Origin of the sequence: Cohnella cellulosilytica (genome assembly GCF_042431195.1) — a bacterium.
Lineage (GTDB): Bacteria > Bacillota > Bacilli > Paenibacillales > Paenibacillaceae > Cohnella > Cohnella cellulosilytica.
In genome coordinates this window covers 1-56053 of record NZ_JBHMDN010000028.1, presented here as the reverse complement: position 1 = coordinate 56053, position 56053 = coordinate 1, and the positions used below count along the sequence as shown (strand labels likewise).

Here is a 56053-nt window from a genome sequence, read left to right as displayed (position 1 = left end):
GCACAGCCGCAACTGGCGAGCCGGCTCCATGCTCGCCCAGGGGCTGCCGCTGGACGAGGTGCTGACGCGGATGGGAATGGTCGTCGAGGGAGTCAGAACGACGAAATCGGCTTACGTCCTCGCCCGCCGTCACGGCGTCGAGATGCCGATTACCGATCAGCTCTACGCCGTACTGTTCGAGGAACGCCCGCCGGGGCAAGCGGTGGAGGCGCTGATGGGCCGGGTCAAGACGCACGAGATCGAAGAGGTCGCCGGGGAAGCCCGCAGAGGCCGGACGCCGGGCTGACTCCGCCGCGAAACAAAATCGCCCACACCATCCTGTTTCTCTCCTCATAGGATGCAATGCAAACACCCGGAGGAGGGGAAGCATGGACAAATTTCCGAAGGATCTGCTGGGCGCAGTCAATAAAAAAACGGGCAAAAACATTTCCGAGAAATCGATCAAAAAGATCGCCAGCGGAGTAACGTCAGGCACGATGCAGAGCGACGCCCAACTCAGGCAGCTGATCAAACAGGTGTCCTCCATGGCGAACGTTCCGGTATCGGAAGATACGATCAAGGAAATTATCGGCGCCGTGAAAAAAAGCGGAATGAATCTGAACAGCCTGGAGTCGCTCGTCAAAATGATGATCAAGAAGTAGGCGGCCCGCGTGTCGCCGCATGGCGAATGCCGGCGGCGCGCGGGTTTTCTTGATGACGGGACGCCGAAGACGCGGCTTTCTGCGTCTTGCCGGCGTTTTTTTTGTCAGGACTCGTGTCGAATGGTATAATAGTAAGCATTTGAGCAGGTTGGATGAGAGAGGGAGACGAATGGTGCTGGCAATGCTTCAGACGTATGCGGCGGCCAAGCTGGACCCGATGGGCAAAATGTGGATGTCCTTCGTCGGGATCGGGCTGATGGTCATCGCGGCTCTTATAATTACATACGCGCGCAGCAAAACGAAAGGCTGGGTACGCCTCGTCTTGACGCTCGTTGCCGTCGTGGTGCTGATCTACGGCATGATCTGCGGTCTTATTTCTATCGTATAGCTCGAATGGGGGGGGGCGGCTGACATCATTACTTTAACGGGACGAACCCTCACGAAATCCGTCGACGTGCAAATCGGCAAAAGCCTGCTTCGGCATGCGCAAGAGGCGGAAGTAGACTGGCAGTTCAACTGCTCCCGGGGGACCTGCGCCAGGTGCCGCTGCATCGTGCAGGAGGGGGCCGACTTGCTCTCGGAGTCGAGCGACGCGGAATGGGACCGGCTCGGTCCGGATGAGCTCGATGCCGGCTATCGGCTGGGCTGCCAGGCGCTTGTCGAACGGGACGGCGTAATTAAGGCTGTCAACAAGACGTATTTTTAAGACTAGAATGGAAGTGGCCGAAATGGGGAGCGAGGTTCCGGCAGAGGCTCTGGCAGAGCTTGCGGCCCTGCTGGGGAGCGAAGAGGTCGTCTACGTGATCGGGGGCAGCACCGGGCTGGCGCTGCGCGGGGCGGAGCTGGGCAGGCCGCCCCGGGATCTCGACGTCTATGTGGACGAAGAGGATGTCGGAGACGTTCACCGGCTGCTGCGCCCGTACGCGCTGGACGTTCCGGAGAGCAGCGTTACGGAGAGATACCGCTCCACGCTGTCCCATTACCGGATAGCGGGAGCGATGGTCGAGTTGGTCGGCGGTTTCCGGGTGTCGGCGCGCGAGTCGGTGTATAAGACGGAAGTAAGAGAGGTCCTTCATCCCGGATGCGACTTGATTGGGCTGGAGGGAACCGGGCTGCCGGTCGTTCCTCTCGGGCACGAGCTGATCTTTAACCTGCTGCGGGAGCGGCTGGACCGCGCGGAGATCGCCGGCAAGCTGATCGCCGCTTCGCCGGAGAAGCACGTGCCGAAGCTGCGGCTGCTGCTGGATCGCAACCGGCTGGCTCCGGAGATCGGCGAATGGGCGCTGCGGCTCGCGGAAGCCGCAGCCCCGGGGACGCGGGAGGAACGATCTTGACTCGGCGGCTGGAGGTGCGATTCGAGCCGGACGGCCGCAGCGCGTCCGTTCGGCCCGGCTCGACGCTGCTGGAGGCTTCGCGCCGGGCCGGCGTCTCGATACGCACCCGCTGCGGAGGCGTCGCGGGCTGCTTGATGTGCAAGGTGAACGTGCCGGATGAGCAGGCGGCGTTCCTGAGCCCGCCGACGCAGGCCGAAATCCGGAAGCTGGGCTCGCTGCTGTCCCAGGGCGTACGGCTGAGCTGCCAGGCGCGCGCGCAGGGCGACGTCGTCGTCGCCGTGCCCGAGGATCCGCTTAAGGCGGCGATTCGCAAGAAGCTGGCGGAGCAGCAGGAGGACGATTGGTGGAGTTAGCGGAAATGCAGGGGGATAGAGAAATGAAGATTCGTAATCGGCATACGGTCGGATTGACGCTTGCGGCGCTGCTGCTTGCGCTCCTGACGGGCTGTCTGTACCCGGAGGACCAGACGCCGCGCAACGATGCGACGGCCAGGGAAGCGGTCCTGACGGTGCAGGACGCCGTCGATCGTTATCGGGAGCAGACCGGCGTGCTTCCGATCGAGAACGCGGACGAGACGGTTCCGCTCTATGAGAAATACAAAATCGATCTCGGCAAGCTTAAGAGAATGGGCTATATCGGCCATATTCCTTCCGCGGCTTTCGAGAACGGCGGCAAGTATCAGTTTCTGATCGTCGACGAGGAGACGAAACCTCTCGTCAGACTGCTCGATGTGGCCGTCTTCCAGGCGGTGGACGGCGTGCAGAAGAAGATGGACCAGTATCGTTCGTCCCGGGGCAACCGGCTCGCGGCCGGCGACGAAATGTATCCGGGTTTTCGCGCGGTCGACTTCGGCAAGCTGGGCATGCGCGATCCGGAAATCCGCAGCATGTTCTCGAATCAGACGCTGAACTGGCTGGTGGACGAGCAAGGAGCGGTCTATGCGGACTACGGGATCGATATTGCGACGGCCATCGCGAAAACGGAAGCCGAGCCGGGAGCGGACGAGGATCTTCGGCGGGTGCTGATCGATGCTTCCTATTTCGTGCCGGTGCGCTCTCCGGAGTATCGCCGGGTCGGCGGAGAGCCGCAAGCGGTCGCGCCGCAAGATTAGTTTTATTTCATAAAAGACAAAGAGAGATGACATACGTGTCTCTCTTTTTTCATATGCTCATGGGGGAAACAAACGAAAGAGCGGCGGGCGCGGCTTGCTTGCCGGCAAACATTTTGTGCGGGCGGCGTCATATTCGTGGCAATCGCACATACAATGTTACCAGTCCAAGTTCGTGTACGAGTTCCGCCCTGACGGCGGGTCACGAAAGTTTCGCGATTACGATGGGAGGGAATCTCAGTGGAAAAAGTGGACATTTTCAAGGATATCGCCGAACGCACCGGCGGCGATATCTACCTCGGGGTCGTGGGTGCCGTCCGCACGGGCAAATCGACCTTTATCAAACGGTTTATGGAAACCGTTGTTCTACCTAATATCGCCTTGGAGGCGGATCGGGTCAGAGCGATCGACGAGCTGCCGCAGAGCGCGGCGGGGCGCACGATCATGACGACCGAGCCGAAGTTCGTGCCGAATAACGCGGTGCAGCTTAGAGTGGCCGAGGGGCTGGAAGTGAACGTCAGGCTGGTCGATTGCGTCGGTTACACGGTCGACGGAGCGAAAGGCTTCGAAGACGAAGGCGGGCCGCGCATGATTACGACTCCGTGGTTCGAGGATCCGATTCCGTTCCAGGAAGCGGCCGAGATCGGCACCCGCAAGGTGATCCAGGAGCACTCGACGCTGGGCGTCGTCGTGACGACGGACGGCACGATCGCGGAAATTCCGCGCAGCGCTTACGTGGACGCGGAGGAACGCGTCGTGAGCGAGCTGAAGGAGGTCGGCAAGCCTTTCGTATTGATCGTCAACTCCGCGCGGCCGAGGAGCGAGGAAGCGCAGGCGCTTCGCGGCGAGCTGGCCGATAAATACGATATTCCGGTCATGGCGGTCAGCGCCGCCACAATGGGCGAAGAGGACGTCATGGGAGTGCTTCGCGAGGTGCTGTACGAATTCCCGGTACATGAAGTCAACGTGAATCTGCCAAGCTGGGTGATGGTGCTCAATGAAGGTCATTGGCTGCGCAGCGCGTACGAAAACTCCGTGCGCGAGACGGTCAAGGACATTCGCCGTTTGCGGGACGTGGAGCGCGTCGTCTCCCAGTTCATGGAGTACGACTTCGTCGCCCGGGCCGGCCTCAGCGGCATGAATATGGGCCAAGGCGTCGCCGAGATCGACCTGTACGCTCCAGACGAGCTGTACGACAGAATTCTGATGGAAGTCGTCGGCACGGAAATCCGCGGCAAGGATCATCTGCTGCAGCTGATGCAGGAGTTCTCCCACGCGAAGCGGGAATACGACCGGTTTTCGGAGGCGCTCGAGATGGTCAAGACGACCGGCTACGGCATCGCGGCTCCCTCCCTCGCGGAGATGGCGCTCGACGAGCCGGAGCTCATCCGCCAAGGCTCGCGCTTCGGCGTCCGGCTGAAAGCGACCGCTCCTTCGATTCACATGATCCGCGTCGACGTCGAATCCGAATTCGCGCCGATTATCGGCACGGAGAAGCAGAGCGAGGAGCTTGTGCGCTACCTGATGCAGGACTTCGAGAACGATCCGATCAAAATCTGGGAGTCCGACATTTTCGGCCGCTCGCTGCATTCCATCGTCCGCGAAGGCATCCAGGGCAAGATCGCGATGATGCCCGACAACGCCCGCTACAAGCTGCAAGAAACGCTTGGCCGCATCATCAACGAAGGCTCGGGCGGTCTGATCGCCATCATCCTATAAACGGTGCAAGCGAAGAAACGGGGCTGCCTCCCAAGGGCAGCTTCTTTTTTATTGTGCTCCCAATAATAAAACCGATTGACATACTGGGATTAACCGTTTATAGTAATTCTATCATTCATAGAGAGACATAAAATGGGAGGCACAAGAGAGATGAAACTAGGGAAATTCAAACCGGGCTGGATCGCGCTTGCACTGACGATCGTATTGGTGCTCGCCGCCTGCGGCCAAAAAGAAGAAAGCAACGCGGGGAGCTCCTCGCCGGCATCGCAATCTCCATCAGAGACCGCTCCCGAATCGGCCTCGGCCGAGCCGTCGCCGAGCGCAGACATCGAAGCGCTCAAGGGCAAGAGAATCGCACTCGTCATGCGCTTCAACACCGGCACGTTCTCCGCTCAGTACGTGGACGGAGTCAAGAAGCAGGCGGCGAAATATGGCGGCGAAGTAACCGTTCTGGCTTCCGAGAACGATCTTGCGAAGATGGCGGCGAACCTCGACTCCGCCGTTAATCAGAAGTTCGACGGCATCCTGGTCGACCATGGCGACGTCGGGGCTCTGACGAACGGGCTGAACAAGGCGAAGGAAGCCGGCATTCCGATCGTGGCGTTCGACTCGGGTCTGAACGATTTCGAAGGCATTACGAATCTGGCGCAGAACGACCAACTGTTGGCCGAGTACACGCTGGAGAAGCTGGCCGAAGAGGCCGGCGGCAAAGGCAATATCGTTAAAGTATGGGTAGCCGGCTTCCCTCCGATGGAAAGCCGTCAAATCGCCTATAAAGCCTTTACGGAGAAATATACGGACATTAAAGAAATCGCCGCTTTCGGCGACGCCACCAATCCGCAGCTCGACACCCAGAACAGAATGGAAGCCGTGCTGAAGCAGTATCCGAACAAGGGTGACATCACCGCGGTATGGGCGGCCTGGGACGAATTCGCCAAAGGCGCTTCCAACGCGATCAAGCAGGCCGGACGCGACGAGATCAAAGTGTACGGCATCGATCTGAGCGATGAGGATTTGAAGATGATTCAAGATCCGGCAAGCCCATGGGTGGCTTCCGCGGCGGTCGACCCGACTTCCATCGGAACGGTGCAGGTCCGGTATCTGTACCAGAAGTTCCACGGCGACGAGACCGACGCCGTCGTTCAGCTGGAGCCGGTATTCGTGCACCGCGATTCGCTTCCCGCGGATAAAGTCATCGCGACCGACGAGCTCTCCCAGTACGTCGACGGCTGGGGAAGCAGCGACCTTGGCAATACGGACTACTTGACGGCGCTGGAGCAATCGACGGGCGCGCAGTAATTCAGGCAGACGAAGGCTACGCAAGGCACGGCGCGGGTTCCTCTCCGCGCCGTTTCCTGCTGTTCATGCGACATTCACATCTCTTCGGGGAAAGGGGCAGGGTTCCAATGACGGCGCTCGACCAAGCTTCCGTGCTGCATATGAGAAACATTTCCAAGTCGTTCGCTGGCATTCGGGCGTTGAACAACGTGGATTTCAACGTTCGCGGCGGAGAAATTCACGCTTTGCTGGGCGCCAACGGCGCGGGAAAAAGCACTTTGATGAAAATATTGTCGGGAGCCTACGAATCCGACGAGGGCGCGATCGAGGTCGCAGGAAACGTTTGCGTCTTCCGGAGTCCGGCCGATTCGAAGAGGGCCGGCATCCACTGCGTATATCAAGAGGTGGACACTTCTCTGGTGGGCCATCTCAGCGTGGCGGAGAACATCTTCCTCGATCGCTTGGCCGCATCGGGCCAAAAGCTCTGGCTGCGCTGGGGCGAAATTTACGAGGAAGCGGGAAGGCTGCTTAAGCGGATCGGGCTGACGCTGTCCCCGCGGACGCTCGTTCGCGATTTGACATTGTCGGAGAAGCAGTTGGTGCTGATCGCGAGGCTGTACGCGGAGAAAGCCAAATTCGTCATTCTGGACGAGCCGACCGCTCCGCTCAGTCTCGAAGAAGCGGACAAGCTGTTCGGGATTATGGAAGAGCTTAAAGCCGCGGGCATCGGCGTCATTTTTATCTCGCACAGATTGCCGGAGGTGTTCCGGATTTGCGATCGGATTACCGTCATGAGAGACGGCGAGCGCGTGCTGACCGAGAACAAGACGGATATCGACGTCTCCGGCGTCGTCAGAGCGATGCTGGGCAGAAGCTTCGAGGAGGAATATCCGAAGCTGGAGACGACGCGCGGAGAGCCCGTGCTGGAGGTGCGGGGCCTCGAATCGGGGCGCCGGGTGCGCGGAGTCGATCTGGACGTTCGGCGCGGCGAGATCGTGGCCGTAGTCGGGCTCGTCGGCGCTGGGAAGACCGAGCTGTCCCGCGTGCTGTTCGGCGCCGACCAAGCGGATAAAGGGACGGTCTCCGTAGCCGGCAAGCCGGCCGATCTGAGCTCCCCCGCCGGAGCGGTAAAGTCCGGAATCGCGCTCGTACCCGAGGAGAGGCGCAAGGAGGGCATTCTTGTCCGGGAGTCCGTCCTGCACAACTTGAGCGCGCCTTTGCTCAAGACGGTCAGCAGATTTGGCTTTTTATCCGGAAAGGGCGAGCGCGGCTACGCCGACAAGCAGATCACCGATCTGGGCATCAAGACGCCGGCGGTTACGCAGATTACGGCATACTTGAGCGGCGGCAATCAACAGAAGGTCGCGATCGGCAAATGGATCGGCACCGAGGCCGACGTCTACCTGTTCGACGAACCGACCAAGGGCGTGGACGTGGGAGCCAAAAGCGACATCTTCCGGATCATCGGCAGGCTTGCGCAGGAGGGCAAAGGAATTTTGTATTTGACGTGCGAATTTGCCGAAGCGCTTGGCCTGGCGGACCGGATACTCGTCATGTGCGACGGGGCGATCGTAAAATCATTCAACCGCGGCGAGGCAACGCAAGAAGAGCTCTTGTATTATGCGAGTGCGGGACGGGAGGAATTCGCGTGAAAAATCGTCTGCTGCCGTTTACGTTCAAATACGGCGCGCTTATTTTTATTGGACTGGTCATTCTCTTCTTCTCGTTAACGAACGAGTATTTTTTCACGTACAACAACATCACCGACATTTTGCGCTCGATCTCGATCGTGACGTTCGTCGCCATCGGCGTGACGATCTCCCTCGCCGTGGACGGCTTCGATCTGTCCGTGGGCGCTACCGTATCGTTATCGACCGTAGTGACGGCCACGATGATGGTCTGGTACGAGATGCCGCTGGTCGTCGTGCTTGTCGTTCCGCTCGTCGTGGGCGCGCTGGTCGGCCTGCTGAACGCTTTGCTTATCGTGAAAATCCGCATCCCGGATTTGCTCGCGACGCTGGCGGTCATGTATATCGTCAACGGCATCCATAAGACGTATACGAAAGGCTATTCGATCTACGGCAACATGCCGATGCCGGACGGCTCGACCGCGCCCGGCGTCATGGACAAGTCGTTCCTCTGGATCGGTCAGGGCAAGCTGCTCGGCGTTCCGTTTCCGGTCATTCTGATGCTGCTCGCCGTCGTCGGCGCCCACGTTTTTTTCAAGTACACGCGCTGGGGCCGCCAGATGATCATCACCGGAGGCAACGAGGAAGCGGCTCGTCTGTCCGGCTTGAAGGTCAAACGCATTAGAACCTTCGCCTACGTCGCTTCCGGCGTCTTCGCGGCGATTGGGGGCATCCTGTTCGCTTCGCGGATCGGATCGGGACAGATCGATGCCGGCGCCCCGATGCTGATGGAGTCGGTGGCTGCCGTCTTCGTAGGTTATTCGGTGTTCGCGGCGGGCCGCCCGAACGTCGTCGGAACGTTCTTCGGCGCGGTGCTGATGGGCGTTCTCGTCAACGGCTTGACGATGATGAACGTGCAGTATTACACGAACGATATGATCAAGGGAGCGGTGCTCGTTCTGGCCCTTGCCGTCACTTTCATCCACCTGAATCGCCGTAAAACGGGCTGACAAACGGCCGAAATACGCGTCGCGCTTGAAACTTCGCGATTGCGGAGTGTATAATTTCTGATGAAACGGATAAAAAGATAACATGCCACGTATATTTTGGGGAGGTGAATGCTATGAATAAAACCGAATTGATTGCCAAGGTGGCCGAGTTGGCCGATCTGTCCAAGAAAGACGCGACGCAAGCGGTAGACGCCGTATTCGACGTCATTTCCGAGGCGCTGCAAAGCGGAGACAAGGTTCAACTCGTCGGATTTGGCAACTTCGAAGTTCGCGAACGTTCCGCCCGCAAGGGCCGTAACCCGCAAACCGGAGTCGAAATCGAAATTCCGGCCGGGAAGATCCCCGCATTCAAGCCGGGCAAAGCCCTTAAAGAAGGAATCAAGTAGGAGCTTCTCTACTCACCGACCTTTCAATAAGGCATTTTGCGGTCATAAGCACGCACAGACTATCTCTTGCCGCGTTTTCCTTCGGGAAGCGGCGGGAGATAGTCTTCGTTTTCGCTCGTCCAAGACTATTGCGCGTACGGAAGATCGTATGCTATAATCTCATTTGTGTCGCCTTGCCGGAATTCCAGCGGCGCGACGCGGTTACAAGGACGGGACGTGGCGCAGCCTGGTAGCGCGCACCCTTGGGGTGGGTGAGGTCGAGAGTTCGAATCTCTCCGTTCCGACCAGGTTTTCTGCTAGTCGGTTACATCTTGTCGTAGAGACGATTCTTCATCCCTGTCGGAAGGAGTTGTCTTTTTTTATTAGGACGCTCATGCTGCAAGCGAATGAAGGAGGCGAATCCGTGAACGAAGAGGCTATAGAAATCTTGAAAGCCCTGAAGACCGGTCAAGAGCTGCTGATCGCTAAAATCGACGGAATCGATGTAAGGCTTGCCAAGCTGGTTGATCTTCTGTCTGTCCGAACAACCCGGCTTCAAGCCAAACTGTAATTCCAAGCAGGTAATCGTACATAAGGACGGGACGTGGCGCAGCCTGGTAGCGCGCACCCTTGGGGTGGGTGAGGTCGAGAGTTCGAATCTCTCCGTTCCGACCATTGGCGATCCGTGAGAACAACGAGCTGCATGCTAAAAGATAATAAGAGCTATGATGGCAAGAGCGGCGACGAGCCGCTCTTTTTTGATGCGCAATTGATTTGGCGATTGCCAACATTTAGGGGGTATGGTACATTTCTTGGGGGTCATTCGTGCGATTTCAGTTGAGGTCGAGGACTCGAAATTTCTTGGTTCCGAATGTAACCGGGATTAGCGGATCGGGCTGCATATGCGGTGTGTAAGAACCGCGACAGGTGAATTATCGACTAGAAATATTACAATATATTTCAAGTTGGCATCAACGAAAAAACTCATTTATGCATTTGAAAATGGCAAGTTCATTAACTATGAATGAATCATTTGGACGGGACGCGGCGCAGCCTGGGCAGCGAAATTTCAGGTCAGCCAGAGATTTCTGGTTGGCCTGTTTGATTGAATTGAGACGAGAATCATTATCAATTATAATAAGCCTAATCGTTGCGCCGCAGCGACACGTTTTTGGAAGTTGAGGTGAACCGGATGAACTGGGACGATCATATCGAATTGTGGCATCGGGCCAACGTCAGGATATTGGATATTCGGCGCAAGACGATGAGATTCGGAGAAACGCTGCGAGCCTACCGTTTGCCTGCAAGCGGGTTTCTGTATACGACGCGGGGCGGCGCCAGGATAGGGCTGGACGGAACGGAATACCTGACCGAGCGGTTTCACATACTGCACGGCGGCAAGGGAATGTGTCTGGACATAGAGCCGCTGGGGGAGCTGCTGGAATACGATTTGATTCTGTACAAGGCGACGCTTCCTGATCCGCATCGCCGGGAAATCCAGTCGCTGCTGGAACGCGAAAATCCTTTTTCCATACAGTACGGCTTTGTTCCGGGGCATCCGCTTGTCCTGTACGATCGGGTCAAACAAATGGAGCTTTATTGGCGGCAGTCCGCCGCGCTGGAGAAGCTTCAGGCGAGAGGAATCTTGTATCAGTTCATATATGAACTGCTCCGACAACTGCAAGCGCAAAATATTTCGGCGGTAAAGCCGGACATCGTAAGCCAGGTGCGGCGTTATATCGACGAGCGATACACCGACCCGCTTACGCTTGATGATTTGGCCCAACTGTTTAATTACAGCGCGAGAAATTTGTCCCGACTGTTCAAGCAACGGACAGGGTACAGTCTGATCGATTATACGATCCGATTGAGGATGGACCAGGCTCAGGCCATGCTCGTCGGCACCGAGGCGGCGATCCAGGAAATCGCCGAACAGGTCGGTTACAAGGACCGCATGTATTTTAACCGCATTTTCAAGAAGCATGTCGGGATTTCTCCGGGGCGGTACAGAGAGAGCGGACAGAGCCGGACGGATCGTCCAATTCCATTGTCCCGATCGTCCATTGTTCCCGCCGCGGCTCTCCGTTACACTCGTACTGATAATCATTATCAATACAAGCGTAGCAGAGAAGGGGAATTATCTATGTATCGCAGTGCTAAACCATCTTTGGCGGCAGTTATGCTGCTATGCGTTGCCCTGTTGCTTGGCGCGTGCCAGACGGCATCGACAAACGGAGGTTCGCAAACGCCGGCGAATTCGATTTCCGGACCGACGGCAGCCGAGAACGGCAGTGCCCAGACGCAGAACGGCAGCGTAGTAAACGGAACTGAGACTGTAACCTACGCCGCGGTGAACGGAGAGGTGCAAATTCCGAAAAACCCGCAGCGCATCGTGGCGGTGGCGGGCGCTTACGTCGGCCATTTGCTGGCGCTTGGCATTCAGCCCGTGGGCGCCGGAGGAGAAGCGTTCGACAACAACTATATCAACGGACAGCTGGGTGAGGTTGAAAACATCGGAGAGGACGCTTCGCTGGAGAAAATTTTGGAGCTGGAGCCGGACCTGATCATCGTATGGAACGAACCGGAATATATTGCGAATTTGTCGAAAATTGCCCCGACTGTCGCGATCGATTACGGAACGCCAGTGCGGGAACAGATGCGCGAGTTCGGGAAAATGACGGGCAGGGAGGCGCAGGCGGAGGCCTGGATCGCTGCATGGGACCGGAAGATCGACGAATATAAGCCGGAAATTACCGCTGCGTTGGCCGATAAAACCGTATCCGTTTTTGACGCATCCAGCGCGAAAGAGGTTTATGCTTACGGCAATTTGGGGCGGGCGGGAGATATTCTGTACAGGGAGTTTCAATTGAAGGCGCCGCCGATCATTCAGAAGGAGGCCATAGACAGCGGTCAAGGCTGGGCCCGCCTGTCCTTGGAGATGCTGCCCGAATATGCGGGGGATTACATCTTTATCAGCGGATGGACGGGAAATGCCGATCCGGAAGCCGTCTTTGAGGGACCGATCTGGGACAATCTTCCCGCCGTTAAAAACAACCGCGTGTTTAGAAACGACGGAAGAGGATTTGTGTACAGCGATCCTCTATCTTTGGAGGCTCAACTGGAGTTTGTTGTCGATAGTTTGCTGCCTTGACGGCGCAGCGGCTGCCTTCGCCCGGCTTCTTCGGGCGGAAGGCAGTTTTTGTTTGACATTGCTCCGCCTTTTCCTTCATGATGATAACGATAAGGAGGCTGCGAATAGATGGATACGGAACAGGAATACATTGTGATTAAAGCCAAGGACAGCGGAGTGCAGGTCATCGGATTGACGAGAGGACAGGACACGAAGTTTCATCATACGGAAAAGCTCGACAAAGGCGAGGTGCTGATCGTTCAATTCACCGATCATACGTCCGCGATGAAAATCAGAGGCAAAGCGGTCATTCTGACGAAGCACGGAACCGTGGAGACGGACGTCTGAATAAAGGGGGGCGGGGCGGAGGCATAGCCTGCCCTTTTTATATGTACAATGGGTAGGGAGGAACTTGCTTTCCGAACGCCGACGAAAAGGGGAAATCTCCATGCCCATCCGCCGCTATGCTTCCTTGGCCGCCCTCGGTTTGGCGGCATTCGCGGTCGTTCTGCTGCTCGGTCGGCTGCCTTCCGCCGAACGCCAGCTGAACGACCGCCTGTCGATCGTATCCGTCTTCGAGCCCGAATCGGCCGGCTGGCTGACGGACGACCGGCTCGTGGACGCGATGGCGGCGATTCCGCTTGCCAACCGGCCGCTTAAGGTGGTCTGGAATCACGGCATCCTGGCGGTCGATCTTCGCAACGACAAGCCTGACGTCCTGCAGCGCGACCTCGCTCTGCTGATCGGCTATGCTTATGCGGACGTCCGCAACGTCAAGCAGGTGCTGATCCGGGTATTCGAAACGCGGGGAGAGCGGAAGACGCTGCTGCTCGCCGCGGAAACCCGAAAGACCGATTGGACGGACGACAACCTGGAGAAACTGAGTCTCTGGACGGAGGACTTGGCGACCGCGCCGCCCGAACGATGGCCGAACGTACGTTGGACGATTACGTCCGAAGGCCGGCGGCGGCTCGAAAATTTTGCAAATTCATGAACAAAGTCCTTGGCTTATGCGAGCTCGTCGAGGATATGTTATAATAGTTGGGATAAACGTCGTTAACGGCGGCCTGGCAGCTAGTTCGGAGGCGGAAGCGATGAGCAGAACACGAATTGACCAATTGGCGAGCAAGTATATGAACCATGATATGATCACCCTGCATACGGAATTGCCCGAGTTTCCGAAGGGCCGGATTTCGTTGTTATACACCTTGTTGAGCCATCAACCGCTGACGGCTTCGCACAAGGATTTGCTGTCGGTCGTCACGACCCTCGTACAGATGGGTCTGGATACCCACGACATGGTCGAGAACGCGTCGGGCGCGGCGGAGGTGGGGACGCAAGGCATGCGCACCCAGCAGCTTCGCGTGCTGGCCGGCGACTACTTCAGCAGCCGTTTCTATCACCTGCTGTCCCAAGCCGGGCAGATCGAGACGATTCGCCGCCTGAGCGAAGCGGTCTGCGACATCAACCGGCTGAAGATGAGCTTCTACAGCAAGCTCAACCAAATGAAACTGAACGCGGAAGAGTACCTTCATATCGGCGCCGAGCTGAGATCCGGGCTGTTCCTGTCGTTCACGAGCATCATGAACGGACTGCATGCCAAGCTGTGGCCGGACATCGTGAACCGCTTCAGCCGCTGCGAGCTGCTGCTGCAGGAGATCGGCAGAGTCGAGCGCACGTCGTCGCTGGCGGACAGCTGGGGCGTATGGCATATTTTGCAGGAAGGCTCCGAGGAGGATCGCCGGCTCCTTGCCGACGGCAAGGAGGATACGGGTCTGCTCAAGTCGCTGCTGCTCAAGTACGAGGTCGTCGACAAGCTGGGCGCGCTGCTCAGACAATCGACCTCCCAACTGCAGACGCTGATCCAAAGGCTCCAGTCGGACAAGCTGATGAAGGAGCTGCAGCCGCTGCTCGAGCCTTTCCTGAACGCGACGGGGCAGCAGCGGGCAACCGCATTGAAGGAGCTGGGATAGACAGAATGATGGACGCGAAATCGAAAGAGCGGCACGTGCACGAAGTATTCGAACGCATCGCGCCTAAATACGACTTGATGAACGATATCATCAGCTTCAGAAGGCACAAAGCCTGGCGCCGGTTTACGATGCGCAAGATGGACATCCAACCGGGCCAGTCGTCGCTGGATCTGTGCTGCGGCACGTGCGACTGGACGATCGCGCTGGCCAAGGCGAGCGCGGGCGGCCCGACGGTAGGCCTGGATTTCAGCCGCAACATGCTCGATATCGGGCAGACGAAGGTGGACAAGTCGGGCTACGGGCAGCAGATCACGCTGGTCCAGGGGAACGCGATGCAGCTGCCCTTCGAGGACAACACGTTCGACTTCGTGACAATCGGCTTCGGCCTGCGCAATGTGCCGGACATCGTCAAGACGCTGAAAGAAATGAAGCGGGTCGTCAAGCCCGGCGGCAAAATCGTATGCCTGGAAATGTCCAAGCCGACCTGGCAGCCCTTCAAGAGCATTTATTATTTTTATTTCGAGAAAGTGATGCCTTTATTCGGAAAGTGGTTCGTCAAAAGCTACGAGCAATACCGGTGGCTGCCGGAATCGCTCGCGACTTTTCCCGATCTTCAGGCTCTCGCCGAGCTGTTCCGAGAAGTCGGCATGCGCAACGTGAAGGCCTATCCGTTCTTCGGAGGCGTGGCCGCGCTGCATATGGGAACGAAAGGGAATGAAATCGTATGATGGCCAAGGTGCGCATTTTTCTGGAAATGATTAAATTCGAGCATACGCTGTTCGCGCTTCCGTTTGCGTATGTCGGCGCCATTCTCGGCGCGGTGACGGTCGAGAAGCGGCTGCCGGAATGGAGCGAGTGCGGCTGGATTCTGCTGGCGATGGTCGGCGCGAGAACGGCGGCGATGGGGCTGAACCGGCTGATCGACAAGGCGATCGACGCCCGCAATCCGAGAACGGCCAATCGCGCGATGCCTGCCGGATTATTGAAATCGACCGAGGTTATCGTTTATATCGTTATTTCGTTTGTTTTGCTGTTTTGGGCGGCGGCCAAGCTGAACCCGCTCGCGGTTAAGCTGCTGCCTATCGCTGTGTTCATGACCGTTATTTATTCGTATACGAAGCGTTTTACGTGGGCCTGCCACATCGTGCTCGGGCTGACGCTCGGTTTGGCTCCGCTCGGAGGATGGGTCGGGGTAACCGGCGGCGTCACCTGGGAAGCGATCATCCTGTACGTGACCGTTGCGCTGTGGAGCGCCGGCTTCGATATTATCTACGCCTGCCAAGACGTGGAATTCGACCGCAAGGAAGGCTTGCATTCGATTCCCGCCCGGTTCGGAATCGCCGGCGCCCTCTGGATCGCCCGCGCGTTCCATGTGCTGACGGCCGTCGGGTTCGCGCTGATTCTGGCGCTGACCGATCTGAGCTGGTGGTACTTCGCGGGAATGATCGTCTCGGCTGCGCTGCTGCTGTACGAGCACCGGCTCGTCAAGCCTAACGATCTGAGCAAGCTGAATGCGGCGTTCTTCACAATGAACGGCATTTTGAGCGCGGTTATTTTCGTCTTTACGTTTATCGATCTGGTGGTGATTCGATCGTGGTAAGCCATCCTGACCAATCCGCGAAGCGCTGGGTTGTCGGCATTACCGGGGCCAGCGGGGCCATATATGGAGTGACTTTGTGCCGGCAATTGTTAAATGCCGGTTTTCATGTGCATCTGGTCGTATCCGATGCCGGGTGGCGCGTGATGAAGGAAGAATTGGGTTGGAACGTTACGAATCGGTTAGAATGTATAAATACGGCGTTCGATTCCGCCCAGGCGGAAGGGCGCATGACGTACCATCCGCTGAACGATATCGGCGCGAGCATCGCCAGCGGCTCGTTCCGCTGCGAAGGGATGGCGATCGTGCCGTGCTCGATGGGTTCGCTGTCGGCGATTGCCAGCGGCGCCTCTACCAATTTGCTTACCCGCGCCGCGGACGTGATGCTGAAGGAGGGCCGCCCTCTGCTGCTCGTACCCCGGGAGACGCCGCTGAGCGCTATCCATCTGGAGAACATGCTCAAGCTGTCCCGTCTCGGCGTGCGGATCATTCCGGCCATGCCGGCCTTCTATAACGGACCGCAGACGCTGGACGACGTCGTTCGCTTTATCGTCGGCAAAACGATGGACAGCATGGGCGTCGAACACAATTTATTTCGAAGATGGGGATCGCCCGATGAATAATGCGAATACGCGGCCGATTCGGCTCGGCCGCATCTCTTATACGAACGCGTGGCCGGTGTTTCATCATTTCGATCCCGCGCGGCTGCCGTTCCCGACGGAAGTCCATTCGGATATGCCCTCGACGCTTAATCGCAAGCTGAGAACGGGGGACATCGATTTGGCGGCGATCTCGTCCTATGCGTACGGGATATCCTCCGACTCCTATTATCTGCTGCCCAACTTGTCGGTCAGTTCGTTCGGCAGGGTGCAATCGATCCTGCTGTTCCTGAAGTCGCCGCTGGAGAAGGTGCTGCACGGCACAATCGCGCTCACGACGACTTCCGCCACTTCGGTTAATTTGCTGAAGATCATCATGGAGAAGTTTTACGGCGGCAAGCCTGTCTACGAGGATGCGGAGCCGTCGCTGGAACAGATGCTGGAAAACGCGGATGCCGCACTGCTGATCGGGGATCACGCGATCCGCGCGTCCTGGACGAACCACGGGTACCGGGTGCTCGACTTGGGAGAAGTGTGGAACATCTGGACCGGGCAATGGATGACGTACGCGCTCTGGGCGGTGCGCAAGGAGACGGCGCTCCGCTATCCCGAGGCGATCCGCGAAATCTACGAAGGCCTGACGGCCAGCAAGAGCTTGTCGCAGGAGAACATCGGGCCGGTCGCGGACAAAGCGCTTGCCCAGATCGGCGGCACGGCCGACTACTGGAACGGATATTTCGGCAGCCTGCGCCACGATTTCGGCGCGGAACAGAAAGCCGGGCTCAAGCTTTATTTTCAATACGCGAAAGAACTGGGGCTCATGGACGGCGAGCCCGACATGGCGGAATTGCCGCTGCCCTACCTTCTAGATAACCTATCCAACCGCAGGTGAACTTATGAAATTGATGCAGCTCTACGCTTCGTTAAAATCCGAATTGCAGGCGATTGAAGATCAGATGGCGCTCACCGTCACCTCCGATCTGCCGCTCCTGAGCGAAACGTCGCTCCACCTGCTGAAGGCCGGCGGAAAGCGGATCAGACCGGTGCTTGTGCTGCTGGCGGGCAAGTTCGGCGACTATTCGCTGGAGACGCTCAAGAAGGTCGCGGTGCCGCTCGAATTGATCCATATGGCGACGCTGGTGCACGACGACGTGATCGACGACGCCGATACCCGCCGCGGACAATTGACGGTGAAGTCGAAATGGGACAACCGGATCGCCATGTTCACGGGGGATTATATTTACGCCAAGGCGCTGACGGTCGTGACCGATCTGGAGCAGCCGCGCATTCACCAGATTTTGTCCGGGACCATCGTTCAGGTGTGCATCGGCGAGATGGAGCAGATCCGCGATTTCTTTAACGTCGACCAGAGCGTGCGCAATTACTTGCGAAGGATTCGGCGGAAAACGGCGCTGCTCATCGCCATCAGCTGTCAATTGGGCGCGGTGGCGACGGGAGCCCCGGCCGCAATCAGCAGCGCGCTGTACCGGTTCGGCTACAATCTGGGCATGAACTTTCAGATTATGGACGACCTGCTCGACCTGTGCGGCACCGAGAAGGCGATCGGCAAGCCTCCGGGAAGCGATCTGAGGCAGGGCAACATTACGCTTCCGGTGCTGTACGCGTTGCAGGAGGACGCGCTGCGCGGCCGTCTGCTCGCGGAGATCGAAGCGATCAAGGCCGGCGACGGGCGCTCGGATTCGTCCGCGGCGGTGAAGCTGGTGCGTTCGAGCCGAGGCATCCGCGAAGCGGAGCGGATGGCGGACCGTTATATCGCCAAAGCGCTGCGCGCGCTGGATACGCTGCCGGACATCCCGGCGAAGCGGAATTTGGCCGATATCGCGCGATTTGTGGCGAAACGAAGCTACTAGGCTGTGATCGGCGGCATTTTTTGTGGTAAAATAGACAATACACAAGCAGGATGAACTTGGAAGGGGGAGAAGCATGGAAAGAACCTACTTGATGGTAAAGCCGGACGGCGTGCAGCGCGGTCTGATCGGCGAGATCGTCGCGCGTTTCGAGCGCAAGGGCCTTAAGCTGATCGGCGCCAAACTGATGCAGGTGTCCCTGGAACGGGCCGAACGGCATTACGCGGAGCATAAAGGCAAAGATTTCTATGAGAATCTGCTCCGGTTTATTACGTCGGGACCGGTATTCGCGATGGTGTGGGAGGGCGATCAGGCGGTGGCGCATTGCCGGGCGCTGATCGGCAAGACCAACTCGCTGGAAGCCGCGCCGGGAACGATACGCAGCGACTTCGCCGTACATACGAATTTCAATTTGATTCATGGCGCGGACTCCCTGGACAATGCGGAGCGGGAGATCGCCATTTTCTTCTCGGAAGACGAACTGGTGTCCTACGACAGAGCGATACAGGCGTGGATATAAGGGAGAGAGCAGAACGTCATGGGAGACATTCGTTCCGTTCCGGACGCGAACACGGACTTTACCGGGGATGAGGATTTTTCGCGGTTCGTCGCGAATATCAAGAAACTAACCTCCATCGATCTGTCCCAGTACAAGGAAAGTCAGATGCGTCGCCGGCTGACGACGCTGCGGATGAAGCACGGGTTCCGGTCGTTCGACGAATATTTCGCGGCCTTGACCGCGGAGGCGAGACTGCGCAACGAATTTCTCGATCGAATGACGATCAACGTCTCCGAATTTTGGCGCAATCCGAATCGCTGGCAGGTGCTGATGGAGAAGTTTCTGCCGCAGATGATGGAGCGCTCGGCGCGGCTGAGCCTCTGGAGCGCAGCTTGCTCTACAGGGGAAGAGCCGTATACGCTGGCGATGATCATGGATTCGCTCGGGGCGCTCGACAGAACGACGGTGCTGGCCACCGACATCGACGACGGCGTGCTTGCCAAAGCCCGGGAGGGCATCTATCTGGAGCGTTCGCTGCGGGACGTGCCGGCCGAGTTCAAGACGAAGTATTTCGCTCCGGAGGACGGGGCGTTTCGCATCGACGGCCGGTTGAAGAAGGCGATCAAGCTGCAGAAGCAGAATTTGCTGCTCGACGCGTTCGGCGGGCCGTTCGATATGATCGTATGCCGCAACGTGATGATCTACTTCACGGAAGACGCCAAGCATATTTTGTACGGCAAATTCGCGCGGGCGCTGAAGCCCGGAGGCCTGCTGTTCGTCGGCAGCACCGAGCAGATTTTCTCTCCGGGACAGTATGGACTGGAGACGGCGGATACATTTTTCTACAGACGCGTGAATTGAGGTATGTTAACTAGGCTCCCAACCGATAATAAGGCTAATCAAGGCCATGCGGAGGGTGTCTATGGACAAACGCAAAGTGATCGCGGCTTACCGGCGAGGATTGATATCCGTTCAAGAATGCGCGCAAATATTGGGCCTGGATAACGTTGAGCTTCTCGGGCATATGAGGGGACCGGAACCGACGCTATCGAAAGCCGGGAAGAAGTAGTCCGTCCGAATCGCGACGGGCTCTTTTCTTGTCAAACGCTTTAACGCTGTACTATAATGAGGAAAGATAGGCACGGGTTTGCGTGGATAAAGGGAGGAACCGGAGTTGAGTTTACGTTATTTGACCGCGGGAGAGACGCATGGCCCGCAGCTTACCGCTATTATCGAAGGATTGCCGAGCAATCTGGAATTGGATTTCGAAGCGTTGAACTTTCAATTGCAGCGCCGTCAGAAGGGGCACGGCCGCGGCCGCCGCATGCAGATCGAGACCGATACGGCGCAGATCGTAGGCGGCGTGCGCCACGGACGCACGACCGGCGCCCCCGTGGCGGTCATCGTGGAGAATAAAGACTGGAAGCACTGGACCTCGGTCATGAACGTCGAGCCGGTCGAAGGCGGAGACGAGACGAAGCGCCGCGTCTTCCGTCCTCGTCCGGGACATGCGGACTTGAACGGCGGCTTGAAGTACAATTTGCGCGACCTGCGCAACGTGCTGGAGCGCTCCAGCGCCCGCGAGACGGCGGCCCGCGTCGCGGTCGGCGCGATCGCGCGCCAACTGCTCGGCCGGTTCGGCGTTAAGGTAGCCGGACATGTCGTCTCGATCGGAGGGATCGAAGCGGCCGCGCCGAATTTGCCGATCGACGAGCTGATCGCGGTGACGGAGGAGTCGCCCGTTCGGGTCGCGGACAAAGAGGCCGAGCAGAAGATGACCGAGCTGATCGACCAGATGAAGAAGGACGGTGACACGATCGGCGGCGTCGTCGAATGCATCGTCAGCGGCCTTCCGGTCGGGCTGGGCAGCCATGTGCAATGGGATCGCAAGCTGGACGGCCGCATCGCGCAAGCCGTCGTCTCGATCAACGCCTTCAAGGGCGTCGAGGTCGGCATCGGGTTCGAGGCGGCTCGCATTCCGGGCTCGCAGGTGCACGACGAAATTTTGTATTCCGAAGAGAAGGGCTTCTACAGGGGCTCCAATCGCGCGGGCGGGTTTGAAGGCGGAATGACGACCGGCGAACCGATCGTCGTGCGCGGCGTTATGAAGCCGATTCCGACGCTGTACAAGCCGCTGGCCAGTGTGGATATCGATACGAAGGAAGCGTTCACCGCGCAAGTCGAACGCTCCGACGCCTGCGCTGTTCCCGCGGCGAGCGTCGTGATGGAGCATGTCGTCGCCTGGGAGGTCGCGAAGGCGTTCCTCGAGAAGTTCGGCGGCGATTCCGTCGAAGAAATCCAGGCGAATCTCGACAACTACTTGAAACAGGTAGAGGCTTACTAATGGCGGGCGAGACGAGAGAGCTGACCGTAGAGCTCGGGGAGCGCTCCTATCCGATCTATATCGGCACGGGACTGATCGCGGAGCTGGGACGGAAGTTCGTCGAGCGCGGATTTCCCGTCAAATCGCCGATTCTGCTGATTACGGACAGCGCGGTCGAAGGGCTGTACGCGTCCGCGGTCGAAGAGAGCCTTCGGTCGAGCGGTTATACCGTCGAGCGGGCCGTCGTGCCGTCCGGAGAGTCGTCCAAGTCGCTGGAGATGCTGGATCTTCTCGTCGAGCGGGCGCTGAAGGCGGGGCTGGACCGCAAGTCGACCGTTATCGCGCTGGGCGGAGGCGTCGTGGGCGACTTGGCGGGCTTCGTCGCGGCTTCTTACATGCGCGGCGTGAAGTTCGTGCAAATTCCGACGACGATCCTGGCGCACGACAGCAGCGTCGGCGGCAAGGTGGCCGTTAACCATCGGCTGGCGAAGAACATTATCGGCGCGTTCCATCAGCCGGAATTCGTGCTGTACGATCTCGACACGCTGGCGAGCTTGCCGATTCGGGAAGTGCGCGCCGGCTTGTCCGAGGTGATCAAGCACGGGCTGATCTGGAACGCGGAATTCGTGACGTGGTGCGACGACAACGCGGAACGGCTGCTGGCGCTTGAGCCGGACGCGCTCGGCTATGCCCTGTACGAAGGCTGCCAGGTGAAAGCGATCGTCGTCTCGCGCGACGAACGGGAGAACGACTTGCGGGCCATCCTGAACCTTGGGCATACGATCGGGCATGCCCTGGAGGCGGTCGCCGGCTACGGCGAGCTGCTGCACGGCGAGGCGATCGCGATCGGCATGGTCGGCTCGGCCAGACTGGCCCGCCGCTTCGGCTATTCCGCGGACATCGAGGAGACGACCGAGCGGCTGTTCCGCAAGGTGGGGCTGCCGGTCCGCATTCCGGACAGCTGTTCGACCGAGGCGATTCTGAGCGCGATGCTGCACGACAAGAAATTTTCCGAAGGCGATATGGTCTTCGTCGTGCCAACGGCGATCGGAAGCGTGGAAATCCGACGCGACGTTCCTTCCGCATGGGTGACGGACATTGTGAACGGACTAAGAGAGGGGAAATAATCAATCATGAGCGTTAGGGGAATCCGCGGGGCCATTACGGTCGAACAGAACGAGGAGCTTCCGATTCTGGAAGCGACCATCGAGCTTCTTAACGGGATCGTCGAAGTCAACCAACTCGATCCGGAGAATATTGCCAGCGTGTTCGTTACGGTCACGCAGGACCTGGACGCCACGTTCCCTGCCAGAGCGATCCGCCAGATGGCCGGATGGGAGCTTGTGCCGCTCATGTGCTCGATCGAGGTGCCGGTCAAGGGCAGCCTGGAGAAATGTATCCGCTTAATGGTGCTCGTGAACACGGACGTCGCGCAGAAGGACATCCGCCACGTCTACCTGAACCGGGCTCAAGCTCTTCGTCCGGACTTGGCGGCGAAGTAATCGTATGAACGTATAGAAAATCCTCCTCGACCTGTTAAAGGCGCGGGGAGGATTTTTTTGCGTTATTCGGGATTACGAAGCCGCGTGAATCTGAAACTGTACGTCGAATTTGATCATGCCCGGCTCTTCCAGGCTCAAACGAATCGTTCCTTTATATTTATGAACGAGTTGTTTCACGATCGGGAGCCCCAGCCCGGAATGCTTGTCTTTCGTGGAATAGCCCGTTTTGAAAATATCGGCCGAGTTTTCGCCGCTTAGCTTCCCGGTATTGGACACGACGATGTGAAGACGGTTATTCTGAACGCCGATGCGCAGAAGCACATGTCTACTGTCGTTCGGAGAGTCGGCAACGGCATCGAACGCATTGTCGAGCAAATTCCCGATCAACCGAACGATGTCCAAAGAACGGACGCCTGACGGCAGACGGGAGAGGTTTTCGCAATGGTAGGTGAATTGAATATGGCTTTGTTGGGCCAGCATCGTTTTGGAATGGATCAACGCCGATACGGTTGGATGACCGATCAGCAGAAGGTCGTTCGTGATCGTTACATCGTCAACCAGCTCTTGGGTGTAGTTGCGGAGCTCGTCGTATTGTCCCAGAACAACCAGCGCATGAACGGTATTCAAATGCTTCAGCAGATCGTGGCGCTCGCCCTTGATCGAGGTCATCAACTGATTGATTTCGTCCAAATGCTTGATTTGCAGCTGGCTCAGTTTCCGATCCCGCGACTTCATGACAAGGTGAATCAGAATAATGACGGCGGCAATCGATAGAATCGTAACCAGGCTGTTCGTGAAATGCAGAAGCGAATATTCGGCGGGCGCTTCCAATACACGGGCGGATAAATACAAGTAGATGTTGTTCAATAAGACAAGAACGATTACTACCGCAAGAGTGGACAGAATAAACGATTTTTTCATCGTAATCCTCCCGAGATCGCGTTTGGCGCTTAGCGATTATTGAGCCGATTAAACTGTTCGATAAATTCCTTCTCCTGATAGCGGCCTAGCGGAGCGGTCCTCGTCGTTCCTTTGAAATAAATGGTGAATCTGCGCTGGCTATTGTCGTGAAGCAGAACTTCTTTCGTAACGCCGCTGACATGACGGATGTTGACGAGAAATCCACGAATGGATTCGTAGATCAGTTCCGTCGTCTGGTTTTTGATCTGGTGAATCGTCGAATTGCTCGATAACACCTCTCCGTTCGTCAAATAGATGTTTATGTTTTTCTTGTTGTTTTCTTTCTCCACCATGAGGATCGATTCTTCGGTGATGGGATAAATCTTTCTGGAGGTCTGCACTTGGATGAGGCGAGTGGATGCCGATTCGGAACGATTTTGTTGGAGCTGCCGCCCGTTGATTTCCAATATTTTGTCCACGGCCAGCTGCCAACGCTCCCGCTGCAATGGCTTTACGACATAAAAAGCATTGATTTCATTGACGGCAGTCATAATGTTCATAGGATCGGTGGATCCGGTAACGAAAATAATATAGGGCTCATAGTCCAGCTGTGTCCTGATTTGCTTGGCCACCTCGATCCCGGTTAGATCTTCAAGCTCAATATCGAGCGTGATCAAGTTAGGCCTATGCTCCTGAATAAGCGCGAGCACCTCCGTGCCCATTCCGGTTTCCGCGACGACCTCGATTCCGCTTTCCTCGCAATAAGCTTTCAATAATTGCCGCACATAGACGATATCTTCGGCTAATACCGCACGCAACATGGGTCTCACATTTCTATTCCTTTCGCAGAACTGTATTCCAATATATACATATCATAGCAAATGTCATTCCCGTTTTCACCACGAAATGCATAAATATTACAGGATTCGACCCTAAAATTAACCTAAAGAGGCATTTCATGCCGATTTATTGGCATTTCGCGTCATCCCTATTTAGACCTACATTCCGTTTCCATATAATAGTCGGTGAATAGGTATATGGAAATAGATTTCAAGACCGAAACGAGCGGGGGCTAAATGACTAAGACGGCAACTTCCATTTTGTTGTTGATCGCGCTGCTGCTGGGTGCCTATTGGTGGTCCCAACAACACAAGCCGGCGATCGATCCGGCGCTGCTCAGCGTCGTTCGCAATTACGCGCTGGGGGCGGACGGGATCATTGAAGATCCGACAGGCGCGCTGGGAATCGAGAGCAAGGAAGACGTTTATTTTACAAGGAACAAAAAAGAACTGTCCATCCACTACGGCAAACAGAAATTTATCATCGATATCGACGGTTACGGCGATGAAGTCTCCGAGTATTTACGGAAACTGGGAATATCCATCTATTCCGACAAGCAGGGGAGCCTCGTCGTCATGTTCAAGGGAGAAGCGGTGACGGAATATGAATAATCGCGCCGGGATATGGGGCGGATTGCTGATGCTGATCTTTCTTCCGGCTTGCGCCCAAGCCGATTTGAAGACTGGAAGGGCCGTACCGCCGACTTCGGCACATGCTTTTCCCGAAGTCGGCGGAGCGGACGTTATCGTTATCCGAGAAGCGATGGCAGGGGATAAGCATTTCCGCAAGATCGCTCAAGGTGGCATCGTATATGTGGAAGATATGAACGAAAACAAGCAAACCTTCCTTTATCCGAAGACTGGCAAAGAGAAGCCTGCGTTCGAGTCAAGGGCGCCCGCGGCGGCTGCGGGATTCGTTCGGCTCGACGACAGCGGGCTGGTCGATCCGCTCAGCTTGAGCATAGGCATTCAAGCGTCCATTCCGTATACGTACGATGCCGTGCCGGATCAGACGTTCGTGTATTTGGAAACGTTGAAAGGGGATGGCTGGGAAGTTGCGGCATTCTACAGCGATGCCGGGTTTCTGGATTATTACTTGCGGAAGAACGAAGCTCTGGCGCGAATGATCGTGCTGGATCGCAGCTTCAAGGTGCTATATCCGATAAGAGGGGGATTTCCGGAGCCCCTGACGTTCGTAAGCGATGGATGACGACTTGGAGGTAGCCTGAATGAACATGGAATGGAACTGGAAATCGATTCTTATCGTCTCGTTGGCCGCGGTGGTGTTTTTGGGAACGAATATCGGACAATATTATGCCATCTGGCAGCCGAAGCAGGAAAAGATGAAGACGGCATACGAAGGACAAATCGACGATCTGCAAGCCAAGCTGGACGCCATCGGGCCAATGGTGCCGATCTGGACGGTCGCGGAAGACGCTCCGGATTTGTACCCCGGCAAAGTTGTGGAACACAGCGACCTGGCCTATCAGGAAATTCCGGAATCTCTGTTGAATAGGAGCTTTATTCTCGAGCCGGATACGATTGTCGGAAAATATTACAAGATCGCCTTGCACGGCGGAACGCCGTTGAGTATGGATCTTGTTATGAACGAGCCGCTGGAAGATACGATAAGGGAGTTCGATGTCGTGGCCAGCATGTTGCCGATCGGACTGAAGGTTGGGGACTACGTGGACTACCGAATCGTCTATCCGCTGGGCGAAGATTTTATCGTGCTGACGCATAAGAGAATCGAAGCGATTAACGACAAGACGATCAAGTTCAAGCTCAACGAAACGGAGATTCATTATTATCAAGCGGCTTTGATCGATTACCTTCTGAATAAGGACAAGGGCTCGATTCTGTATATGGCCAAATACGTGGAGCCGGGATTGCAGAAGCCCGCGACCGAGTACTATGCCATTCCGGCGAATATCGAGGCGGTTATGCTTGCCGATCCGAACATCCTTGAGAAAATCGACGGGGACATGAACGCGACGATGAGAAAGTTGATCGAAGCCGGCATCGGCAACGTATCGGACGAAGACGGCAATAAAATCGCGTCCGGTCGCAGCGAGATCGCGGGTAAGATCGACAGCGGGGACAAAGAGGCCAAAGATCAGGAGAAGGCCCGCCTGGAGGATCAGCAGAAGCAGCAGGAACAAGGGCAAACGCAGCAGCCGTATGTCCCTCCCGAAGACACTTCTTCGAATTTTGAAAGGGGGGTCGTGGAGTAATGCAAATCGGCGTGTACGGCTATACCGACAAGCGTCCCGTCATTTACGCTCTATTGAAACTGTTGCAGGCGACCGGGGATGTGGCATTGTTCACCAATAACAGGCATTACAAGCGATTGCTGCAGCCTGGGGAATCGCAGGGCCATTTCGCCAACATCATGATCGCCGTATCGGACGCCTCTCCCGACGAAATATACGAAGAAATCGGCTATACGGCGAACGATTTCGAACACGTGGTCTTTGATATTCAAGATACGATACCGGACGATTTATCTCTTGTCCTGCACGTGAAGAGTTATGCGCCCAACGAAGACGAGCAGTCTTTTCTGGAATTGCTCGGTTCCTGTCACACGATTAAGTTGACCTACGACGGCAAGCGGGAAAAGGAGGCCATCAACGTAGCGCCTCTTACGACCCTGTGGAAAAGCGTGGAACGAATCGAGACCTATCGATTGCTTCTGGCTTCGCCTTCCAAGGAATTGAACCAAGGCTTGGCTGCCTTGATGGCAGCTCATCTGAATATGAGCGTCAAGAATACGCGTCTGCTGCTGACCCGGAGGTGGGGGAAATGAAGATCGCGGTGATTTCTCCCGATCGCAAGCAAGGGGGGACAACGGTCAGCGTTCTGCTGGCGGTGGCGCTGGCCCAGACGCAGAATATCTCGACTTGTCTGACGTATACGGGCAACAACAATACATCGCTGGCCGGTTTTCTGGGCCTAAAGCCGGCGGAAGACAAAACCCGCAATCTGACCCAGGTCATTAAGCTACTGGAAGCAAACGCGATATCGGGGGAAGAGATCCGGGATTATTGCATTAAAATTCCGGACGTTCCGAACTTGCAGCTGATGGATACCGCTTCGGAGACGATCTCGGATGCCGACAACAGCAAGCTGCTGAAATTCGTGATCGGCAATATGAATCACGACATGGTCGTAACGGACGTCGCTACGGAAATCTACGACGATATCTCGCGGGCGGTCATCGACAATTCGGATTTGGTCGTGATGGTGCTGACCCAATCGAAGGAAATCGCGGAGAAGCTGAAATATTGGGAAGCGGCCGGAGTGATGGATTACCTGAACCGGAAAGGGCTTGTCTTTATCGTTAATCAGTACGACCCCTACGTCGAAGCGTTCCGCGATACGACGAAGAGGATGGGGCTGAGGCATAGACGGTGCGCCAAAATCAGCTATAACGCCTTTGTAAAGCGGACCGGCAATATGGGGAAATTGCAAACGATTCTTCCTTATGTATTGGGCAAAGATCCTCGCGTCATCGAACTGAACAACGATTTGAAGGAAAGCTTGCTTGTCGTTCTGGCGAATCTGGGCCGAAGGACGATCTGGCCGCAGCGCTGAATTGGGGACCGCATAGGGGAAGCGCCGGATGGGAGGGATACGAAAGTGAAGTTGAATACGCTGCTTATGGTGCTTACGATTCTCGGCATTCTGCTCCTGCTCGCGATTCTTTATTGGAGGGCCAAACGGGAGAAACCGGATATTGAGCAGTCGGACAAGCTGACAATGGAACGATTGCTGGAGATCGTCAAATACAGCTTGGCCGATCTGATCAAGGATGAGAATCTGGCGGGACTCGCGGATGAGGAATTCGAAGCGATGTACAAGCGCAAGGCACGCATCCAGGAAGCCATGCAGAACTGCGTATACGGCATCGATTCCGCGAAGCTGATCGTTCAGGACCTGATTCGCAGCGTTATCGCTGATGTGCTCAAGACGGAGGAAGATTTGGCGGAGGTGTTCGATTTCGATAGCAGTTACCTGGAGCCCCGGGTGAAGTTCGAGATTTTGATGTACTTCTACAAGAAGGAATTCGGCAAGGATGCTTTGGCCGAAATGGTCAACGAATACCGCTTGGCCAGAGAACGTTACGAGATCGAGGACAAGAGCCAGCCGTCCTATCTGGTTTCCGAAGAAGATATCGACGCCATCTACGCGGAGAAAAAATATGAGCTCACGTATCCTGTCAAACTCGATTTGCTTTCGGTGCTGATCTATCAAAAGTATAAAGGCTTCGGCGTTATCGATACGCTGCGGGAAATGAATATCAATGGTTTCAACTGCGGTACTTCGGGCTCCATTCTCAGCGCGCTGCTGAATAAGGACAAGAAGGTAGCGAAAGCGCCGGCTTCCGTCTGGCTCTACTATAACGGGAAATACATCCACTTGCGATTCCTGTCGTTCCATACGGAAGAGGAGCTGCGCCGCGTCGTCCAGCTATTGTGCCGTTACAATAATCCGGGACCGTTAACGGAGAAAAGGGGATACCTGGTCAATACGATGTACGATAAATCCCGGGTGCTCGCCCTCCGTCCGCCCGCGGCCGAGTATTGGGCCGTATTCGTCCGCAAGTTTACGCTCAGCGATTCCTCGCTGCCGGCGCTGATCGACAAGCCTTACGTCAATAAAGCGTTTCTGGCCATTAATCTGGTCGCTTACTTGATGATGGGACAAGTCACATGTGGTTTTACGGGAAGGCAAGGCGCGGGCAAGACGGTCATGATGACGGCGGCGGTTCGTTACATCGATCCGAGATATACAGTCCGGGTGCTGGAGATGGCTCCGGAGATGTACTTGCGGGAGCTGTACCCGGAAAGAAACATTTTGTCCGTGCAGGAAACCGAGTTCGTCTCGGCTTCGGAACTGCAGGATGCGCTCAAGAAATCGGATGCCGCCGTATCGATCGTCGGGGAAGTGGCGACGGACGCGATCGCCGCGCGAATGATCCAGATGGGGCAAGTCGCTTCGATCTTTACGATCTTCTCCCATCACGCGAATCTGGCCGAGCAGTTGGTCTATGCGATCCGGAACTCGCTCGTCAACGCGGGAGGTTTCACCGGCAATATGATCACGGCAGAGCAGCAGGTTATCGATGTCATTCGGGTAGATATCCATCTGAACTACACGACGGACGGACGCCGCTATATTGAGCGAATTTCCGAGATCGTCAAATTGGATGTCAGCGTACCTTATCCCGAATACGATTCGAATAATCCGGTTCATTCGATGAACCGCATTACGAAGGAATATTATACCCGGCAGACCGATCGCAAATCGTTCGAGACGAGGGATATTCTGAAGTACAACTTGGAAACCGACACTTACGAGACGTACGACTGGTTTACGACAGAACTGACCCAGAAAATGCTGGATGTCATGCCGCAGGACAAAATCCATGAGTTCAAGTCGTTTATTCTCGATAACTGGAGGCTCTGATGATCTTCCTCCTGATCGCAATTTTGTTAACGGCGGTACTGGGCATCACGCTGGTGATTTTGTCGGACCGGAAGAAGGCGCGGGCCAGGCAGGCGGGAACCGTGCGCAAGAAGCAGCGGCTCGTTTCCCTGTCCACCTATTACCGGCTGAACAGATGGCTGGACGAATGGTTTCTGACGCGGGGCGGCTATCGCAAAGTAAAGATCAGAATCGCGGAGCTCTCTATCTACACGACGCAGGAAATTCAAATCCACTCGGTGCGGGTATACGCGATTTCTGCTTTTTCTTCGATCACGCTTATCGCGGCCGGAGCCATTATTTTCAAAGATTTGTTCTCCACTCTGCTCGTTGTGCTGTACGCCTTGGTGATGAACAACGTTCTAATCGGCAAGCAGGTCGACGCTGTTCATTTCAAGCTTCTAAAGCAGCTGTCGCTCTCGCTTTCCTCGCTTAGGCAGAACTATCTGAGGACGAATTCGATCTCCCAGGCGATTGCGGAGACGGAAGCGGGCTCCGAGCTGCATCGCGCTTTCGAAGATATTTACAACATTCTGACCGACGTCGACGGCAAGAAAAAGCTGGACGAGTTTTATGCGAAGACGCCGTTCAGACTGCTTTGCACGCTGGCGGGCGTCTGCTACATCCTGAACAACTCCGGAGATACGAAGCTGCGCGACGGCTCGTCCAACTTCCTTCAAGCGATGGGCATGATGGCCGACGAGGTCAATCTGGAGATTCGCCGGATTTCGCTGCAGAAGGCAAGATTCGGCATGCTCGAATATTTGCCGATCGCTCCGCTGCTTGCGATCGGAGTGATCGAAAGCTTCTTCACTTCCATTATTCCGGGAACATCGGTCATGTACAACGGCGTTCTCGGGTACGTCTCGCGATCGGTCATCCTGCTCGCTTCCATCGTCGGGTACACGATCATCGTTCGAATCAACAGCGCGGTTTCCGTCAAGAAAGACGATCGCAATCCTATCGTGCTGCGACTGCTCAGGCGGGAATGGTTCGCTCGCATCGTCGCGGACGTCATGCCTAAGAAACAATTCAAGAAGGCGCGCAAGCAGCGAATCATCAAAGGCGCCCTCAGCATGACCGATCTGCGCCACTTGTACGCCAGCAAGCTGGTGTTCGGATTCGCGGCATTCGCGGTCGCGGCCGTCTGTTTCTTTTTCGCCGTGAATTTGGGCAAGCAATTCATCTACGATAACGTGCGGGAAGTATCGCTCGTCAGCGGGGAGAAGCTGACGGCCGAGGACATCCGAATCCGGCACGAAATGGATCGATATTACCTTTCGCTGCCCGAGCGAATGACCGAAGGCCGGACGAAAGAGTTCGTGAAGGGCAAGCTTCCCAAGCTGCCTCCGTACGACCAGGACGCGCAGATCAAACGGCTGATGGAGAAGTACAACAGCTATTACAATACGTATTTCAAATGGTGGATGGTGCTCGTCTCGTTCCTGATTTCAGCGGCCGCTACGCAATTGCCCGAAGCGATGCTTAGAGCACGGGCTTGGCTCCTGAAGACGGAAAGCGAAGAAGATGTGCTGCAGTTGCAAACGATGATCTCGATTCTGATGAATACGTCCACCGACACGCTGGATACGCTGTACTGGCTGGAGCGGCAAAGCCGGGTGCACAAAAACGCGCTGCTGGACGCGTATCATGAATATCCTTCGAATCCGGATCTGGCGCTCAATCGATTGAAAGCGAAAGCCGTTCTGCCGGGATTCAAGCGGATGGTGGACAAGCTGCTGCTGACGATTCACCAGATCAAGCTGATCGAGGCTTTCAGCGATCTCGTCACCGAGAGGGACCACGTCATGCGCATTCGGGAAATCTCGCAGAATACGGCGCTCAACAAGAAACGCTCGATGGTCAGTCCGCTCGCGATGGCCCCGCTCGTGCTGACCGCCGTGCTCTATATTTTGCTTCCGCTCGGCATTCTCGGCTTCAAGGAGTTCGTGGCGGCGCTCGGCCATATCAACGGCTGACGAACAGGCGCGGGTCGTTGATCGACTACATGAAGGAGGTGATGGAGTACCTTGGAGAACGTGCCTTGGATTCCGCTGGTCGTATTGGCTGTACTGCTTGTCGCTGGAGGTTTGGTCTTCGTATTCGGCCGTACGAGGAGGTGAATCGGGCATCACGGGAACGTCGGATCTTGATTCGGTAAGATCGGTATTTGAAAATCGCAAAATATTAACTCGAGGAGTGAGTAAACAATGGAAGGCGAACTGGGATCGGGCGCGAGGATAGCCATCGCGCTTATCGTTATCGGAGTTATCATATCGGTCATCTTCGTTATTTTGGGATTTACGCGCGGGACGACGAATCAGGGCATCACGACGGTGCAAAACTCGATGGATTCGATGTCTTTAGCGCAATTCGAAGATTATGACCAGAAAGTATTGTCGGGCACGCAGGTCATCTCGGCGATCAAGCTGTTCGAAGGCCGTCCGGTTGCCGCGATCGTGCGTACGACGAAGTCCATGGGAATTACGACTCCGGGAACTGCCCCGACAGACGCGATGGCAGGTCATAATTACGGAGCCCTGCTTGAAGATGCAGCAGTTAACGACTATCAATTAACCGGAATGGCAAGAACGAACAACACCGACTCTTTTTATACGCATAACATAAGAGTTTCAGATAGTGGAAACATGACGTTCAACTCGGTCTATCTTCCGCTGACCCGTTCGGGCACGGATACGTTCGCCAGACCGACGGCCAAGTTTCTGGCCGAGCTGATCAAGGATACGACGGGCACGATCGTCGGCGTATGCTTTACGCAGCAGCCTTAATCGGGCGGCGCGTTCCATTTTTCATTCTGTTAAGCTCCATGAGCCCCGGTGAGGGACTCGTGGACGCTCCTAGAGCATGAAAAAAATAAAGGAGGCGGTCCGATGAACGAATGGTCGGCAACCGTATGGGCCAGCATCAGCGCGATGATGGCGGCGCTTGTGCTGACGTTGATCGTCGTTCTCGGCTCGATGGCCAGGGAGAGCGCGGAATTCCAGCACGAGGAAGATCAAGCCGTCGCGATCGCACAAGAGCACCGCAAGTATATCCAATACAACGAAGACGCCCGTCTGATGGCGCAGGACGTCATCTCGGCGATCGCGGAGTCGAAAGGATTCCCGGAGACGAGAGTCTTCTCGTCGCTCCCCAGTGACGATGGCAGCAACTACGACTGGAGATGGTATTCGCCAGGGAATCCTTGGCCAAGACCGCTGCCTGCCCCGGCTGCCGGAAGAGACTTTACCGATCTATCCGTTACCGACGTTACCCGTACGTTCGAATCGATCCCGGATTCCGCGCGATTCTCGGCGGAGCTGAAGAAAGACGAGAATGGGGCGATCGTCGGGATCTGGTTCAGGAGGCTTTAACATGGATAACGAAGTGAGCACCAGCTTGTCCGTAACGATCCAGATCATGATTGTCGGCGTTGTCGTCGGGATGCTGACGGTCTTCATGGCTTTAAGCCAAGGCTTCGGCCGGGATGCGACGACAATGGTGGCCGATACGCAAGCATTGGGCTACTTGTCCGAGCTGCGGGCGATGGAAGAGCACGGTCCGGTGCCTGCAGCCGCTTTGCTGACCGTATTGCGGAAGAGCGAGCAAGGGGTCCGTCATATCGGCGGCAACGCCTACGGGGTTTCGATCTCGAAAGAGGAAGATTTGGCGTCGATCCCGCTGCTGTCGAAGAAAGTGAGAATCTTGCTGATCCCGGTCAGCGATCAATACGATATCGAGATTTCGCCGGAATAGAGGAGGGGTGAAGGATGGATGAAGCGGATGACGCGTTCGACCTGATCAGCATCATTTTGGCACTGGCTCTGTTTACGCCGATTTTAATTTCATGCACGGTGCCTTTTCTGCGCGGTGAGGTCGGCGGATTCGGCGTCCAGATCGAGAAGACGGCCAGAATTACCGAAGATGTGATCGTTCCGAGAACGCCGCGGCCGACAAGCGCCGGCGACTTCCTGCTGATGCTGGCCGTCGCAGACCGTAACTCCCCGATCCCGCGAACACTCGAGATTAACGGCATGACATTCGAAATGGACGAAGCGTTTTTTATCAACAAGGCTTATGCGGTCGAGCAAGTCAGGGAGGCGCTGCCCCGGGACGAGGAGGTCGAAATCCGTCTGTTCGGCAATCCGACGCAGCTGGAGTATTGGCAGGTGAAATACGCTTCTCCATAGGATAAGCACGATGCGCGGTAGAGGAAAGCAGCCTGGCCTTAGCTTGAAGACGGGGGATGGATCATGACGGATCTCTTTAATAAAATACTGGGGGCTGTGCTCGCTTTTATCCTGCTGGCCGGTGCGCCGCTCATCATCAATACGATGAACCGGGATTTGACCATTCATCGCAGTGTGCTAAACGAGATGACGAATTTCATCGATAAGGTGACGGATAACGGAAGAATTACGGAGACCGATCTGGCCGATTTTCATTTGGGCATTTCTTCGTACGGTATGGCGATGGACGCGACTTTATCCCGATACATGAAGGTCACCAATCCCGACGGCGCGGGAGGCACCTATACGTCTTACGTCTATAGCGATGATATTACGACCTGGAACACCGGCGACATCCTTAAAGTACAGGTGCAGGCAATCGATTATACGGGCGCGCAGCGCATTCAGAATCGGATTCTCCACCTCTATCCCGCTAAATTCGATCAGACGCTGGCCGGCATGATCAGAAAGTAGGGGGCGTTATGGGAAGGAACTTCGGAATTATCAATCTGGTCTCGCTCGTTTATTTTGCGGCATTGCTGTTGGCGTATGCGAGTTACGTCCATAAAGAAAAGAACGAAATCGAACAACTCAAGCTGTCGTACGCGATTGATTACGCTGCGGACGCGGGCGCGCAGGAGCTGCTGAATACGGGCAGCCTGGATATGGACTACGCGAACAGCAAGGCATTCAGCGCGGACCCGCAGAAGGCGTTGGATACGTTCATTGACGTATTCTGCTTCAATTACGATATGCCGCCCACGGAAGCCAATCGGGCAATCGTTCGCGATTACATCCCGGTGGCGACGGTCGCGACATTCGATGGCTACTATATGGCGTCCCATAGACCCGTCGAATACGACCAAGCCGAATCGAACCCGGTCGAACAGAACGGTTTCGGTCAAGATTGGCAGCTGGTTTTCGGTATGAAGCAGCCGTATCGTTATCTGACGACTGCTGCGCGTTACGCCCTTAACATGGGAATGGATTACTCCTATCGCTTGTCCGACGACGGTCTTGAGAAATACGAAAATCTGCCTCCCAATGAATACGGGGTTACGATGACGCGCGAATACGCCATGAGATGGATCAACAACCTGGTATCCAACGAGATATCGGAAGAGGTCGACCGAATGAACGAATCGAACTACCGCTGGAAAAACCGCTTTTACGTTCCGAGCCAGCTTACTGGCAAGAACGGCGTCAATTCGATTGAAGGACCGAGCTTTCTCGTTCTCGTGCAAGGGGTGGATCTGACGACGGCCCGGCCGATCGACGGCTTTAGCGTATCCGGCGCGAAGATCGATATGGCGCGGATGCTGATCGGCTATACGCGCGATTCCGGGAAGTATTATGCTTTCGCGGATCAAGTTCCCGCGGGCGCGGAGGAGCCGGAAAGTGTATTCTCCACGATGAAGGAGGCGGCTGCGTCCGGCTATTCGTTCGACTGGAAATATATGAGGTAAAGCGTCGGGGAAAGGGGAGAGAAAATGCGGAAATCGATAGGGATTGCGCTGTTCTTGCTGTTGCTGCTGCCTGCAAACTTCGTTTATGCGGAGGACGCATCCGTTCTGCTGCAGAAATACGGTTACTCCGTCGGCGATCCCGTCGTCGAAGGAGAGAAGCTGGCGCTGCTCGAGAACGAGTATCGCGAAACGGCACGCACGGTGAATAACCAAACGATGCTTTCCGTCGCTTACGATCTTGCCGGCCGATACTACGAACGGGGATTGATAGAGCGGGACTCGGCCATCTATGCGCTGGGAGATTCCCTTCAACTGATCCAACTGAAAATGGATGAAAACATAGAATCCGACGTGGCGACGATTATGGCCTTGGACGCCGAATACCGTTCGGTCGAGGGGGAGCTTCGAAGGCAGCGCGAAGCCCGTGACAAATGGCTCATTCAGGCGAAGGCGGATTACGATATGCCGACCGCCGATATTGAATCGAACAAGAAGAGGCTCGATCGGCTAAGCCGGGATGTGGACCAACAGAAAGCAAAGTACGAACGCGCTTTATCCTATCCGGAGCTCGGAACGGTCAACGGGTTTCGCTCGCCTCTTGAAATTCCGGCGACGCTTACTTCCCCTTTCGGAGAGAGATTGGATCCGATTACGAGGGATGAAATCAGCTTCCATCGAGGGGTGGATTTAAGCGCGCCGATTGGCACCGCCGTACTTGCGGCCTTTAACGGAGAAGTCGAGGCGGCCGGGGAGTCGGAGGAATTGGGGTTCTACGTCATTCTGAATCACGGTTCCGGGATTCAGACGCTGTACGGACATCTCGACAGCTTTCAGGTCGAGGAAGGCCGACGAGTCGAGCAATACGAAGCAATCGCGAAATCCGGAAATACCGGGTCTCGCACGACGGGCCCGCACTTGCACTTCGGGTTGTACATTAACGGCAAAGCGGTCGATCCCGCAAAGCTTATATTTTAAATCGGAGAGTGAAGGTAATGATTGTCGCATCGCGAGAGCGTTACTTGCCGGTCGTAGTCAACACGTTGGTGCTGCGCAAAGATAACTGGTATTTCTATCTTCATCGGGACGTCTACGATCAGGCGGTCGTCTTGAACGATCGGTACGACGAAACGTTCGACGATCTGGTCGGACTCGTCGGCAGCAAACACGGCAACGAGGAGACGGTGCGCTGGTTTTACGAGCAAGCTCCCAGACCTCTTCACATTTTAGCCCCTTTCATTCATTTGATCGACGGGAAGATCGAACGGGATATGGAGCTTGTCTGCGGGGCGTTGCACGTCATTACCGCGATGATCCATATCAGGCAGTTTATTCTTAAGCCGCTGGAGATTCGCAAGAGCGTATCGTTCTCGCTCACCATCAAGGAAGAATACGAGCTGGCTTGGGAAAGATTTTTTGTCTCGTCAATCCCCTACGATCAGCGGGGGGCGCTAATCCAAGGTGTCGGCGACACGGTTGCTCAGCCGGCTTCTCGCGCTTCATTAACGGATACGATAGCGCTGTTCCCGGAGCAGACCGATCGTCTGGAGCCTCTGAACCGCGCTTCAGCTCCGCGAGTCGTATCGACGAACGACGAGAGAACCGCAACGCGGAACTTGCTATTGAAGTAATTGGAAGGGAAGGAATACGCATGAATGAGACGCTAGAGGCGATGGCGAAGATCTCCGAAGAACTGGCCGCCATGCGTTCCGGTTCGGAACGACTGGTGATCTTATACGGAGAAGCCGCGGAAACAAGCGATTTGACGTTCGTGAAAATCCTCGAGGAACGATATGCCGAATTGTTTCGGGAGATTCAGGCCGTTGATGATTATATTGCGGCACGTATGAAAGAAGAGAAAGAGCGGACGGAGGCGAACGGGCTTGGGGGGTAAAACAAAGCTGCTGGACATGCAACTGCTCGAAACGTTGCATGCGGAGAGCCGCGAGCATGAGCAACTGGTAAACGCCAGTCTTCAATCCGTGCACAGGGAACTGGCCAAGCTGAACGAGCTTGCGATTCGGCTGGCCGCCAAGGAGCACGGCGGCGAATTGAAGAAAGCCGTTGTCCATGCGGACACAATGATCGAAACGCTGAAGGATCATTTTGAACAAACGAAGAGATTGATCGAAGTCAAGCTGTCAGGAGCCGTTAATCTTTCCCCGATCAGGAGCAATCCGTTCGCCGGCTCCGCCCGTACGTCCGGCTCGCCCGATGTTTTCTCGTTAGACCCGAAATTGAAAAAGTAAGGATTGGCGTCAGTAATAACCAACATAGACGACGAGGCAGGCCAAGACGAACAAGCTGAAAGCCGCCCAGATCGCGTAGAGGCGATAACGGACTTTACGGTCGCGCGCTTCGTAATCAAACAAGCTGTCTCCCAAGGGAATCGCGACCTCCTCCTCATATTCGCCACATACGAGGGACAGGAGCTGAAGCTCGTCTTCCGGCGACAGTTCGGGAGGCCGGGCACCGGAGGCAACGACGACTTCGATCGATTTGCTCCGGTTGTCTTTAACGATACCGATTCCGCCGTCGCATTCATAGTAGGAGAATGAACCGGCCGAGACAGCGTCCGTGCCGAATTTGGACGCAAATTCGGCGGCTGTCAGTTCTTTCGTTTTCATACCTTCAACTCCTGGCTCATGCAGATTTTACTTTCGGATGAAAAGCGGTGGTAAGCCATGATCATTCTCGCTTTGGCTGCGGCGGCGGTGGCCGCGGCGGCCGCTACGGCGATATTCGCCCGGCGGACGAGAAGGGCCGCAATGGCTCCGGGCCGGTGTGAACTGATCTCCGCCGAACTGTTCGGCTTTCTGGAAGAAGCGGACGATGCTTATATTTTAGCACATGAAACGACACAAATAGGCAGGTTTGGAAAATATGCAACGGAAACGGTATGTCATGGATTGATGGAATCGATATACAAAAATCCATCCAGAATGTTCGGCACGAGAAAATATCGCAGAAGATCGTGGAACGTTGTCGCTCATGATCCGGAGTGGATTGTGGTTTGCAAGCGGCTGTCTCACGTTCCGGTGAATTTAGGCAAAGGAATCCATACGGCGCTTGGCGACGATAGCGTAGAAATCTGGACGATCGCTCGTCTGGAGAACGGGTATCGGATTATCGACGTGAACGTCTCCCAGACGCCGGGATGACGCAATGATTTGGAGGGTACGTATATGCAGCTTTCCCTGCTGAAAGATAACGAGCTGTTTTCCTGCGTTCTTCCCGAGAAGAAGAAGGGACAATATTGGATTTCCCACGTCAACGATCAGGGCATGGAGGAAGAGCTCATTGGCGTGGAAGGGATTGACGGGGAATGGATTCTTAAATCGAACAAAAAAGCTTACGTACAGGGAGCGGATCATCGCCGAATCAAGGAACTCAAACTGGGCGCTCCGAACTTTTACGGCCTGTTTCTGAACAAGACGCACCAAGCGGCTTGGCTGTATTCCGAACCGGTAACGGAGGATCGTAAAACGTTCCGAAAGCTGGCGCTTCCCGTCCAGGGCAAGCTCACGATCGGACGCTCCGAGCATTGCGATATTTATTTCGCCAATCCGCACGTCTCTTCGACGCATGCCGAACTGATCGTCACCCGAACCGAAATATCGATTCGCGATCTAGGAAGTTCCAACGGCACGTTCGTCAACGGCAAAAGAATCCAGCAAGTCGTTCTCTATCCGGGAGATATCGTCTACTTGATCGGCTTAAAGCTCTTGATCGGAAACGGCTTCATTGCCGTCAACAATCCCGACGGCCTCGTATCGGCGGACCGAACGGTTCTGGTCCCATATGAGAAACAGACGGTCTTGCCCGGCGATGACGACGACTATGACACGGATGAGGAAATCGCGGTGGGCCATTCGTTCTATCGTTCTCCGCGATTTAAGAGAGATATCATGCAGGTGGAGTTCAAGATCGATCCTCCGCCGGCCAGAGCGAATCCGCAGCAGACGCCGATGATGCTCATGCTGGGACCGTCGATGACGATGGGGATGTCCGCCGCATTCATGGGCATCTTCACGCTTCAGAACGCGCTTGGCTCAGGAGGCAGCGTAAGAACCGCTCTTCCGACGCTGGTCATGTCCTCGAGCATGCTGATCGGAACGATACTATGGCCGATTCTGACGAGAAGACATGAAACGAAAAAGGCCAAACGGCGAGAAGAACTAAGGCAGGATAAATACATCGCTTATCTGCACGAAGTCGGGCGGGAGATAGACAGCGAAGGCGAACGGCAGAGCCGGATTCTGCGGGAAAACCATGTGACAATCGACGACTGCGTATCGAGAATTCGGCTTCGGCAGCGAAATCTGTGGGAGAGAACGAACAGCCAGAACGATTTTCTGAAAGTTCGTCTTGGAATCGGTCAACTGCCGCTCGCCGCGGAGGTGAAGTATCCGGAGAAGCGGTTCGTGCTCGATGACGACAATCTGCAGGACGAGCTGTACAAGCTTGCGGAGAAGCCGAAAATACTGGATCAGGTTCCGATTACGCTGTCGTTGACGGAGGATTGGTTTTCCGGTTTTATCGGCAGCCGCTCCAGCGTCGCCGATCTTGTGAAAGGCGTCGTATGGCAGTTGGCGGCGCTGCACAGCTACGATGAATTGAAGCTCGTATTCCTGTACGACAACAGCGAACGGGAAGTCTGGGAATTCGTCAGATGGCTGCCTCATGTATGGAATCATGAGCAGGGCATTCGGTTTATCGCCACGAATCCGAACGAGGCGAAAGAACTGTCCTCTGTTCTGGAGAAGGAGATTGCCCGACGCGAAGGGTTGAACGAGGAGGAGCTTCAAAATACGAGTCCTTATTATCTGATTTTCTCGATGAACAAAAGCCTGGCCGCCAAAGCGGACATCTTTCATTCGTTGTACAAGCGCAAGCAGAATATCGGCGTAAGCGTCATTCATCTCTACGATGAATTAAAGCATCTTCCGAAAGAGTGTTCGATGGTCGTGGAGTTCGGCGGCAGCGCGTCCAAAATTTTCGATAAAGACGATATTTCCGGAGAGCAGATCGCGTTCCAACCGGATTTTTATCTCAAACAGGACGAGCACGAGCTGGCGGTGAAGCTGGCGAATACGCATCTGGGGTCGGCTGCTTCGACTTATATCCTGCCGACGACGCTGACGTTTCTCGAAATGTTCGGCGTCGGCAAGATCGAACATCTGAACGCCCTGCAGCGATGGAAGGAGAACGATCCGACTCAATCGCTGGAAACTCCGATCGGCGTGGATACGACGGGAGAACTGTTCAAGCTGGACCTGCACGAGAAGTTTCACGGCCCTCATGGACTGATCGCGGGAATGACTGGCTCGGGCAAGAGCGAGTTCATTATGACCCTGATTCTCTCGTTGGCCGTAAACTACCATCCCGACGAAGTCGCTTTTATTCTGATCGATTACAAAGGCGGCGGCATGGCGAATGCGTTCGAGAATTTGCCGCATTTGGCCGGAACGATCACCAATCTGGACGGAGCGGCCGTCAAGCGATCGCTGATCTCGATTCAGAGCGAGTTGAAGCGTCGGCAGTCGATATTCGGCGAGACGAGCAAACTGGTTGGCATCAGCAATATCGATATTTATAAATATCAGAGGCTCTATCGCGAAGGCCGAGTCCGGGAGCCGCTGCAGCACTTGTACATGATTTCGGACGAATTCGCCGAGTTGAAGACGCAGCAGCCCGAATTTATGGAGCAGTTGGTAAGCGCGGCAAGAATCGGGCGAAGCTTGGGCGTACATCTGATCCTGGCTACACAGAAGCCTTCCGGGGTCGTAGACGACCAAATCTGGAGCAACAGCAAATTCAGAATTTGTCTCAAAGTTCAAGAGAAGGCAGACAGCATGGACGTTATCAAAAGGCCGGACGCGGCGGAGCTTTCCGTCACCGGGCGATATTTCGTGCAGGTCGGTTTTAATGAACTGTTCGATATGGGGCAGTCGGCGTGGGCGGGAGCGCCGTACTATCCGGCGGATCGATTGGAGAGACAACGGGATGACAGCGTGTCCGTAATCGATAACTTGGGCAGGGTGACGAAACAGGTGCGTATCGACAAGCGCAGGTCCGCGAACGCCAACCCGCCCAAGCAAATCGACGAAATCAACAAGTATTTGGCGGCGATCGCGGCGGAAGAACGAATTCGCGTCAAGCCGCTGTGGCTCGAGCCAATCCCGTCCCTTATCGTGGTGGACGAATTGAAAAGCAAGTATCAAGTGCCGGCCCCTTCCGCTTTTTCGCTTAATCCGGTAATCGGAGAGGTCGACGATCCGGCGAATCAGAGACAATTCGTCATGACTTTTCCTTTGATCAGGGAAGGGAACGCGATCGTATACGGCTCGGCCGGCAATGGCAAAACGACTTTTCTGACGACGCTGATCTATTCGTTTATCGAGACATATACGCCGTCGGAAGTCCAGTTCTACTTGCTGGATTTCGGTTCGGAGACGCTGCGAGCCTTTGCAAGGGCGCCTCATGTCGGAGACGTTCTGCTGTCGCACGAAGCGGAGAAAATCAACAATCTATTCAAAATGCTGTACCGCGAGATAGAACGCAGGAAAAAACTTTTGGCCGATTACGGCGGTGATCTTCAGTCCTATTTGAAAGCAACCGGAGAGCAGCTGCCTGCCATCGTAAATGTGATTCATAATTACGCGGCTTTCGCCGAGACGTACGACGACAAGGAGGAAGCCATCTCGTTCTTGACGCGCGAAGGTTTGAAATACGGAATTTATTTTATCCTGACCGCGGCCAACACCGGTGCGGTGCGCTACCGGATCATGCAGAATTTCAAGCAGCTGTACGTGCTGCAGTTGAACGATCCTACGGATTACTCCGGCGTTCTGGGTAACGTGGACGGCATTTATCCTTCCAAGTCCAAGGGCCGGGGAATCTTCAAAACCGATCGCGTCTACGAGTTTCAAGTCGCGCACGTGCACCGGGATACGGAACAGATCTTCGACTATTTGCGGCGGTACAGCGACGAAAGGGCCCGGAGCTGGACGGGAGTCACGGCTTCGAGAATTCCGATTCTTCCGGAGCGGATCGATCTCGATTATCTGGCGGACGAGCTGAAGTACGGGCGTCAAAGCGGGGTGCCGATCGGGGTCGAGAAGCACAGCCTTGCCCTTCACTATTACGGTGTCGAGCAATCTTATATTCATCTGGTTTTGTCACAGAGCAACGACAAGGCGGATTTCATGCAGGGACTCGCGGAGGTGTTGGCTGCCCAAGCGACGACAAAGGTGCTCGTGCTCGATCCAAGCGAGCATTTTATCCGCCAGGAAAACAGGGAATATGAGTTGGAGACGACAAGTCCAAGGTTGGAAGAGCGGGTGAATGAACTGTTCCAGATGCTCGTATCCCGCAATAACAGCTACAAGGATGCCAAAGAGCGAGGAGAAGCTCTGCCCTCATTCGAAGCAGTTACGTGCTTGATCCATTCGCTGTCCGGTCTAATGTCGGGAATATCCGAAGATGCGAAAGACAAGCTTAGAGTGTTGCTGGAAAAGGGAGAAACCGCTTATCAGGTCAGCTTCGTGATCAGCGATACCGTATCCAATCTGTCGTCTATGTCCTATGAGAATTGGTTTAAAGCGAAGGTATCGCTGAGCGACGGGATCTGGCTGGGCAACGGCATCGCGGATCAGTATCAACTTAAGCTCGCGAAGCTGACGAACGACCTGTATCAGGATATTGGCGACGGCTTCGGTTATCGCATATTGAAAGGAAAAACGACATTGATCAAGCTTTTAACTTCTATGACGATGGAGTCGGAGGCGATGGCCGTTGGATAGAATTCTGGTAGAAATCTATCTCCCCGTCGTGGATCGCAGCTTCGACGTCTACATTCCCGTCGCGCTTAAGCTGCATGAAGTGGAAGCCATGCTGGCGGGAATATTCAAAGAAATCTGTGACGGCCAGTTCGTCGCTTCGCCGGATGTCGTACTGTGCGACAAGCTGACCGGCAATGCGCTCGATATTAACCAATCGGCTCTGGAACTCGGTTTAATGAACGGGTCCAGGCTGATGTTAATATAAAAAAATTCGAAGGGAGCAAGTGAACATGGCAAGAAAAATTACGGTAGACCCGTCCAAGCTCGAGACGGCGTCGCAGAAGATGGATGGCTTGGCGGCCGATTACGAGAAGCAGTATCAGCAGCTTTTCAATGAAGTCGACGGAATGGGGGCGGCATGGCAAGGCGCCGACAACGTTGCGTTCGTCAACCAGATCAAAGGCTTCATGGACGATTTCCAAAAAATGAAAGCTTTGATGATGCAGTACTCCGATTTTCTGAAGCTGAGCGCCAAGGCATACAAGGATACCCAGACCGAAACGATCAACCAGGCCAAGCGCTTGGCCAACTAAACCAAGAACGATAAGGAGGAACTAAGAATGGCGGATGGAATCAATATTTCATTGGGAGAAGTATCGAAAACAGCGAATACGATCCGGACGTTGAATACGGCGTTGTCGACGAAGCTGGACGAAATCAAGAAGGAAATGAACGGGCTGGCTTCGACGTGGCAGAGCGACGCATCGAATACGATTCGCAACAATTTCAATGCGCTTGCTCCCCGTTTCGAAGAGTATCAGGCAGTTGTCGATTCGTACGCGAAGTTTCTCGATATAACGGTAACCAACTACGATAATACGGAAACGCAAATCAACAACAACGCCAGCGCATTCAAGTAAACGGAACAGGCCGTTCCTGTCGGAAAGCTCATTTTCCCGGCAGGGACGGCTCCATAATCCAACCAGGCGGTGACGGTGATGGGGATTAACGTTGGAGCGGCCATCTCGCAAGCGAATTCGTTAAACGGATACGCCGCTTCGCTGACCGATATCATGAATGGCTTAAAACAGAACAGGGCTTTGCTCACGCAGGCATGGAATGCGGATGAAATGCGATATGTTCTGCTGGCGATCGAGAAGATTGCCGGCGAATTGTCGCAAGCCAGCTCCGAGCTGCGGTCGTTAAGCGGCGACATCGCAAGCGTCGCGAACGAGATTCGCCAGGAAGAGCTGGCCAGGGAAGCAGCGGCGAGAGCGGCGGCCGAAGCGGCTGCCAGGGCTGCAGCGGCGCAATTCATGAAGGGGGGCTGACCGAATGCCGTCTATATATATTCATATCGATGCGGTCAGAATGGTTCGATCCGACACGGGACGGCAAACGGTAAAGCTGATGAACGCAAGGATGGGGACGACGGCGGCCGGCTCGGGCGTCGATTATCAGATTCGGACGCGTAGAAGCATCGATTCCCGCTTATCGAGCGTTTATCGGAGACTGGAATCGGCCGAGCGGCGAATGAAAGAGCTGGACGCGTTTTTGGAAAATTCCTCGCTGGGGTACGACCGGACGGAGGAACGGCTGGTCCAGGAAGCCCGCAATGTCAAGGCGCCTTGGAGAGACGCCCCTTGGTGGAAGGAACAGATCGTTGATCCTTTGGTATTGATCAACAGGGTTGTGAGGCCGGGGCTGGAACTGCTTAAGGAATTCAACGATTACAGAGGCTTGAATATTCGGTTTTATAAAGAAAACGGAAAAATGATCATTAAGATCCTTCAAGGAGATCTCACATACAATCAGTTCAAAGCTATGCTGACCGATCGTCTGGGAACCGTATCGGCATGGAGCCGAGGGTTTACGAACCGTTTGAACTCCACCGGCGTTAGTCTCTATGATTTCTCGACCAATCGCCCCAATACGAGGTATACGAATTTTTTCGGAAATACGAACCTCGATGATCTTAATCGCTATGTCCATAATCTGGGAACCTCGAAGTGGACTGTATTCCGTTCGACGTTTAAGGAAAACTGGCTAGAAGAAGCGAAGCGCTGGAACGATTACAAAGGATGGGTAAACGCGACCAAGATGGCCAAAGCGTTTAAGGGAGCCGGGATCGCGGGAGACGTCTTAATGGTGGCGTCCAATTTCTCGGATTGCTTCTATAATTCGCGAACGGGAGAGATGGAATATACGGGAGAGGCGGTAAAGAAATTCGTTGTCGATACTGCGGTCGATGTCGGAGCTTCGGCAGCCGCAATCGCAACCGGAGCCGCTGTCGGCTCTCTGATTGTCCCGCCTGTAGGAACAGTAGTCGGCGCAGGGGTTGGGTTCGGGGTCAATTGGGCGATGAATTATGAGTTCGGCGGACCGCCTCCCAAGAGTGTGGTCGGCCACACGAAGGACGCAGTCAACAGCGCGGTAGATTGGACGAGCGATGTAATCGACAATATCGGGAGTAGGCTGGCGAGCGTATTCTGGTAGGAGGCAAACGCTATGTTGCGTGATTGCAAAGAGGAAGATTTCGACGAGCTCAAGGCGGTTTCAATCTATCGATTGTCGCCGGATGGCATTTTCGCAGGTTTAATTGGAGCCTTCGTTTACAGCGGCGTCATGAGCGTAGTAATGGCGTTTGCGCTGTCCTACAGCACGACGATTACAAGCGTTTATTGGTCGCTGATTCAGAAACTGGATCTTGGTTTGTTGATTCTGCAGTTCCTGTTCGTGCTCTTGTTTGCATTTCAGTCTACCCGATACCGGTTTCAGACGCTTCAATCAATAGTCTTGTGCGCGGTCTTCCTAAAGATGTCCCTCGATGGCTATAAGGTCTATTTCTTGTCGCTCGAGGACAGGAACTCGCCAACCCAATTGTTCGACATAGGAATTGGGGTAATCGTTGGCGGGCTTCTTGTGTTGATATGGGCAGTTATTCGTGCGATCGGAAAAGTCGAGCAGGGCAAGATTACCCAGGATGGCACCTATTTGTATCCGGTAAGCCGGAGAACGGCCATTGTTATCGCGATCATCTTGATCGGGGCGATGATGATTGCCCGGGTCTCGGAGTCGTTCATTGACAAATCCTATCGCGGCATAACCGGACCAGTTTCCCTGTTGGTCATTTTTTCGATTCTTCAATATGCTCTAGCAATCGCATGGCCCGAGTTTTTCCTGCTGGCTTATGCCAAATCCAAATTTCCGGGCTTTGCGCTGGAACCGTCGGATATGAAAGCAAGTACGGACCGCGGGACAATCAAGAATGAGAAGCGGGAGCTTCCGAAAGCTTCATTCAAACAATCTCTCGCGTTCTGGTGGACTAAACCGATCAGCGTCATTAAGTCGCGAGCAGGGGGGATGTCGGAGAAGAAGGCGCCCTTCTGGATGCTGATCGTGATTTGGCTGGAAACGTCTTTTGCTTTAGGAGCGGGGCTTCTACTGTTCACGCTGTTGGGCAAGCAGAACCGATTGGATTTTGCCGAGGGGCCTGTTCGGTATGCGGAAGTTTATTTTTACTTCGGGCTGGCTGCGGCATTGCTGTTATTAATCGCCGTTCGAATCGGGGTTGGACGGGGCAGAGGGTTCTCGAAAGATGAAGCTGGGGAGAGGGGGAGAACGACAGGTGAAAATAAAACGAAGTTCCCTGACGTTCAATAATGTGATCCGGTTGACGACCACATGCAAGCTAAACGAATGGGATCGGGTTGCAAGAGAGCTTCGGAACGCGATTCTTAAGAACAATCTCTATGCGACGGGTCCGACGATCTATCAAGTCTCGGAGATGAACAGGGATGAGAACGAAGCGGTATTTACGTTTTGTTTGCCGATCAGCGAACCGATCGCAATGCCGCCCAACGATAAATACAGCTTCGAGACAGTATGGAATATTCCCGACGGCCTGATGCTTCGGCATGCGGATTTGGACGACGAGCTTGAGATCAGCTACGACATCGTTCGTACCTGTGCCGAGGCGAACGACATTCGGCTGCAAGAGCCGTTCTACAACATCTATTTGGATGTATACGGAGACGGCGTCATCGATATTTTCGCCCCCATACTCCCTAAGGAGCCCAAATCCGATGATCAATTCAAATGACGCGATTCGGTATACGAATGTCGTTTCGAAAAAATATCGGTTTCATTATCTGGATATGAAAGAAGTCATCGAGGATTTCCTGCAATCGATCGCCCGTCAGAAGCTGACGATCAAAGGGCCGTTGTTCTATTCGATTAACAATGTGCCGCTGGACGAATGGGTTGTCGGGGAGCTCTTTATGCCGATTAAGGAAGACGAGATCATGCGGGAGGACAATCTCAGCTTCCAAAGCTATTTCTTTATCGAGTCGATGGTCTCGCATTGTTTGTTTACCCGTTTCGAAGAATTCACGCAAGTCTCTTACCGGATACTGCTGGATTTCATCGAGCACCAGGGCTTGACCCAGACGACGCCGATCTTTCATGTTCTTTCGGGAGACGAGACCCTGCAGTATGTCTTTATTAAAATCGGTACCGCCATCATGGGTGAACGAATGGGACAGGAGGAGGCCGCTTATGATACCGGTCATTAAAATATTGCAGTATGTACTGCTCTTTCTGACCACGTTTTTATTGGCGGCCGCGTTCTCGGCGAATGCCATTATCGGGGGCATCTGTTTACTTCTTTTTTTGCTGAATTTGAAATGGATGAGCAGGTATCCGGTATCCTTTGCCGGCATGTTCTGCATTAACGGCATACTGACTGCGCTGAGCGCAGCGGCAGTCATCAGAATCATCGTCCTGATCGCGGGAACTACGACTTTCCCGCTCGTGCCCGGAATACTCGTCGGGGTCGCTGCGATTGCTCCCGTTTTCCTCTGGTGGAACGTTAATATTCTTGGGGTGTTCAGAAAACTATCGAGACATAGAAAATAACGGCGAAAGCTCGCTTGTATATAGACTAGGTCATATGAATCCGGGAGGTGAACGGCAAATGAACGCGGGAGCGAATATGGAACGGAACGAAATCGTGAACGAACTGTACGCCATTATCAGGGAGTTAGAACAAGTAGCGCAGGAACTTCAACCGATCAAGGGGATTGGGATGGAACATTGCGCTTCGAAATTGATGCAGCTGTCGGACAAGTATAAGAGGATTAGAAATCAACTGTAAATCCGATACAGAAGGAACGGTGAGGAACGTTGCTGCAGGCGGGTACGAGAATCGGCAATCGCTACGAGATAGAATCGCTTATCGCCGAAGGGGGCATGGGCTGCGTTTACCGGGCGAAGGATACGAAGCTGGGGGATAAGACGATCGTCGTCAAGGAAATCAGACAAACGAATCAGGAGGCTTTCCTGGAGGAAGCTCGAATATTGACCGGACTTTCGCATCCTTTGATTCCGAAAATAACCGACTATTTCGAGCCGGACGGTGACGGCCATTGCTACTTGGTCATGGAGTTCGTCCGAGGATCGACCCTGCAACAAAAGTTCGAACAAGAGGGGCGTTATTTAGCGCTTGATGCCCTCATGAAGTATATGCAGCAGCTTTGCGATATTCTGCATTACCTGCATCATCAGCCGACGCCGATTATTTTTCGCGATTTGAAGCCTTCGAACATTATGATTGACGAGCATGACAACGTTCAGTTGATCGACTTCGGCATCGCAAGAAGCTTCGACCGGAACAAAATGACGGACACGGTCCAGATGGGAACGATCGCATTCGCGGCTCCGGAGCAGTTCGAAGCGAAGCAAACCGATTCCCGAACGGATATTTACGCGGTCGGCTCGGTCATGTACTACCTGCTGACCGGCGGCAAGTACGTCTATCAGACCGGAGGCTCGGCAGCTAACCCTCTTGCGGGTCAGCCGCTCGGAGTAAGCGAGCTTGTGCAGCGTCTCATCGATCCGAACCCCGATAAGAGATTTCAGAATATCTGGGAAGTCAAGGAAGCTCTGGCGGTTGTGCAGCTTCGATCTCAACCTCTAGCGGCAGCAGGGGGAACGTCTATCGCGAGGGAGCCTGCTTTCCGGACGGTGATGCTGAAGGCAGAGGAGCGGCAGGCTGTTCCGCTGGCGCATGAGATGACCGCCCAATTGGGACGGGGGTTGCCAATCGGCGCCGCGTCCTCTTATACGACGAAGGCGACTCAAACCCATCCCGCTCTGATCATCTATTTGCTCGACGTAAGCGGCTCAATGAGCTTGGCGCTTGGCGGGCGCAAAAGAATCGATGTCGTCACGGAATCGCTGAACGTGGCTTTACGGCAGATGGTATTCCGATCGACGAAGGGGAGTCGCATCTCCTCGCGATATCGCGTTGCGATCATTGCCTACAGCGACGAAGTGCGAGATTTGCTGGGAGGAATCAAGAGAATAGACGAATTGATGAACGGCGGTATGCTCCCGGTTCTGAATACATATCGGTTTACGGATACCGCGAAAGCCTTTCAGCATGCGGAGAAGCTGCTGAAAGAAGAGCTGCCTTCGATACAGGATTGTCCCGCTCCGCTTGTCTGCCATATGACGGACGGAGTCTATACCGGAGAAGATCCCGAGCCGATCGCCCGCCGAATTATGAACATGTCCGTAAAGGACGGCAACGTGCTGGTCGAGAACATCTTTATCTCCGACGAGGTGCTGGAGAACGAGATCGAACAGCCGAAGCGTTGGTCGGGCGTTCGAGAGAATACCGACTTCAAGGACGATTATGGCAATAAGCTGAGAAACATGTCTTCGGTTATTCCCGAAAGTTACAGAATCATGATGCGGGAAGCGAATTACAATCTGGCGATGGGATCGTACCTGATGTTTCCCGGTACGAATCCCGATCTCGTATCGCTCGGCTTTCAAATGTCCGCGGCGACACCGATTTATTGATGATGGACGAGAGAATCCAACTTCCGCAATCGTCGGAGACGCCTATTCAACTGCGGAGCGGCCCGAATCTGCAATATCGTTACGGCTATGCACGATCGAGCGAATGCCGCGAAGCGGACGAGCCGGGGCAGGATTATTTAACGTTCGTGGAAAGCGAAGAGAGCTTGTCATTCGTGCTTTGCGATGGCGTCAGCCAATCCTACTATGGGGATTTTGCCGCCAAGTTCGTCGGCGATCGGCTGCTGGAATGGCTGCTAGACGGTGAGGCGTATGCGACAGAGACGCCGTCGGAATGGCAACGGCGATTGAATCGATATATGTGCGAGGTTGCGGCCGATGCCGAAGAACGGTTAAAGGTTCGTGAAGTTTCCCCGGACATGCATGAATGGCTGAGGGATGTATTGGCGGAGAAGAAAAAAAGGGGGAGCGCAACGATGTATTGCGGAGGGCGAATCGATTTCCCGGGAACGCAATTTCCGGATGGACGGCTTCTGCTCGCATGGCAGGGAGACATTCGCTGCCGGATATGGCGGGAGCGGGAGGAATTGACGCAAGATCTGCTAGGGAACAAATTTCGTACCGATCAACAATGGAACAGCGTTGTCGGCCCGATTGGCGGGATGCCGCATCTGATTTATTCAAGTCTGCTTCAAGGTGGGACGAAGGGCGAATTGCTGCTCTATTCGGACGGATTCCAGGCATTGGACCGCTATCCGTCCGTCTCGGATATGCCGATACAGGAGCTTTTCTCGAACGAAGCCGGTCATCCTTCGAGCGACGATATTAGCTTTTTGCAGGCGATATGGGATTACACTCCACGGTAAGGAGAAGGCGAAATGGGATTTCAACCGGAAGTCAATGCTCCACTGATCATTAACGGACAAAGATTCGCGATCGGGCAGCACCCGAATGCGCCGACGATTCCTTACGGCCAGGAGGGTCGCCAAGGAACGGTATATCTGCTGCATAGCGAGGATCGTCGCCGGAAGAAGGCGATGAAAGTATTCCGCAGCAAATTCGTGAATCCGTCGCTGGTCTATCATACCCAACAAATCGCCAAGTTCAGCGGCGTGGAAGGTCTGCTCGCTTGCGAACGGTTCATCGTGACTCCTCAGAATAATACGGAACTGCTAAGAGAAGAGCCGGATCTTCTATACGCGGTCGTCATGTCCTGGATCGAAGGGCCGACCTGGATGGACATGCTGCTCAATAAGCAGAAGCTGACAAGAAGACAGAGCCATTCCGCTGCCTACGCGTTGGCTCAAGCCCTTGTGGCGATGGAGCAACGAGGCTTGTCGCACGGCGATCTCTCCGCTCCCAACGTCATGCTGCCGATGTTCGGCGAGCGAGGCGCGAGTGTCAGACCTATCGATTACGTTCAGCTTATAGACCTGGAACAAATGTACGCCTCGCATTTGGAGCGTCCCGAGCATTTGCCCGTTGGCTCGCCGGGTTATGCTTCGCAGCGCCATCCGTTGACCCAGATGTGGGGACCGTATTCTGACCGATTTGCCGGGGCGGTGCTGCTGACGGAGATGTTGGGCGCCTGCTTGGATTCCTTTTTCGATTCGACTTGGGGGGAGAGCTACTTCGCGCCAGAGGAGACGCAGAGCTACGGCGAGCGTTACGCGCGATTAGTCGAGTTTATTCGGTCGGAATGGGGCGAAGCGATCGTATCGCTGTTCATTCGGGCCTGGGACAGCAATGAACTGTCCCAATGTCCGACGTTCGGCGAATGGATGATCGAGCTCGCGAAGACGGAATCCGGAAGCAAAACGTCCCGGATCGCGGCATCCGCAGCGGCCATTTCGGCAATCGGATCGGGCGCCAAAGAGGAAATGGCCGCAGCCGCTCAAGAAGGACAGTTGAAGCGGGCAAGACAATACGAGTCGAAAGGCAAGTACCTTGAAGCCATGGACGTGTATCGCTCCATCCTTCAGCGAAACCCGAACGCGAATTTGGCGAAGGAAATCGCGATCGCACTCGAGAGTCTGACCGCCAAGCAGGATATCAAACAGAACGAAAGCCGTGAAAGAAACAGGAGGAGGTTCTCCTCGATGAGGAGAATCGCAACGATATCCGCAATCGTCGGATGCTTGGGAATCGGAGGTTATTTCGCATTCGGCTCTATTAAAGACTTCATCAACAAGGCCGGTTCGTCGCAGCCAAGCGTCTCCGTCGACGAATTAAAGCTCAAGGTTGCGAATCTCGAAGCGGACGTGGCCGATAAGAACGCGCAGATCAAGGAGATGAAGAAGCAGATCGAACATTTAAGCAAGCCGCTTTCGCAGAAACAAGAGGACATGCTGATGCAGCTCTCGCAGGATTATGAGCAAATTCGGAAGGCGGCCGAAACAAAAGCCGACTCCAGAACGGATCCTTCGCAGCTTGTTTTCGAAGCTTCCCAATCCTATATGAATCATCTGCACAACTATCTCATCGGAACGTACCAATGGGATTCTCATTTCGTGGAGCAGCTCAAAGCGGTGGAAGGCTATTATTATCCCTTCATGTACAACCATAACCGGAACGCGCAATTGAATATCCGTTTTTTTAACGATTATAAGGATCATCTGACCGGGAGGGGTTCGAAATGATATACGGGGCGTCGTTAGGACCGTTCATCAAAAAAGCGCTCGAAGACAAGGCTTTCCAAACCAACGTCGGCAAAATTGTCGAAACGCTGTCGTTGGCGCCGGAAGTCTCGAACATGGATGCCGTGATACTGGGACCTAAGGACGTGCGCGGAACATCCGGCGTTGCAATTGCCGAAACCATAAGCAAGAAGCATCCGTCCGTTCGCGTTATCTTCCTGTATATGAAAGATAAGGAACACGACTTGTTCGGCGATGAAGCGACGAAAATCATGTTGCCGAAATTAACTCCACAAGCAATCAAGGAAGCCGTTGCATCGGTCATCGATCTGAATGAAATCGGTACAGACGGACGCATTCTCGAATCGGCTGACGCGAAAGCCCGTCAAAGAGAGGCTTTGGAGCTTCGTGGCGCAAGCACGGAGGTTGTAGAGGAAGAAGTCGCCACGACAACGGAGGAAGCGGAGCTTCCGATTGAGACGATCGAGCCGGAGCGGGAACTTCCCAAGTCGCTGGAACAAAAATTGTTGGAAATGGGACAGTTCGCCGACTTTCATTTTTTCAAGCAGGCGTTGTCCCGGGACGAAGTGCTCAGCGATTTGCTTCAACAAAATACACAATACGCAGAATTGGTGAATGTGCTGGAAGCGTTGGATCTGCGCGTTGCCCAAGTATTTAAGAACGTTTCTCTCACGGTGGAGGAGCGCTTTGCGCTGGTGAAGCAGATCGGGATGGAGCGTGCCTCTTACAGCGGACTGGAGAACCAAATGCTCGCCGACAAGTTCGGCGCGGTCATGGATGCGATCGTCAAGTCGGCCGAAGCGACAGTCGAAGCGCGAGTCGAAAGAATACGTGAAGCGCTCGGCGTTGTCTCCGGCGCAAAGCTGCTTTACCACGACCAAGCCCGCCTTGATGAACTGATTGAGAAGCGGCTCGGCATGCAGGCCGAGCTGATGGAGCTCTCCAAGGACGTTATCGAAGTGTACATGGCCATGGATCGCAGCATTACCGATCTCGTTGCGCAGATGGACGAGGAGCTCCCGTACAACAACGACTATATTAATGAAGTTATGAAACCGATTCGGGCGATGTTCATCCCTCAGAACATCGCAACCGTTACAAGCAGGCTGCTTGGAGACTTGCAGCGCAATCGCGTGACGCTCTCGATCATGGAAGACAAGGTCAAACAACTGCTTACGCTCGTTTTCCGTCTCTGCGAGGAAGATGCGACAATTATCGATTACCAACAGCGTCTGATCAAGCTGCTGAGGGCGCAGCGGATTGAGGAAGTCGTAGTCGTCGATAACTTGCTCAAGCACTCTCTGCGCATTTTCGTCGGGGCGCCGGATACGGGAAGAACGGCAACCTCCCTCACTTGGTCGGGAACGCTTGCGCGCAGACATAATACGCTTCTGCTCGATCTGACGGGCAGCTCGAAGTTCGCCCAATACGGCATGGATTCCGTGCAGCTCGACGAATTGCTTGCCAATCGGCTGGAACGCCCGTTTTTATGCGTTGAAGGGCGTCTGGAATTGGAGCAGGTCGATGAGGTAGTGGCGGAGCTTAAGACACGGCTGAATTACTACGCCTATTTGAACGTGCTTGTCGATTCGTCGCAGACGGAGCTTCTGGACAAGCTTGCCGCTTCTGCGCTTTCCGTTCACTTCATCGCCGACTGCTCGCCGCGAGGCACAGAGTTAATGAAACAAACAATAGCTTCTTTCCAAGAAATCAACATCGCGCGTAAGGTCGTGCTTATCGATCCACCGATCGAGCCGTTTCAGATGCTGTCGGAATTAGGTGCCGATCCTTTGCTGACGAAGCTTGTCATCCTTCCTCGTATTCAGCATATTCGGATGTGCTCGCTCAATCGCGTAAGGCCTTTCGATAGCCGTGAGGTCGTAGAAGTGTTCGAGGAGGCTTTCCGGTGAAATTCGATCTGCTGTTGGAAGATGCTGCCCCCTTCAGCTTCTCTAGGCAAATTACCGAGCTTTTTGGCGAAAATTGTTTATGGAATATATTTCTAAGCTTATAATGAAGTGTGGATTGGGCAGTTGTTACTAATTTGATAAAAGAAGGATTTTTCAACAGTTGCGACGATAGATGCCCGAGGAGTATGCAGAGCAGAAGCAAGGAGGCGTTTCGATGAAGAGCGGGCTGAAGCCCATCGCTTGGCTATTCGTATCGATCCTGATGATGTTGGGAGTGACCGGCTGCATGTTCACGAGTGAGAAGCAAATGACGAAACGCATGTTCGACTATTTGGAAGAGAAGTACGGCGGTACATACGAAAAGGAAATTTTTGAAAAAGGCAGCACTTTGTTTCCGGATATGTACGGCGGAGCGAAAATGATGATGCATCCGGTTGGACAGCCTGATCTTCCCTTTTATGTATTTAAGGGCACGAGTTCGGAAGAGTTTAATGACGATTACCCGCTATGTTATTTCAGTTATCACTACACGGAAAAAAACAAGCGAGAGATTGAAGAGCTCGATGATCGCGATTTAATTGTAAAGTTCGCCCTAGGGTTCAGAGAAGTGCCACAAGACTCAAAAATTCTTCAAACCCCAGTCGAAGAGTTCGTTGCCGATGAAAACAGAGAGGGTAGCATTTTTTTGTATGTAGCTGTTCCAGTTGAAGGAGAACGGGCACCCGAGGATGACTCTGTTTTTTTTATCAACTTGTACAAGAAGATGAAGGAATTGACCGACCGCAATTTTATTGTATCCGTCGCTTATGTAAAGCAAGAGAACTACCAGGATGCCGTTGAGGCAATGAGAGTGGCATTCGCCGTCAATTTTAGCTGGAACTACATCCGGGAGGGCCGTCTTAATGATGTTTATTTTAGGCAAAGCGCCCCAATCTCAGACCCTTCATACTTTCAAAACCTTCTCAAGAACAAATAGAAAATGAAAGGGATGATGTGATGTCTGTTCAGAGAAACGATCTGACCGACGAAGAGAAATACTTTTTACTAGAGCTCTCCTACGTGGATTTGAATAGTGTCGTTGACTATAGAAAAGAAAATATGAATATTCTGCAGGTCTTGAACGATGCGTGGGATGTTCGGTCAATGGAAACCGAGCAGAGAGATAAAATCAAGGATTTAATCGATAAGTACAATGAACTTTCACAAAAGCACGGCGGGCTTGAGGATATTCGAGTCATCGGTTACGAGAACCACAATCGGACCGGAGATACGACTCACGATACGCAATCGGGATTCGTAGGATATGCGCTGGAGGATGCTAGCGGTAATCGGGGCTTTCTGTTTCGAGGAAGCGAGACAGATTCCTTGGTCGATTGGACGGATAA

66 protein-coding genes, 2 tRNA genes and 1 pseudogene (1 of these 69 cut by a window edge) are annotated in these 56053 nt (G+C 54.7%); 66 read left to right on the top strand and 3 right to left on the bottom strand.

Annotated elements, in window-relative coordinates; all coding sequences use genetic code 11:
- The 30 genes from ACFFT4_RS19960 to aroH all read left to right on the top strand — a co-directional run.
- Positions 1–286, top strand: partial view of an NAD(P)H-dependent glycerol-3-phosphate dehydrogenase gene (locus ACFFT4_RS19960; protein WP_378050574.1) — the end only. It extends 764 nt beyond the left edge of the window; only the last 286 of its 1050 coding nucleotides appear in the window; its start codon lies off the left edge, out of view; its stop codon occupies positions 284–286.
- 82 nt (positions 287–368) lie between these two features.
- Positions 369–641 (top strand): stage VI sporulation protein F, encoded by a 273-nt coding sequence (locus tag ACFFT4_RS19955; RefSeq protein WP_378050573.1) that lies wholly within the window; start codon positions 369–371, stop codon positions 639–641.
- A 169-nt stretch (positions 642–810) separates the two neighbouring features.
- A complete protein-coding gene (locus ACFFT4_RS19950; RefSeq protein WP_378050572.1) occupies positions 811–1029 on the top strand; it encodes a DUF2768 family protein in 219 nt (72 codons plus the stop codon).
- Between the two features lie 24 nt (positions 1030–1053).
- Positions 1054–1347, top strand: a complete 294-nt coding sequence (locus ACFFT4_RS19945; RefSeq protein WP_378050696.1) for a 2Fe-2S iron-sulfur cluster-binding protein — start codon at positions 1054–1056, stop codon at positions 1345–1347.
- Between the two features lie 22 nt (positions 1348–1369).
- Positions 1370–1975 carry a nucleotidyltransferase family protein gene (locus ACFFT4_RS19940; protein WP_378050571.1) on the top strand — a complete coding sequence of 202 codons (606 nt, stop codon included), beginning with the start codon at positions 1370–1372 and terminating at the stop codon, positions 1973–1975.
- Positions 1972–2328 carry a 2Fe-2S iron-sulfur cluster-binding protein gene (locus ACFFT4_RS19935; protein ID WP_378050570.1) on the top strand — a complete coding sequence of 119 codons (357 nt, stop codon included), beginning with the start codon at positions 1972–1974 and terminating at the stop codon, positions 2326–2328. Before ACFFT4_RS19940 ends, ACFFT4_RS19935 begins: the two co-directional genes overlap by 4 nt.
- Before the next feature lie 23 nt (positions 2329–2351).
- Entirely contained in the window at positions 2352–3086 is a 735-nt protein-coding gene (locus ACFFT4_RS19930) for a YphF family lipoprotein (protein ID WP_378050569.1), read from the top strand.
- Between the two features lie 237 nt (positions 3087–3323).
- A complete protein-coding gene (spoIVA, locus tag ACFFT4_RS19925) occupies positions 3324–4802 on the top strand; it encodes a stage IV sporulation protein A (RefSeq protein ID WP_378050568.1) in 1479 nt (492 codons plus the stop codon).
- A 150-nt stretch (positions 4803–4952) separates the two neighbouring features.
- Complete coding sequence (locus ACFFT4_RS19920; protein WP_378050567.1) at positions 4953–6101, top strand: sugar ABC transporter substrate-binding protein; 1149 nt, start codon at positions 4953–4955, stop codon at positions 6099–6101.
- A 107-nt stretch (positions 6102–6208) separates the two neighbouring features.
- Positions 6209–7732: a sugar ABC transporter ATP-binding protein gene (locus ACFFT4_RS19915; protein ID WP_378050566.1), complete on the top strand. Its 1524-nt coding sequence runs from the start codon at positions 6209–6211 to the stop codon at positions 7730–7732.
- The gene (locus tag ACFFT4_RS19910) at positions 7729–8718 is read left to right on the top strand and encodes an ABC transporter permease (RefSeq protein ID WP_378050565.1); all 990 of its coding nucleotides are present in this window, start codon (positions 7729–7731) and stop codon (positions 8716–8718) included. The genes ACFFT4_RS19915 and ACFFT4_RS19910 overlap by 4 nt, the downstream gene beginning before the upstream one ends.
- 53 nt (positions 8719–8771) lie before the next feature.
- Positions 8772–9104 (top strand): non-specific DNA-binding protein Hbs, encoded by a 333-nt coding sequence (hbs, locus tag ACFFT4_RS19905; RefSeq protein ID WP_417291708.1) that lies wholly within the window; start codon positions 8772–8774, stop codon positions 9102–9104.
- A gap of 210 nt (positions 9105–9314) precedes the next feature.
- A tRNA-Pro gene (locus tag ACFFT4_RS19900) sits at positions 9315–9391 on the top strand.
- Positions 9392–9507: 116 nt separating this feature from the next.
- The gene (locus tag ACFFT4_RS19895; protein ID WP_378050564.1) at positions 9508–9654 is read left to right on the top strand and encodes a hypothetical protein; all 147 of its coding nucleotides are present in this window, start codon (positions 9508–9510) and stop codon (positions 9652–9654) included.
- A 27-nt stretch (positions 9655–9681) separates the two neighbouring features.
- A tRNA-Pro gene (locus ACFFT4_RS19890) sits at positions 9682–9758 on the top strand.
- Positions 9759–10275: 517 nt separating this feature from the next.
- Entirely contained in the window at positions 10276–12234 is a 1959-nt protein-coding gene (locus ACFFT4_RS19885) for an AraC family transcriptional regulator (RefSeq protein WP_378050563.1), read from the top strand.
- A gap of 108 nt (positions 12235–12342) precedes the next feature.
- On the top strand, positions 12343–12561 hold the full coding sequence (gene mtrB, locus ACFFT4_RS19880; RefSeq protein ID WP_378050562.1) for a trp RNA-binding attenuation protein MtrB: 219 nt from the start codon (positions 12343–12345) through the stop codon (positions 12559–12561).
- A 100-nt stretch (positions 12562–12661) separates the two neighbouring features.
- Positions 12662–13207, top strand: a complete 546-nt coding sequence (locus ACFFT4_RS19875; protein ID WP_378050561.1) for a hypothetical protein — start codon at positions 12662–12664, stop codon at positions 13205–13207.
- A gap of 100 nt (positions 13208–13307) precedes the next feature.
- On the top strand, positions 13308–14186 hold the full coding sequence (locus tag ACFFT4_RS19870; protein WP_378050560.1) for a heptaprenyl diphosphate synthase component 1: 879 nt from the start codon (positions 13308–13310) through the stop codon (positions 14184–14186).
- Between the two features lie 8 nt (positions 14187–14194).
- Positions 14195–14914, top strand: coding sequence for a demethylmenaquinone methyltransferase (locus ACFFT4_RS19865; protein ID WP_378050695.1), 720 nt, complete (start codon positions 14195–14197; stop codon positions 14912–14914).
- On the top strand, positions 14911–15786 hold the full coding sequence (locus ACFFT4_RS19860; RefSeq protein WP_378050559.1) for a UbiA-like polyprenyltransferase: 876 nt from the start codon (positions 14911–14913) through the stop codon (positions 15784–15786). Before ACFFT4_RS19865 ends, ACFFT4_RS19860 begins: the two co-directional genes overlap by 4 nt.
- Positions 15780–16406: a UbiX family flavin prenyltransferase gene (locus ACFFT4_RS19855; protein ID WP_378050558.1), complete on the top strand. Its 627-nt coding sequence runs from the start codon at positions 15780–15782 to the stop codon at positions 16404–16406. Before ACFFT4_RS19860 ends, ACFFT4_RS19855 begins: the two co-directional genes overlap by 7 nt.
- Positions 16399–17274 carry a menaquinone biosynthetic enzyme MqnA/MqnD family protein gene (locus ACFFT4_RS19850; protein WP_378050557.1) on the top strand — a complete coding sequence of 292 codons (876 nt, stop codon included), beginning with the start codon at positions 16399–16401 and terminating at the stop codon, positions 17272–17274. The genes ACFFT4_RS19855 and ACFFT4_RS19850 overlap by 8 nt, the downstream gene beginning before the upstream one ends.
- Positions 17275–17278: 4 nt before the next feature.
- Positions 17279–18253: a polyprenyl synthetase family protein gene (locus ACFFT4_RS19845; RefSeq protein WP_378050556.1), complete on the top strand. Its 975-nt coding sequence runs from the start codon at positions 17279–17281 to the stop codon at positions 18251–18253.
- A gap of 73 nt (positions 18254–18326) precedes the next feature.
- The gene (gene ndk, locus ACFFT4_RS19840) at positions 18327–18770 is read left to right on the top strand and encodes a nucleoside-diphosphate kinase (protein ID WP_378050555.1); all 444 of its coding nucleotides are present in this window, start codon (positions 18327–18329) and stop codon (positions 18768–18770) included.
- An 18-nt stretch (positions 18771–18788) separates the two neighbouring features.
- Complete coding sequence (locus ACFFT4_RS19835) at positions 18789–19610, top strand: CheR family methyltransferase (RefSeq protein ID WP_378050554.1); 822 nt, start codon at positions 18789–18791, stop codon at positions 19608–19610.
- A gap of 61 nt (positions 19611–19671) precedes the next feature.
- Entirely contained in the window at positions 19672–19818 is a 147-nt protein-coding gene (locus tag ACFFT4_RS19830; protein ID WP_378050553.1) for a hypothetical protein, read from the top strand.
- A gap of 105 nt (positions 19819–19923) precedes the next feature.
- A complete protein-coding gene (gene aroC, locus ACFFT4_RS19825) occupies positions 19924–21093 on the top strand; it encodes a chorismate synthase (RefSeq protein WP_378050552.1) in 1170 nt (389 codons plus the stop codon).
- Positions 21093–22199, top strand: coding sequence for a 3-dehydroquinate synthase (gene aroB / locus ACFFT4_RS19820; RefSeq protein WP_378050551.1), 1107 nt, complete (start codon positions 21093–21095; stop codon positions 22197–22199). The genes aroC and aroB overlap by 1 nt, the downstream gene beginning before the upstream one ends.
- A gap of 6 nt (positions 22200–22205) precedes the next feature.
- On the top strand, positions 22206–22574 hold the full coding sequence (aroH, locus tag ACFFT4_RS19815) for a chorismate mutase (protein ID WP_378050550.1): 369 nt from the start codon (positions 22206–22208) through the stop codon (positions 22572–22574).
- Between the two features lie 72 nt (positions 22575–22646).
- Here the strand turns inward: aroH and ACFFT4_RS19810 are convergent, their stop codons facing one another.
- A complete protein-coding gene (locus tag ACFFT4_RS19810; RefSeq protein WP_378050549.1) occupies positions 22647–23495 on the bottom strand; it encodes a sensor histidine kinase in 849 nt (282 codons plus the stop codon).
- Positions 23496–23524: 29 nt separating this feature from the next.
- Positions 23525–24295, bottom strand: coding sequence for a LytR/AlgR family response regulator transcription factor (locus ACFFT4_RS19805; protein WP_378050694.1), 771 nt, complete (start codon positions 24293–24295; stop codon positions 23525–23527).
- 255 nt (positions 24296–24550) lie between these two features.
- On the opposite strand from ACFFT4_RS19805, the gene ACFFT4_RS19800 reads away from it, so the two are divergent.
- The 17 genes from ACFFT4_RS19800 (at position 24551) to ACFFT4_RS19720 (ending at position 37741) form a co-directional block, all read left to right on the top strand.
- Positions 24551–24925, top strand: coding sequence for a hypothetical protein (locus ACFFT4_RS19800; RefSeq protein ID WP_378050548.1), 375 nt, complete (start codon positions 24551–24553; stop codon positions 24923–24925).
- Positions 24918–25523, top strand: coding sequence for a hypothetical protein (locus ACFFT4_RS19795; RefSeq protein WP_378050547.1), 606 nt, complete (start codon positions 24918–24920; stop codon positions 25521–25523). Before ACFFT4_RS19800 ends, ACFFT4_RS19795 begins: the two co-directional genes overlap by 8 nt.
- A 19-nt stretch (positions 25524–25542) precedes the next feature.
- Entirely contained in the window at positions 25543–26547 is a 1005-nt protein-coding gene (locus ACFFT4_RS19790; RefSeq protein ID WP_378050546.1) for a CpaB family protein, read from the top strand.
- Complete coding sequence (locus ACFFT4_RS19785; RefSeq protein ID WP_378050545.1) at positions 26547–27119, top strand: hypothetical protein; 573 nt, start codon at positions 26547–26549, stop codon at positions 27117–27119. Before ACFFT4_RS19790 ends, ACFFT4_RS19785 begins: the two co-directional genes overlap by 1 nt.
- Entirely contained in the window at positions 27116–27907 is a 792-nt protein-coding gene (locus tag ACFFT4_RS19780; protein WP_378050544.1) for a CpaE/TadZ family protein, read from the top strand. Before ACFFT4_RS19785 ends, ACFFT4_RS19780 begins: the two co-directional genes overlap by 4 nt.
- A gap of 45 nt (positions 27908–27952) precedes the next feature.
- The gene (locus tag ACFFT4_RS19775; RefSeq protein ID WP_378050543.1) at positions 27953–29782 is read left to right on the top strand and encodes a pilus assembly protein CpaF; all 1830 of its coding nucleotides are present in this window, start codon (positions 27953–27955) and stop codon (positions 29780–29782) included.
- Positions 29782–31779 carry a hypothetical protein gene (locus ACFFT4_RS19770; RefSeq protein ID WP_378050542.1) on the top strand — a complete coding sequence of 666 codons (1998 nt, stop codon included), beginning with the start codon at positions 29782–29784 and terminating at the stop codon, positions 31777–31779. The genes ACFFT4_RS19775 and ACFFT4_RS19770 overlap by 1 nt, the downstream gene beginning before the upstream one ends.
- A gap of 231 nt (positions 31780–32010) precedes the next feature.
- Complete coding sequence (locus ACFFT4_RS19765) at positions 32011–32589, top strand: hypothetical protein (protein WP_378050541.1); 579 nt, start codon at positions 32011–32013, stop codon at positions 32587–32589.
- A gap of 102 nt (positions 32590–32691) precedes the next feature.
- Entirely contained in the window at positions 32692–33174 is a 483-nt protein-coding gene (locus tag ACFFT4_RS19760; RefSeq protein WP_378050540.1) for a hypothetical protein, read from the top strand.
- A 1-nt stretch (position 33175) separates the two neighbouring features.
- Entirely contained in the window at positions 33176–33556 is a 381-nt protein-coding gene (locus ACFFT4_RS19755) for a hypothetical protein (protein ID WP_378050539.1), read from the top strand.
- Positions 33557–33570: 14 nt separating this feature from the next.
- Positions 33571–33990, top strand: a complete 420-nt coding sequence (locus tag ACFFT4_RS19750; protein ID WP_378050538.1) for a hypothetical protein — start codon at positions 33571–33573, stop codon at positions 33988–33990.
- Positions 33991–34053: 63 nt separating this feature from the next.
- A complete protein-coding gene (locus ACFFT4_RS19745; RefSeq protein ID WP_378050537.1) occupies positions 34054–34503 on the top strand; it encodes a hypothetical protein in 450 nt (149 codons plus the stop codon).
- 8 nt (positions 34504–34511) lie between these two features.
- Positions 34512–35495, top strand: coding sequence for a hypothetical protein (locus ACFFT4_RS19740; protein WP_378050536.1), 984 nt, complete (start codon positions 34512–34514; stop codon positions 35493–35495).
- Positions 35496–35519: 24 nt separating this feature from the next.
- Positions 35520–36470 (top strand): M23 family metallopeptidase, encoded by a 951-nt coding sequence (locus ACFFT4_RS19735; RefSeq protein WP_378050535.1) that lies wholly within the window; start codon positions 35520–35522, stop codon positions 36468–36470.
- A 17-nt stretch (positions 36471–36487) separates the two neighbouring features.
- Entirely contained in the window at positions 36488–37123 is a 636-nt protein-coding gene (locus ACFFT4_RS19730) for a hypothetical protein (protein WP_378050534.1), read from the top strand.
- 20 nt (positions 37124–37143) lie between these two features.
- Positions 37144–37386 carry a hypothetical protein gene (locus tag ACFFT4_RS19725; RefSeq protein WP_378050533.1) on the top strand — a complete coding sequence of 81 codons (243 nt, stop codon included), beginning with the start codon at positions 37144–37146 and terminating at the stop codon, positions 37384–37386.
- Positions 37376–37741 (top strand): hypothetical protein, encoded by a 366-nt coding sequence (locus tag ACFFT4_RS19720; RefSeq protein ID WP_378050532.1) that lies wholly within the window; start codon positions 37376–37378, stop codon positions 37739–37741. The genes ACFFT4_RS19725 and ACFFT4_RS19720 overlap by 11 nt, the downstream gene beginning before the upstream one ends.
- A gap of 9 nt (positions 37742–37750) precedes the next feature.
- Here ACFFT4_RS19720 and ACFFT4_RS19715 read toward each other — a convergent pair whose 3' ends face one another.
- On the bottom strand, positions 37751–38119 hold the full coding sequence (locus ACFFT4_RS19715) for a hypothetical protein (RefSeq protein WP_378050531.1): 369 nt from the start codon (positions 38117–38119) through the stop codon (positions 37751–37753).
- Between the two features lie 57 nt (positions 38120–38176).
- Here ACFFT4_RS19715 and ACFFT4_RS19710 point away from each other — a divergent pair, with 57 nt between their 5' ends.
- From ACFFT4_RS19710 to ACFFT4_RS19620, 19 genes and pseudogenes are all read left to right on the top strand, one after another.
- The gene (locus ACFFT4_RS19710; RefSeq protein ID WP_378050530.1) at positions 38177–38653 is read left to right on the top strand and encodes a hypothetical protein; all 477 of its coding nucleotides are present in this window, start codon (positions 38177–38179) and stop codon (positions 38651–38653) included.
- 24 nt (positions 38654–38677) lie between these two features.
- Positions 38678–43297 (top strand): type VII secretion protein EssC, encoded by a 4620-nt coding sequence (gene essC / locus ACFFT4_RS19705; protein WP_378050529.1) that lies wholly within the window; start codon positions 38678–38680, stop codon positions 43295–43297.
- Entirely contained in the window at positions 43290–43541 is a 252-nt protein-coding gene (locus ACFFT4_RS19700; protein ID WP_378050528.1) for a methyltransferase, read from the top strand. Before essC ends, ACFFT4_RS19700 begins: the two co-directional genes overlap by 8 nt.
- Positions 43542–43566: 25 nt before the next feature.
- A complete protein-coding gene (locus ACFFT4_RS19695; protein ID WP_378050527.1) occupies positions 43567–43869 on the top strand; it encodes a WXG100 family type VII secretion target in 303 nt (100 codons plus the stop codon).
- A 27-nt stretch (positions 43870–43896) separates the two neighbouring features.
- Positions 43897–44196 (top strand): pore-forming ESAT-6 family protein, encoded by a 300-nt coding sequence (locus ACFFT4_RS19690; RefSeq protein ID WP_378050526.1) that lies wholly within the window; start codon positions 43897–43899, stop codon positions 44194–44196.
- Positions 44197–44274: 78 nt separating this feature from the next.
- Positions 44275–44607, top strand: a complete 333-nt coding sequence (locus ACFFT4_RS19685; RefSeq protein WP_378050525.1) for a hypothetical protein — start codon at positions 44275–44277, stop codon at positions 44605–44607.
- A 4-nt stretch (positions 44608–44611) separates the two neighbouring features.
- Positions 44612–45772 carry a hypothetical protein gene (locus ACFFT4_RS19680; protein ID WP_378050524.1) on the top strand — a complete coding sequence of 387 codons (1161 nt, stop codon included), beginning with the start codon at positions 44612–44614 and terminating at the stop codon, positions 45770–45772.
- 12 nt (positions 45773–45784) lie between these two features.
- Positions 45785–46939: a hypothetical protein gene (locus ACFFT4_RS19675; protein WP_378050523.1), complete on the top strand. Its 1155-nt coding sequence runs from the start codon at positions 45785–45787 to the stop codon at positions 46937–46939.
- The gene (locus ACFFT4_RS19670) at positions 46905–47378 is read left to right on the top strand and encodes a DUF5085 family protein (RefSeq protein WP_378050522.1); all 474 of its coding nucleotides are present in this window, start codon (positions 46905–46907) and stop codon (positions 47376–47378) included. Before ACFFT4_RS19675 ends, ACFFT4_RS19670 begins: the two co-directional genes overlap by 35 nt.
- Complete coding sequence (locus ACFFT4_RS19665; protein WP_378050521.1) at positions 47362–47850, top strand: DUF5085 family protein; 489 nt, start codon at positions 47362–47364, stop codon at positions 47848–47850. The genes ACFFT4_RS19670 and ACFFT4_RS19665 overlap by 17 nt, the downstream gene beginning before the upstream one ends.
- The gene (locus ACFFT4_RS19660; protein WP_378050520.1) at positions 47834–48193 is read left to right on the top strand and encodes a hypothetical protein; all 360 of its coding nucleotides are present in this window, start codon (positions 47834–47836) and stop codon (positions 48191–48193) included. Before ACFFT4_RS19665 ends, ACFFT4_RS19660 begins: the two co-directional genes overlap by 17 nt.
- Before the next feature lie 58 nt (positions 48194–48251).
- Positions 48252–48431 carry a hypothetical protein gene (locus ACFFT4_RS19655; RefSeq protein ID WP_378050519.1) on the top strand — a complete coding sequence of 60 codons (180 nt, stop codon included), beginning with the start codon at positions 48252–48254 and terminating at the stop codon, positions 48429–48431.
- Between the two features lie 29 nt (positions 48432–48460).
- Positions 48461–49090: pseudogene (locus ACFFT4_RS19650) on the top strand (serine/threonine protein kinase); the annotation flags it as partial.
- 258 nt (positions 49091–49348) lie between these two features.
- Positions 49349–50143 (top strand): vWA domain-containing protein, encoded by a 795-nt coding sequence (locus ACFFT4_RS19645; RefSeq protein WP_378050693.1) that lies wholly within the window; start codon positions 49349–49351, stop codon positions 50141–50143.
- Positions 50140–50967 carry a hypothetical protein gene (locus ACFFT4_RS19640; protein WP_378050518.1) on the top strand — a complete coding sequence of 276 codons (828 nt, stop codon included), beginning with the start codon at positions 50140–50142 and terminating at the stop codon, positions 50965–50967. The genes ACFFT4_RS19645 and ACFFT4_RS19640 overlap by 4 nt, the downstream gene beginning before the upstream one ends.
- 12 nt (positions 50968–50979) lie before the next feature.
- A complete protein-coding gene (locus ACFFT4_RS19635; protein WP_378050517.1) occupies positions 50980–52740 on the top strand; it encodes a serine/threonine-protein kinase in 1761 nt (586 codons plus the stop codon).
- Complete coding sequence (locus tag ACFFT4_RS19630; RefSeq protein WP_378050516.1) at positions 52737–54668, top strand: response regulator; 1932 nt, start codon at positions 52737–52739, stop codon at positions 54666–54668. Before ACFFT4_RS19635 ends, ACFFT4_RS19630 begins: the two co-directional genes overlap by 4 nt.
- A gap of 214 nt (positions 54669–54882) precedes the next feature.
- Positions 54883–55644 carry a hypothetical protein gene (locus tag ACFFT4_RS19625; RefSeq protein WP_378050515.1) on the top strand — a complete coding sequence of 254 codons (762 nt, stop codon included), beginning with the start codon at positions 54883–54885 and terminating at the stop codon, positions 55642–55644.
- 20 nt (positions 55645–55664) lie between these two features.
- A partial coding sequence (locus ACFFT4_RS19620) for a hypothetical protein (RefSeq protein ID WP_378050514.1) occupies positions 55665–56053 on the top strand: 389 nt, incomplete at its 3' end.

Bases quoted from the DNA above. Each gene is read 5' to 3' on its own strand.
- ACFFT4_RS19730 (WP_378050534.1), top strand. From the start codon at position 36,488: ATGATTGTCGCATCGCGAGAGCGTTACTTGCCGGTCGTAGTCAACACG.
- ACFFT4_RS19735 (WP_378050535.1), top strand. From the start codon at position 35,520: ATGCGGAAATCGATAGGGATTGCGCTGTTCTTGCTGTTGCTGCTGCCT.
- ACFFT4_RS19790 (WP_378050546.1), top strand. From the start codon at position 25,543: ATGAACATGGAATGGAACTGGAAATCGATTCTTATCGTCTCGTTGGCC.
- ACFFT4_RS19885 (WP_378050563.1), top strand. From the start codon at position 10,276: ATGAACTGGGACGATCATATCGAATTGTGGCATCGGGCCAACGTCAGG.
- ACFFT4_RS19695 (WP_378050527.1), top strand. From the start codon at position 43,567: ATGGCAAGAAAAATTACGGTAGACCCGTCCAAGCTCGAGACGGCGTCG.
- ACFFT4_RS19685 (WP_378050525.1), top strand. From the start codon at position 44,275: ATGGGGATTAACGTTGGAGCGGCCATCTCGCAAGCGAATTCGTTAAAC.
- ACFFT4_RS19625 (WP_378050515.1), top strand. From the start codon at position 54,883: ATGAAGAGCGGGCTGAAGCCCATCGCTTGGCTATTCGTATCGATCCTG.
- ACFFT4_RS19865 (WP_378050695.1), top strand. From the start codon at position 14,195: ATGGACGCGAAATCGAAAGAGCGGCACGTGCACGAAGTATTCGAACGC.
- ACFFT4_RS19675 (WP_378050523.1), top strand. From the start codon at position 45,785: ATGTTGCGTGATTGCAAAGAGGAAGATTTCGACGAGCTCAAGGCGGTT.
- ACFFT4_RS19830 (WP_378050553.1), top strand. From the start codon at position 19,672: ATGGACAAACGCAAAGTGATCGCGGCTTACCGGCGAGGATTGATATCC.
- ACFFT4_RS19860 (WP_378050559.1), top strand. From the start codon at position 14,911: ATGATGGCCAAGGTGCGCATTTTTCTGGAAATGATTAAATTCGAGCAT.
- ACFFT4_RS19715 (WP_378050531.1), bottom strand. From the start codon at position 38,119: ATGAAAACGAAAGAACTGACAGCCGCCGAATTTGCGTCCAAATTCGGC.
- ACFFT4_RS19710 (WP_378050530.1), top strand. From the start codon at position 38,177: ATGATCATTCTCGCTTTGGCTGCGGCGGCGGTGGCCGCGGCGGCCGCT.
- ACFFT4_RS19810 (WP_378050549.1), bottom strand. From the start codon at position 23,495: ATGAAAAAATCGTTTATTCTGTCCACTCTTGCGGTAGTAATCGTTCTT.
- ACFFT4_RS19930 (WP_378050569.1), top strand. From the start codon at position 2,352: ATGAAGATTCGTAATCGGCATACGGTCGGATTGACGCTTGCGGCGCTG.
- ACFFT4_RS19805 (WP_378050694.1), bottom strand. From the start codon at position 24,295: ATGTTGCGTGCGGTATTAGCCGAAGATATCGTCTATGTGCGGCAATTA.
- ACFFT4_RS19630 (WP_378050516.1), top strand. From the start codon at position 52,737: ATGATATACGGGGCGTCGTTAGGACCGTTCATCAAAAAAGCGCTCGAA.
- ACFFT4_RS19915 (WP_378050566.1), top strand. From the start codon at position 6,209: ATGACGGCGCTCGACCAAGCTTCCGTGCTGCATATGAGAAACATTTCC.
- ACFFT4_RS19870 (WP_378050560.1), top strand. From the start codon at position 13,308: ATGAGCAGAACACGAATTGACCAATTGGCGAGCAAGTATATGAACCAT.
- ACFFT4_RS19950 (WP_378050572.1), top strand. From the start codon at position 811: ATGGTGCTGGCAATGCTTCAGACGTATGCGGCGGCCAAGCTGGACCCG.
- ACFFT4_RS19645 (WP_378050693.1), top strand. From the start codon at position 49,349: ATGACCGCCCAATTGGGACGGGGGTTGCCAATCGGCGCCGCGTCCTCT.
- aroB (WP_378050551.1), top strand. From the start codon at position 21,093: ATGGCGGGCGAGACGAGAGAGCTGACCGTAGAGCTCGGGGAGCGCTCC.
- ACFFT4_RS19660 (WP_378050520.1), top strand. From the start codon at position 47,834: ATGATACCGGTCATTAAAATATTGCAGTATGTACTGCTCTTTCTGACC.
- ACFFT4_RS19835 (WP_378050554.1), top strand. From the start codon at position 18,789: ATGGGAGACATTCGTTCCGTTCCGGACGCGAACACGGACTTTACCGGG.
- ACFFT4_RS19765 (WP_378050541.1), top strand. From the start codon at position 32,011: ATGGAAGGCGAACTGGGATCGGGCGCGAGGATAGCCATCGCGCTTATC.
- ndk (WP_378050555.1), top strand. From the start codon at position 18,327: ATGGAAAGAACCTACTTGATGGTAAAGCCGGACGGCGTGCAGCGCGGT.
- ACFFT4_RS19940 (WP_378050571.1), top strand. From the start codon at position 1,370: ATGGGGAGCGAGGTTCCGGCAGAGGCTCTGGCAGAGCTTGCGGCCCTG.
- ACFFT4_RS19845 (WP_378050556.1), top strand. From the start codon at position 17,279: ATGAAATTGATGCAGCTCTACGCTTCGTTAAAATCCGAATTGCAGGCG.
- ACFFT4_RS19635 (WP_378050517.1), top strand. From the start codon at position 50,980: ATGGGATTTCAACCGGAAGTCAATGCTCCACTGATCATTAACGGACAA.
- ACFFT4_RS19780 (WP_378050544.1), top strand. From the start codon at position 27,116: ATGAAGATCGCGGTGATTTCTCCCGATCGCAAGCAAGGGGGGACAACG.
- essC (WP_378050529.1), top strand. From the start codon at position 38,678: ATGCAGCTTTCCCTGCTGAAAGATAACGAGCTGTTTTCCTGCGTTCTT.
- ACFFT4_RS19745 (WP_378050537.1), top strand. From the start codon at position 34,054: ATGACGGATCTCTTTAATAAAATACTGGGGGCTGTGCTCGCTTTTATC.
- ACFFT4_RS19755 (WP_378050539.1), top strand. From the start codon at position 33,176: ATGGATAACGAAGTGAGCACCAGCTTGTCCGTAACGATCCAGATCATG.
- ACFFT4_RS19725 (WP_378050533.1), top strand. From the start codon at position 37,144: ATGAATGAGACGCTAGAGGCGATGGCGAAGATCTCCGAAGAACTGGCC.
- ACFFT4_RS19850 (WP_378050557.1), top strand. From the start codon at position 16,399: ATGAATAATGCGAATACGCGGCCGATTCGGCTCGGCCGCATCTCTTAT.
- ACFFT4_RS19750 (WP_378050538.1), top strand. From the start codon at position 33,571: ATGGATGAAGCGGATGACGCGTTCGACCTGATCAGCATCATTTTGGCA.
- aroH (WP_378050550.1), top strand. From the start codon at position 22,206: ATGAGCGTTAGGGGAATCCGCGGGGCCATTACGGTCGAACAGAACGAG.
- ACFFT4_RS19875 (WP_378050561.1), top strand. From the start codon at position 12,662: ATGCCCATCCGCCGCTATGCTTCCTTGGCCGCCCTCGGTTTGGCGGCA.
- ACFFT4_RS19770 (WP_378050542.1), top strand. From the start codon at position 29,782: ATGATCTTCCTCCTGATCGCAATTTTGTTAACGGCGGTACTGGGCATC.
- ACFFT4_RS19760 (WP_378050540.1), top strand. From the start codon at position 32,692: ATGAACGAATGGTCGGCAACCGTATGGGCCAGCATCAGCGCGATGATG.
- ACFFT4_RS19800 (WP_378050548.1), top strand. From the start codon at position 24,551: ATGACTAAGACGGCAACTTCCATTTTGTTGTTGATCGCGCTGCTGCTG.
- ACFFT4_RS19955 (WP_378050573.1), top strand. From the start codon at position 369: ATGGACAAATTTCCGAAGGATCTGCTGGGCGCAGTCAATAAAAAAACG.
- ACFFT4_RS19795 (WP_378050547.1), top strand. From the start codon at position 24,918: ATGAATAATCGCGCCGGGATATGGGGCGGATTGCTGATGCTGATCTTT.
- mtrB (WP_378050562.1), top strand. From the start codon at position 12,343: ATGGATACGGAACAGGAATACATTGTGATTAAAGCCAAGGACAGCGGA.
- ACFFT4_RS19920 (WP_378050567.1), top strand. From the start codon at position 4,953: ATGAAACTAGGGAAATTCAAACCGGGCTGGATCGCGCTTGCACTGACG.
- ACFFT4_RS19740 (WP_378050536.1), top strand. From the start codon at position 34,512: ATGGGAAGGAACTTCGGAATTATCAATCTGGTCTCGCTCGTTTATTTT.
- ACFFT4_RS19785 (WP_378050545.1), top strand. From the start codon at position 26,547: ATGCAAATCGGCGTGTACGGCTATACCGACAAGCGTCCCGTCATTTAC.
- ACFFT4_RS19655 (WP_378050519.1), top strand. From the start codon at position 48,252: ATGAACGCGGGAGCGAATATGGAACGGAACGAAATCGTGAACGAACTG.
- ACFFT4_RS19690 (WP_378050526.1), top strand. From the start codon at position 43,897: ATGGCGGATGGAATCAATATTTCATTGGGAGAAGTATCGAAAACAGCG.
- ACFFT4_RS19680 (WP_378050524.1), top strand. From the start codon at position 44,612: ATGCCGTCTATATATATTCATATCGATGCGGTCAGAATGGTTCGATCC.
- ACFFT4_RS19665 (WP_378050521.1), top strand. From the start codon at position 47,362: ATGATCAATTCAAATGACGCGATTCGGTATACGAATGTCGTTTCGAAA.